The sequence below is a fragment of the Faecalibacterium sp. OM04-11BH genome, from assembly GCF_003482185.1.
In the GTDB taxonomy this organism is placed as follows: Bacteria; Bacillota; Clostridia; order Oscillospirales; family Ruminococcaceae; genus Faecalibacterium; species Faecalibacterium tardum.
Genome location: NZ_QULS01000008.1, coordinates 1 through 56,929, shown reverse-complemented (window position 1 = coordinate 56,929; position 56,929 = coordinate 1). Strand labels below are relative to the sequence as shown.

General features: G+C 59.4%; 50 protein-coding genes and 1 tRNA gene. 19 read left to right on the top strand and 32 right to left on the bottom strand.

Annotated features, from left to right (window positions below; all coding sequences use genetic code 11):
- Positions 1–27 precede the first annotated feature (27 nt).
- Positions 28–2,100, bottom strand: coding sequence for a BglG family transcription antiterminator (locus DXB44_RS08495; protein ID WP_158581884.1), 2,073 nt, complete (start codon positions 2,098–2,100; stop codon positions 28–30).
- Between the two features lie 397 nt (positions 2,101–2,497).
- Between DXB44_RS08495 and DXB44_RS08490 the strand changes: the two genes are divergently transcribed.
- On the top strand, positions 2,498–4,420 hold the full coding sequence (locus DXB44_RS08490) for a PTS mannitol transporter subunit IICBA (RefSeq protein ID WP_118658411.1): 1,923 nt from the start codon (positions 2,498–2,500) through the stop codon (positions 4,418–4,420).
- 24 nt (positions 4,421–4,444) lie between these two features.
- Positions 4,445–4,699, top strand: a complete 255-nt coding sequence (locus DXB44_RS08485) for an HPr family phosphocarrier protein (RefSeq protein ID WP_118658410.1) — start codon at positions 4,445–4,447, stop codon at positions 4,697–4,699.
- 221 nt (positions 4,700–4,920) lie between these two features.
- On the opposite strand, the gene treC is transcribed toward DXB44_RS08485, so the two are convergent.
- Both treC and treP read right to left on the bottom strand, forming a co-directional pair.
- Complete coding sequence (gene treC / locus DXB44_RS08480) at positions 4,921–6,555, bottom strand: alpha,alpha-phosphotrehalase (RefSeq protein WP_118658409.1); 1,635 nt, start codon at positions 6,553–6,555, stop codon at positions 4,921–4,923.
- Between the two features lie 18 nt (positions 6,556–6,573).
- Positions 6,574–7,989, bottom strand: coding sequence for a PTS system trehalose-specific EIIBC component (gene treP, locus DXB44_RS08475; RefSeq protein WP_118658408.1), 1,416 nt, complete (start codon positions 7,987–7,989; stop codon positions 6,574–6,576).
- 223 nt (positions 7,990–8,212) lie between these two features.
- On the opposite strand from treP, the gene treR reads away from it, so the two are divergent.
- Positions 8,213–8,938: a trehalose operon repressor gene (gene treR, locus DXB44_RS08470; protein ID WP_118658407.1), complete on the top strand. Its 726-nt coding sequence runs from the start codon at positions 8,213–8,215 to the stop codon at positions 8,936–8,938.
- Between the two features lie 93 nt (positions 8,939–9,031).
- Here treR and DXB44_RS08465 read toward each other — a convergent pair whose 3' ends face one another.
- Together DXB44_RS08465 and DXB44_RS08460 are read right to left on the bottom strand one after the other, a co-directional pair.
- Positions 9,032–9,253, bottom strand: coding sequence for a DUF6061 family protein (locus tag DXB44_RS08465; protein WP_118658406.1), 222 nt, complete (start codon positions 9,251–9,253; stop codon positions 9,032–9,034).
- Between the two features lie 141 nt (positions 9,254–9,394).
- Positions 9,395–9,481: transfer RNA gene (locus DXB44_RS08460), tRNA-Leu, on the bottom strand.
- A gap of 398 nt (positions 9,482–9,879) precedes the next feature.
- Here DXB44_RS08460 and DXB44_RS08455 point away from each other — a divergent pair.
- Complete coding sequence (locus tag DXB44_RS08455) at positions 9,880–10,257, top strand: DUF3592 domain-containing protein (protein ID WP_118658405.1); 378 nt, start codon at positions 9,880–9,882, stop codon at positions 10,255–10,257.
- A gap of 16 nt (positions 10,258–10,273) precedes the next feature.
- Complete coding sequence (locus DXB44_RS08450) at positions 10,274–11,227, top strand: FKBP-type peptidylprolyl isomerase (RefSeq protein WP_118658404.1); 954 nt, start codon at positions 10,274–10,276, stop codon at positions 11,225–11,227.
- Positions 11,228–11,346: 119 nt separating this feature from the next.
- On the opposite strand, the gene DXB44_RS08445 is transcribed toward DXB44_RS08450, so the two are convergent.
- From DXB44_RS08445 to DXB44_RS08435, 3 genes are all read right to left on the bottom strand, one after another.
- Positions 11,347–11,949 (bottom strand): VTT domain-containing protein, encoded by a 603-nt coding sequence (locus tag DXB44_RS08445; protein ID WP_118658403.1) that lies wholly within the window; start codon positions 11,947–11,949, stop codon positions 11,347–11,349.
- Positions 11,950–12,120: 171 nt separating this feature from the next.
- Positions 12,121–13,113 (bottom strand): 3'-5' exonuclease, encoded by a 993-nt coding sequence (locus tag DXB44_RS08440; protein WP_118658402.1) that lies wholly within the window; start codon positions 13,111–13,113, stop codon positions 12,121–12,123.
- A 7-nt stretch (positions 13,114–13,120) separates the two neighbouring features.
- On the bottom strand, positions 13,121–13,942 hold the full coding sequence (locus DXB44_RS08435) for a Cof-type HAD-IIB family hydrolase (protein ID WP_118658401.1): 822 nt from the start codon (positions 13,940–13,942) through the stop codon (positions 13,121–13,123).
- 309 nt (positions 13,943–14,251) lie between these two features.
- Between DXB44_RS08435 and DXB44_RS08430 the strand changes: the two genes are divergently transcribed.
- Entirely contained in the window at positions 14,252–15,799 is a 1,548-nt protein-coding gene (locus DXB44_RS08430; protein ID WP_118658400.1) for an alkaline phosphatase, read from the top strand.
- Positions 15,800–16,397: 598 nt separating this feature from the next.
- On the opposite strand, the gene mscL is transcribed toward DXB44_RS08430, so the two are convergent.
- The 5 genes from mscL to DXB44_RS08405 form a co-directional block, all read right to left on the bottom strand.
- The gene (gene mscL / locus DXB44_RS08425; protein ID WP_055186740.1) at positions 16,398–16,847 is read right to left on the bottom strand and encodes a large conductance mechanosensitive channel protein MscL; all 450 of its coding nucleotides are present in this window, start codon (positions 16,845–16,847) and stop codon (positions 16,398–16,400) included.
- A gap of 203 nt (positions 16,848–17,050) precedes the next feature.
- Positions 17,051–18,076: a hypothetical protein gene (locus DXB44_RS08420; RefSeq protein WP_118658399.1), complete on the bottom strand. Its 1,026-nt coding sequence runs from the start codon at positions 18,074–18,076 to the stop codon at positions 17,051–17,053.
- Between the two features lie 88 nt (positions 18,077–18,164).
- On the bottom strand, positions 18,165–18,392 hold the full coding sequence (locus tag DXB44_RS08415; protein ID WP_055186738.1) for a DUF1653 domain-containing protein: 228 nt from the start codon (positions 18,390–18,392) through the stop codon (positions 18,165–18,167).
- Between the two features lie 74 nt (positions 18,393–18,466).
- Positions 18,467–20,284 carry a molecular chaperone DnaK gene (dnaK, locus tag DXB44_RS08410; protein WP_118658398.1) on the bottom strand — a complete coding sequence of 606 codons (1,818 nt, stop codon included), beginning with the start codon at positions 20,282–20,284 and terminating at the stop codon, positions 18,467–18,469.
- 82 nt (positions 20,285–20,366) lie between these two features.
- On the bottom strand, positions 20,367–21,464 hold the full coding sequence (locus tag DXB44_RS08405; RefSeq protein WP_118658397.1) for an SseB family protein: 1,098 nt from the start codon (positions 21,462–21,464) through the stop codon (positions 20,367–20,369).
- 311 nt (positions 21,465–21,775) lie between these two features.
- On the opposite strand from DXB44_RS08405, the gene DXB44_RS08400 reads away from it, so the two are divergent.
- The 5 genes from DXB44_RS08400 (at position 21,776) to tatC (ending at position 27,184) form a co-directional block, all read left to right on the top strand.
- Positions 21,776–23,515, top strand: coding sequence for an ABC transporter ATP-binding protein (locus DXB44_RS08400; protein ID WP_347561808.1), 1,740 nt, complete (start codon positions 21,776–21,778; stop codon positions 23,513–23,515).
- Positions 23,512–25,287 (top strand): ABC transporter ATP-binding protein, encoded by a 1,776-nt coding sequence (locus tag DXB44_RS08395; RefSeq protein ID WP_118658396.1) that lies wholly within the window; start codon positions 23,512–23,514, stop codon positions 25,285–25,287. The genes DXB44_RS08400 and DXB44_RS08395 overlap by 4 nt, the downstream gene beginning before the upstream one ends.
- A 258-nt stretch (positions 25,288–25,545) precedes the next feature.
- Complete coding sequence (locus tag DXB44_RS08390; RefSeq protein ID WP_055186734.1) at positions 25,546–26,085, top strand: twin-arginine translocase TatA/TatE family subunit; 540 nt, start codon at positions 25,546–25,548, stop codon at positions 26,083–26,085.
- A gap of 101 nt (positions 26,086–26,186) precedes the next feature.
- The gene (gene tatA / locus DXB44_RS08385) at positions 26,187–26,384 is read left to right on the top strand and encodes a twin-arginine translocase TatA/TatE family subunit (protein WP_015537270.1); all 198 of its coding nucleotides are present in this window, start codon (positions 26,187–26,189) and stop codon (positions 26,382–26,384) included.
- Positions 26,385–26,386: 2 nt separating this feature from the next.
- Complete coding sequence (gene tatC / locus DXB44_RS08380) at positions 26,387–27,184, top strand: twin-arginine translocase subunit TatC (protein ID WP_118658395.1); 798 nt, start codon at positions 26,387–26,389, stop codon at positions 27,182–27,184.
- A gap of 154 nt (positions 27,185–27,338) precedes the next feature.
- Here the strand turns inward: tatC and DXB44_RS08375 are convergent, their stop codons facing one another.
- Positions 27,339–29,600 carry a glycogen/starch/alpha-glucan phosphorylase gene (locus tag DXB44_RS08375; protein ID WP_118658394.1) on the bottom strand — a complete coding sequence of 754 codons (2,262 nt, stop codon included), beginning with the start codon at positions 29,598–29,600 and terminating at the stop codon, positions 27,339–27,341.
- A gap of 186 nt (positions 29,601–29,786) precedes the next feature.
- Between DXB44_RS08375 and DXB44_RS08370 the strand changes: the two genes are divergently transcribed.
- Together DXB44_RS08370 and DXB44_RS08365 are read left to right on the top strand one after the other, a co-directional pair.
- Positions 29,787–30,644 carry an AraC family transcriptional regulator gene (locus DXB44_RS08370; RefSeq protein WP_118658393.1) on the top strand — a complete coding sequence of 286 codons (858 nt, stop codon included), beginning with the start codon at positions 29,787–29,789 and terminating at the stop codon, positions 30,642–30,644.
- Between the two features lie 121 nt (positions 30,645–30,765).
- Positions 30,766–31,023, top strand: coding sequence for a heavy-metal-associated domain-containing protein (locus DXB44_RS08365; RefSeq protein WP_055186730.1), 258 nt, complete (start codon positions 30,766–30,768; stop codon positions 31,021–31,023).
- 254 nt (positions 31,024–31,277) lie between these two features.
- Here DXB44_RS08365 and DXB44_RS08360 read toward each other — a convergent pair whose 3' ends face one another.
- The 3 genes from DXB44_RS08360 to DXB44_RS08350 form a co-directional block, all read right to left on the bottom strand.
- Positions 31,278–31,985, bottom strand: a complete 708-nt coding sequence (locus DXB44_RS08360; protein ID WP_055186729.1) for an LrgB family protein — start codon at positions 31,983–31,985, stop codon at positions 31,278–31,280.
- Complete coding sequence (locus tag DXB44_RS08355) at positions 31,978–32,319, bottom strand: CidA/LrgA family protein (RefSeq protein ID WP_279220767.1); 342 nt, start codon at positions 32,317–32,319, stop codon at positions 31,978–31,980. Before DXB44_RS08355 ends, DXB44_RS08360 begins: the two co-directional genes overlap by 8 nt.
- A 227-nt stretch (positions 32,320–32,546) precedes the next feature.
- The gene (locus tag DXB44_RS08350) at positions 32,547–32,978 is read right to left on the bottom strand and encodes an RrF2 family transcriptional regulator (RefSeq protein WP_005922796.1); all 432 of its coding nucleotides are present in this window, start codon (positions 32,976–32,978) and stop codon (positions 32,547–32,549) included.
- A gap of 236 nt (positions 32,979–33,214) precedes the next feature.
- Here DXB44_RS08350 and cysK point away from each other — a divergent pair, with 236 nt between their 5' ends.
- Positions 33,215–34,147 carry a cysteine synthase A gene (gene cysK, locus DXB44_RS08345; protein WP_118658392.1) on the top strand — a complete coding sequence of 311 codons (933 nt, stop codon included), beginning with the start codon at positions 33,215–33,217 and terminating at the stop codon, positions 34,145–34,147.
- Positions 34,148–34,743: 596 nt separating this feature from the next.
- The gene (locus tag DXB44_RS08335) at positions 34,744–35,694 is read left to right on the top strand and encodes a tRNA-dihydrouridine synthase family protein (protein WP_118658391.1); all 951 of its coding nucleotides are present in this window, start codon (positions 34,744–34,746) and stop codon (positions 35,692–35,694) included.
- Positions 35,695–35,753: 59 nt separating this feature from the next.
- Here the strand turns inward: DXB44_RS08335 and DXB44_RS08330 are convergent, their stop codons facing one another.
- Entirely contained in the window at positions 35,754–35,999 is a 246-nt protein-coding gene (locus tag DXB44_RS08330; protein WP_005921243.1) for an IreB family regulatory phosphoprotein, read from the bottom strand.
- 164 nt (positions 36,000–36,163) lie between these two features.
- Between DXB44_RS08330 and DXB44_RS08325 the strand changes: the two genes are divergently transcribed.
- Positions 36,164–36,571 carry a 4'-phosphopantetheinyl transferase superfamily protein gene (locus DXB44_RS08325; protein ID WP_118658390.1) on the top strand — a complete coding sequence of 136 codons (408 nt, stop codon included), beginning with the start codon at positions 36,164–36,166 and terminating at the stop codon, positions 36,569–36,571.
- A gap of 140 nt (positions 36,572–36,711) precedes the next feature.
- Positions 36,712–37,062 carry a type II toxin-antitoxin system PemK/MazF family toxin gene (locus tag DXB44_RS08320; protein ID WP_005921241.1) on the top strand — a complete coding sequence of 117 codons (351 nt, stop codon included), beginning with the start codon at positions 36,712–36,714 and terminating at the stop codon, positions 37,060–37,062.
- 538 nt (positions 37,063–37,600) lie between these two features.
- On the opposite strand, the gene DXB44_RS08310 is transcribed toward DXB44_RS08320, so the two are convergent.
- The 4 genes from DXB44_RS08310 to DXB44_RS08295 all read right to left on the bottom strand — a co-directional run bounded on the left by DXB44_RS08310 (position 37,601) and on the right by DXB44_RS08295 (position 41,225).
- Positions 37,601–38,974, bottom strand: coding sequence for a sigma-70 family RNA polymerase sigma factor (locus DXB44_RS08310; RefSeq protein WP_055186884.1), 1,374 nt, complete (start codon positions 38,972–38,974; stop codon positions 37,601–37,603).
- Positions 38,975–39,025: 51 nt separating this feature from the next.
- A complete protein-coding gene (gene fabG / locus DXB44_RS14640; protein WP_243111092.1) occupies positions 39,026–40,081 on the bottom strand; it encodes a 3-oxoacyl-ACP reductase FabG in 1,056 nt (351 codons plus the stop codon).
- 240 nt (positions 40,082–40,321) lie between these two features.
- Positions 40,322–40,822, bottom strand: a complete 501-nt coding sequence (locus DXB44_RS08300; RefSeq protein WP_118658388.1) for a nucleoside deaminase — start codon at positions 40,820–40,822, stop codon at positions 40,322–40,324.
- A gap of 13 nt (positions 40,823–40,835) precedes the next feature.
- The gene (locus DXB44_RS08295; protein WP_118658387.1) at positions 40,836–41,225 is read right to left on the bottom strand and encodes a CPBP family intramembrane glutamic endopeptidase; all 390 of its coding nucleotides are present in this window, start codon (positions 41,223–41,225) and stop codon (positions 40,836–40,838) included.
- 200 nt (positions 41,226–41,425) lie between these two features.
- On the opposite strand from DXB44_RS08295, the gene DXB44_RS08290 reads away from it, so the two are divergent.
- The gene (locus DXB44_RS08290; protein ID WP_097779132.1) at positions 41,426–42,283 is read left to right on the top strand and encodes a DegV family protein; all 858 of its coding nucleotides are present in this window, start codon (positions 41,426–41,428) and stop codon (positions 42,281–42,283) included.
- A gap of 177 nt (positions 42,284–42,460) precedes the next feature.
- Here DXB44_RS08290 and DXB44_RS08285 read toward each other — a convergent pair whose 3' ends face one another.
- From DXB44_RS08285 to DXB44_RS08250, 8 genes are all read right to left on the bottom strand, one after another.
- Positions 42,461–43,234, bottom strand: coding sequence for a TSUP family transporter (locus DXB44_RS08285; protein ID WP_118658386.1), 774 nt, complete (start codon positions 43,232–43,234; stop codon positions 42,461–42,463).
- Positions 43,235–43,393: 159 nt separating this feature from the next.
- A complete protein-coding gene (locus tag DXB44_RS08280) occupies positions 43,394–44,383 on the bottom strand; it encodes a dipeptidase (protein WP_097779130.1) in 990 nt (329 codons plus the stop codon).
- Positions 44,384–44,398: 15 nt separating this feature from the next.
- Positions 44,399–47,695 carry a DEAD/DEAH box helicase gene (locus DXB44_RS08275; RefSeq protein WP_118658385.1) on the bottom strand — a complete coding sequence of 1,099 codons (3,297 nt, stop codon included), beginning with the start codon at positions 47,693–47,695 and terminating at the stop codon, positions 44,399–44,401.
- Positions 47,696–47,974: 279 nt separating this feature from the next.
- Complete coding sequence (locus DXB44_RS08270; protein ID WP_118658384.1) at positions 47,975–49,153, bottom strand: GGDEF domain-containing protein; 1,179 nt, start codon at positions 49,151–49,153, stop codon at positions 47,975–47,977.
- Positions 49,154–49,342: 189 nt separating this feature from the next.
- A complete protein-coding gene (locus tag DXB44_RS08265) occupies positions 49,343–49,732 on the bottom strand; it encodes a metal-dependent transcriptional regulator (protein WP_015537258.1) in 390 nt (129 codons plus the stop codon).
- Between the two features lie 206 nt (positions 49,733–49,938).
- On the bottom strand, positions 49,939–50,493 hold the full coding sequence (locus tag DXB44_RS08260) for a Fe-S-containing hydro-lyase (RefSeq protein WP_005921214.1): 555 nt from the start codon (positions 50,491–50,493) through the stop codon (positions 49,939–49,941).
- A 13-nt stretch (positions 50,494–50,506) separates the two neighbouring features.
- Entirely contained in the window at positions 50,507–51,346 is an 840-nt protein-coding gene (locus tag DXB44_RS08255; RefSeq protein ID WP_118658383.1) for a fumarate hydratase, read from the bottom strand.
- 15 nt (positions 51,347–51,361) lie between these two features.
- Entirely contained in the window at positions 51,362–52,534 is a 1,173-nt protein-coding gene (locus DXB44_RS08250) for a malic enzyme-like NAD(P)-binding protein (protein ID WP_118658382.1), read from the bottom strand.
- A gap of 263 nt (positions 52,535–52,797) precedes the next feature.
- Here DXB44_RS08250 and DXB44_RS08245 point away from each other — a divergent pair, with 263 nt between their 5' ends.
- Positions 52,798–53,961: a trigger factor gene (locus DXB44_RS08245; RefSeq protein ID WP_243111090.1), complete on the top strand. Its 1,164-nt coding sequence runs from the start codon at positions 52,798–52,800 to the stop codon at positions 53,959–53,961.
- 765 nt (positions 53,962–54,726) lie between these two features.
- Here DXB44_RS08245 and pgsA read toward each other — a convergent pair.
- Both pgsA and rimO read right to left on the bottom strand, forming a co-directional pair.
- A complete protein-coding gene (pgsA, locus tag DXB44_RS08235) occupies positions 54,727–55,326 on the bottom strand; it encodes a CDP-diacylglycerol--glycerol-3-phosphate 3-phosphatidyltransferase (protein WP_118658381.1) in 600 nt (199 codons plus the stop codon).
- A 20-nt stretch (positions 55,327–55,346) separates the two neighbouring features.
- On the bottom strand, positions 55,347–56,672 hold the full coding sequence (rimO, locus tag DXB44_RS08230) for a 30S ribosomal protein S12 methylthiotransferase RimO (protein ID WP_055187124.1): 1,326 nt from the start codon (positions 56,670–56,672) through the stop codon (positions 55,347–55,349).
- Positions 56,673–56,929 lie beyond the last annotated feature (257 nt).

Sequence of the window (56,929 nt, the reverse complement as noted above, 5' to 3'; positions counted from 1 at the left end):
GGCAAAAGCCGGGAGTGCGTTTTCAGTTCATTTTGTGTGCGGCGGTTTGCAGTCCGCAAAAAAGCCACGGTCAAAGCCCTGTTCCAGCAGGTCTGCCGCTTCCTGCTGCTGGCCGGCGCGCAGTACCTCCATCAGCCGGGGCGTTTCGATCAGCTGCCCGCTGACATTCTGCATGACCTCCACCGGGACGCCGTTCCCGTCATCCGGGGCCAGCAGCACCAGTGCCCCCAGCACGATGCGCCCCGGCTCATAGACCGGCGGCTGTGCCTGCAGATAGCCCAAGCGGCAGTCCTTTACCGCACTTGTCCTGCAATGGAGCAGCAGGGCATACAGGGATTTGATGTAGGTATCGCCCAGCGTTTCACGGCGGCGAAGCTGCTGCTCCACCAGCCGGGCGTCCGCTTCCTGCGGGCAGAACAGCTGCGCCGCTGCATGGATGAGGGCAGCGCGGCTGCCGGGAACCTTGACGGGCTGGATGGTCAGATGTTCCAGCAGCCCGGTCATGGACCGGGTCAGGCGCGCATAATACTGCAGCTTGGAGCCTGCGTGCGGTGCATCCTGCACAGGCTGCACCGCCGGTTCCGGTTCTGCGCGGTTCTGGCTGTACTGCGTGATAGCGTCCTTCAGCACGGCACGATCCGGTTCCAGCAGGGAAGGGCTGATGCACACCGCCGGGTAATCCAGTTCCAGCGGCACGGTGGAGATAATGAAGTCGATTTTTCTCCGACGCAGGTCGGCAGTGTTCAGCTCCCGCACCGAGCAGCACCCCTCCACCTGCAAAGAGGGAAACTCGTTTCCCAGCCGGGAAGCCAGAAAGCGGCTGGAGCCCATGCCCAGCGGACAGGCCACTACCACCCGCAGCCGCAGCCGGAACATGGCATTCTGTTCCAGCACTGCGCCAAAGTGCATGGCAAGGTAGGCCGCTTCGTCGTCCGAGATGGCGGGCAGGACGAATTGCTGCTGCACCGCATCACAGGCGGCGCGGGTGGCTTTCCACAGGCCGGGGTAGTCGGTGCGGATGGTGTCCAGCTGGGGGTTTTCGGTACGAATGTTCTGCTCCACCCGCAGCAGCATGGGGCGCAGGTGGCAGTACAGGTCATCCCGCAGGGAGGTGTAACCGGAAAGGTCTGTGTGCAGCGCCTTTTCCATTTCCCGGATAAGGGCGGCTTCCAGATTCCGCAACTCCATCTCCTGTGCGCTACCCCAAGGGTCCTCTGCGCCCAGATAGGCGGAGAGATACAGTTCCAGATACTGCGCTTCCTCAGGCGGCAGGGTCAGCCCGAAGGCGCGGTTCAGCGCCGCCACCAGCCGGGCAGCATGATTGCCCGCCGGGCGCAGCCCTCTGGGGGCACTGCCCTTGTCGCCACCCTGCCGCAGCTGCTGAATGGTCAGGGTGCAATGGATCGCCAGCGCCAGAAAACCTGCATCCGGCAGATGGAGCTGTTCTTCCTGTTCAAACTGCTGCAAAACCGCCCAGACCTTTTCGGCCGTTTTTGTATCCAGCAGGGTCGAGAAGATCTCGTTTTCCGGCATCCGTCCGCAGAGCACCTCTGCCAGTTCCTTTTCCGGCATACTGCTGCGCAGCAGGGCAGACACCACCCTCCGGTAGGAAGAAGCATCCCCCTGCAGCCAGACCCCCACGCCGGGGCGGCGGAACATCTCCACCCGGTAGGGGTGTAGCTTGGTCTCAAGTTCATCCAAGTCCGCAGACAGCGTGCTTTCCGAAACGCCAAGCGCCCGTGCCAGTACCGCTGTTTTGCAGGGCTCCTGCTCGCTGAGCAGCCTTGTCAAAAGCTGCTGCCGCCGCTCTGCGCGGGAAAGTTTTTTCCTGTCGCCGCTGTTCAGCTGGGTGCGCAGTGCGTCTCGCCGCTCCGGCGCTTCATCCAGCAGCAGACCCTTGCCGGGATTCCGCACAAAATGCGCCCCGGCAGCCTGCATCCACTGCTCCACAGCGGGCAGCTCCCGCAGCACGGTGCGGCGGCTAACCCCGATGCTTTCAGCCAGCGCCGCCGCCGTCACCCAGCCCTGCGGAAGGCTGAGCAGCTGCTCGATCAGCTTCCGTGCATTTGCCGACAGTTCCTCACGATACACCGCACCCATGTTGCTTCTCTCCTTTTCCCAAAAGTTACCCATTGCTTCTATTGTAACATAGTGCCACCCCGTCTGCCAGCCCCCAACGCAGAAAAGAAGTTGTGTGTTTTTTGTCACTATTGCCCGGTGACAAAAGCTTCCTTGTTCCCGTCTTGTATCCCGGCGCATCAGCAAATATGCACAAATCACCCGCGCATCCATTGGAAATGTTGCCGTATCAGCCCACTGGTGTCACCATCCTCCGGTGACAACCCCACCGCTTGTCACCATTGAAATCCGGCGCAGTATCGGCTAGAATAGTGCCAGAACGAAACGAAAGCTCCTCCGAACAACCGTCCGCAGGCCGCAGCTCCCATGCCACAGGAGCTGCACCGCCTGCCTTTCAAGTGAAAAAGGAGAGCTACAAATGAAAAACGCTGTTTCCCGCTTTGGCAAGTTCCTCAGCGGCATGGTCATGCCGAATATCGGCGCATTCATCGCGTGGGGCTTCCTCACCGCTCTGTTCATTGAAGCGGGCTGGTTCCCCAACGAAAAGCTGGCCAGCATGGTCTCCCCGATGCTGACCTACCTGCTGCCCATCCTCATTGCAGGGCAGGGCGGCAAAATGATTGCAGGCGACCGCGGCCGTGTCATCGCCGCCATCGCCGTGGTGGGCTGCATCTGCGGCTCGGACTACACCATGCTGATGGGCGCCATGGTCATGGGCCCTCTGGCCGGCTGGGTCATCAAGCAATTCGATAAGAAGGTGGAAGGCCATATCCCCGCCGGTTTCGAGATGCTGATCAACAACTTCTCCGTCGGCATTCTGGGTATGCTGCTGGCCATCCTCGGCTACTACGTCATCGGCCCGTTCATGACCGCCATCCTCACCGTGCTGACCGCCGGTGTGGACTTCCTTGTGGCGCACAGCCTGCTGCCGCTGGTGTCCATCTTCATTGAGCCTGCCAAGGTATTGTTCCTGAACAACGCCATCAACCACGGCATCTTCAGCCCCATCGGTGCAAGCCAGGCCGCTGAGACCGGCCGCTCCATCATGTATATGCTGGAAGCCAACCCCGGTCCCGGTCTTGGTGTCCTGCTGGCCTACTGCTTCTTCTGCAAGGACGACACCACCCGCCAGTCCGCTCCCGGTGCTGTGATCATCCACCTGCTGGGCGGCATCCACGAGATCTACTTCCCCTACATCCTGATGAACCCCGTGATCATCATCGCCCCCATCGTGGGCAACTTCTGTGCCATCCTGTTCTACTCTATGACCGGTGCAGGTCTGTCCGGTCCTGCTTCTCCCGGTTCCATCATCGCCTACATGGCAATGGCTCCCCGGGATTCCATTCTCACCGTTCTGCTGGGCGTTGTCATCGCCGGTGCTGTTTCCTTTGTTCTGTCCTCGGTCATTCTGAAAGCGACCTCCGGTCACACCAAGAGCCTGACCGATGCCCAGAACGAAATGAAGGAGATGAAGGCACAGGCCAAGGGCGAGATCCCCGAGCCTACTGCCGTGAATGTCGGCCAGATCCGCAAGATCGTCTTTGCCTGCGATGCCGGTATGGGTTCCAGCGCCATGGGTGCTACCAAGTTCCACAACCGCATTAAGGCGGAGCGCCCCGACCTGACCGTGACCAACTCCAGCGTGGACACCATCCCCGCTGACGCGGACGTGGTGGTCTGCCAGCGCGTTCTGGCTGACCGTGCCGCCAAGTGCGCCCCGCAGGCACAGCTTGTTACATTGGATAACTTCCTTGCAGATCCGCATCTGGACGCATTGTACAACGCACTGACCTCCACTTCCCCGGCACTGGATGCCAAGGCCGAAGCTGCCGCCAATGAGGAGATCGTATCCGACCTGCGCAATGCAGCCGTAGCCCCTCTGGCGGCTGCCGTGACCGAGGCTTCCAAAGCCAACGGTTCCGTGATGAAGATCCAGGCGGAGGACATCCAGCTGGGTCTGCCCTCCGTCACCAAGGAGGAGGCCATCCGTGCCGCCGGTGCGCTGCTGGCAAAGCGGGGCTATGTGGATGACAGTTACGCCGATGCCATGGTGGAGCGCGAAAAGCTGGTGAGCACCTACATGGGCATGGGCGTAGCCATCCCCCACGGCACCAGCCAGAAGAAGGGCACCGTTAAAAAGTCCGGCGTTGTTCTGCTGCAATATCCGCAGGGCGTGGACTTCGGCGATGAAAAAGCCTACCTCGTGTTCGGCATTGCCGGTGTCGGCAACGACCATCTCGACCTGCTGGGCAATGTCTGCGAGATCCTTGAAGACGAGGATGCGCTGGAACAGCTCAAGACCACTTCCGATATGAACTATGTGCTGGAGCACTTACAATAACGATTCCAAAAAGGAGAGATTTTTATGAAGAGCATCGATATCACCATTCAGGACAAAGAAGGTCTGCACGCCCGTCCCGCCGGCATCCTGAGCAAAGCTGCCAAGGGCTTTGAGAGCAAGGTGACCATGACCAAGAACGGCAAAGTCGCCGACATGAAGAAGATCTTTGCCGTAATGGGTCTGGCCGTGAAGTGCGGCGAGACCGTGACCATCGCCGCCGATGGTGCGGATGAGGATGCCGCCATCGAAGAATTGACCAAGCTGTGCAAGGACGCATGACTTCTCCCTCCGTCTATGACCATTCTGCATAAATACTGCTGACGCAAAACCGCTCCGGGCAGAACGCTCGGAGCGGTTTTACTGTCAGTACAGAGAGAAACAGGGCCTTCCCGACGGGGAAAGCCCTGTTGTACATATCGCTCTTGTCTGTGGATTTTCAGGGTGCGTCCATTCAGGGCGCACCCTGTTTTTGTTTTGAGAAAAAACTTGAGAAATAAATCTTAGGCCTTTGTTAGGATCAGGCACTCATACGGACGCAGGGCATCGTTTCTGTCCGGATAGTTTCCCAGCAGCTTATCTGCGTCTGCCCAGCCCTCTGGCAGGGTGTAAGGTGCGTCATGCTCAGTCAGGTTGCACAGCACCAGCAGTTCTTCCCCATCTTCGGCACCATAGCGGCGGTAAGCCAACAAATCGGCATTGTCCGGGTAAAGAAACTCGATCTTGCCCGCACTGATGACCGGCATTTTCTTGCGCAGGGCCACCAGCGTTTTGTAAAAGCTGCGCACAGAATCCGGGTCATCCACCTCAGCAGCGGCGTTGATGGCCTTGTAGTTGTCCGCCAAACCAATCCACGGAGTGCCAGTGGTGAAGCCCGCATTTTCGCTGCTATTCCACTGCATCGGGGTGCGGGAATCATCCCGGCTGCGCTGGGCGATGATGTCCAGCGTTTCTTCCTCGGACTTGTCCTGCTCTCGCAGGATCCTGTAGTAGTTGAGGCTCTCGACGTCGCGGTACTGCTCGATTTTCGTGAAGTGCGGGTTCGTCATGCCCAGCTCCTCACCCTGATAAATGTACGGTGTGCCGCGCATAAAATGGATCGCTGCCGCCAGCATCTCGGCGCTTTCCTTCCAGTAGGTCGTGTCGCTGCCAAAGCGGCTCACCGCACGGGGCTGGTCATGGTTGCACCAGAACAGGGCATTCCAGCCGTTGTGCTCCTGCATTCCTTCCTGCCAGGTCTGGAACAGCTTCTTCAGCGCCATGTGGTCAGGCGGCATCAGTTCCCACTTCTGACCATTCTTGTAATCCACCTTCAGGTGATGGAAATTGAAGCACATCGTCAGCTCGTGGTTGCCCTCAGCGGTGTAGCCGATACAGTTTTCCAGCGTGGTGGAGGACATTTCGCCAACGGTTATCATACCGTCGATGCCGCCCGCGGCGACCAGCTCCTTCAGGTACTTGTGGACGTTGCGACCATCGGTGTAGAAGCGACGGCCATCGCCCGCAAAGTCGTCCTCATACACTTCCGGTTTGGAAATCAGATTGACCACATCAAAGCGGAATCCCTTGATCCCCTTCGCCTTCCAGAAACGGAGGATGTCGGCCATTTCTTCCCGCACCGCCGGGTTCTCCCAGTTCAGGTCTGCCTGTGTCACATCGAACAGGTGCAGATACCACTTGCCCAGCTGCGGCACATACTGCCATGCCGGGCCACCGAACTTGGACACCCAGTTTGTGGGCAGATTGTCCGGGGTTCCGTTCTTAAAGATGTAGTAATCCTGATATTTCTTATCTCCGGCCAGCGCCTTTTTGAACCACTCGTGTTCAGTAGAGGTATGGTTGAACACCATGTCCAGCATCAGGCCGATGCCGCGCCTGTCCGCCTCGCGGATAAGCTCCTCCAGATCCTCCATCGTGCCGTAGCGCGGGTCAACGGCACGGTAGTCGGCCACATCATAGCCGTTGTCGCGCTGGGGCGAGGGGAAGAACGGCGTCAGCCAGAGATAGTCAACGCCCAGGTCGGCGAGGTAGTCCAGTTTCGCGGTGACGCCCTTCAAATCGCCGAAGCCGTCACCGTTCGAGTCCATGAAGGATTTCGGGTAAATTTGGTAGACAACTTTATCTTTAAAATCATTCATGGTATACACCTCACAAAATCAGGCAATGCCTTTCTTTTTGCCGACGATGACGGTCAGCACAAAGGGGACGACGATGGCAATGGCCATGCACAGCGCAAAGCTGAGCATATAGGCGGGCTGGATGGACAAAATACCAGGGATGCCGCCGACACCGATGGCGTTGGCCGTGGTGGAAGTTGCCACACAGACGACCGCTGCGATGGCAGATCCAGTCATGCCGCAGATAAACGGGAAGTGGAATTTCAGGTTGACGCCGAACATAGCGGGCTCGGTAACGCCGAGGTAGCAGGAGATGCAGGAGGGAACGTTGACTTCCTGTGCGGCAGCATTCTTGCGCTGCAGATAGATCATACCGAGGACGGCGGAGCCCTGCGCAATGTTGGACAGCGCGATCATGGGCCACAGCATGGTGCCGCCGAAGTCGGCAATCAGCTGCATATCGATGGCGTTGGACATGTGATGCAGGCCGGTGATGACCAGCGGGGCATAAACAAAACCGAAGATTGCGCCAAAGACCACGCGGAAGGAGCCGGAAATGCCGGCGTAGACGATGTCAGAAATGAAGGTGCCGATCTTCCAGCCGATGGGGCCAAGGACAGTGTGGGCGATGATGACGGACAGCACCAGCGAGCAGAAGGGCACAACGATCATGGAAATGACCGCCGGGCAGATCTTGCGGAAGAATTTTTCCAGATAGACCAGCGTGAACGCGGCCAGCATGGCGGGAATGACCTGCGCCTGATAGCCAATCATGTTGATGGTGAAGAAGCCGAAATCCCATTTCGGGATGTCCGCCGCTGCCGTGGACGCGACGGAGTAGGCGTTGAGCAGCTGGCCGGAGACGAGCGTCAGGCCGAGGACGATGCCCAGACTTTGGGTCGTGCCCATTTTCTTTGTGACAGACCAGCAGATGCAGACCGGCAGCATATGGAAGATGGCTTCGCCAATCAGCCACAGGAAGCTGTCAACGCCGGACCAGAACTGGCTGATGTCGCACAGCGTCTGGGTGCCGTTATTAAAAAAGTAGATGCTGTCAATGCAGTTGCGGAAGCCGAGAATCAAACCGCCGGTGATGATGGCGGGAATCAATGGGGCAAAAATCTCCGCAAGCACGCTCATGACCTTCTGCAATGCGTTCTGGTTCTGCTTGGCTGCGCTCTTGACGGCGTCCTTGGAAACACCGTCAATGCCGGAGACGGCAATAAAGTCATTGTAGAAATCGCTGACCGTATTGCCGATGATGACCTGGAACTGGCCCGCCTGGGTGAAAGTGCCCTTGGCGGATTTCAGTGCCTCGATCTTGGCAACGTCCGCCTTGGCGGGATCGTTGAGGACAAATCGCATACGCGATACGCAGTGGGATACTGCCGCGATGTTCTCCTTGCCGCCAACGTACTCAAGCAGCAGCCGCGCGTCCTGTTCGTATTTACCCATGATGTTTTCCTCCTTTATCTTTTTGATGATTCATCCAACTTGTTCATACAAGTTTTGCTTGTGGTTTCAGTATAGTTCGCTTGTTCAGACAAGTCAAGCAGATTTACAAAAAATCATGTTCTGTTTGAAAATTTTCAGCATCTCGGACAAGAGAATGCCTTGAAATTCAGGCGCAATCACGGTATACTGAAACCAATGTTTGAACAAGTTGAGGTAAACAGCCATGCCAAAAGCAAAATATGAAGGAATTTACCGCAGTATCAAAAAACGCATCGAGGCGCAGGATTACCCCTATCAATCGCTGCTGCCCAGCGAGAATACCTTAATAGAGGAATACGCCTGCTCCCGCAACACAGTTCGACGCGCATTGGCGGAGCTGGTAGCCGACGGCTATGTGCAGACCATGCAGGGGCGCGGCGTGCGGGTCATCTACCAGCCGGTGGGCAAAACGACGTTTACCATCGGCGGCATCGAGACGTTTCAAGAAACCGCCCGCCGCAACCGCCTGCAAGCCGTTACCCGCGTCATTCGGTTTGAGACCATCATCGCAACGGAACAGTTTGCCGCGGAAAGCGGATTTTCTGAGGGCGATGAATTGTGGGCGGTACAGCGTGTGCGTTATCTGGACGGAAAAGCACTGATTCTGGACATCAACTACTTTTTAAAGGAATTTGTACCCGGACTGACAGAGGAAATCGCATCCCATTCCATCTATGATTTTATTGAAAACGTGCTTGGAATGCAGATCATCACCAGCAAACGGCGCATCACGGTGGAACACGCAACTGCCCGTGATGAAAAGCTGCTGGATATGGACGGCTATGATTGCGTGGCAGTGGTGGTAAACCAGACCTTCAACTCGGACGGGATGCTGTTCGAGTACACCCAGTCCCGGCATCAGCCGGACTATTTTTGCTTTCAGGACATTGCCACCCGAAAGAAAAACTAAAGGCGATGTGCTTCGCTATAAAGCACATCGCCCAAACTCAACTCATGCAATTTTCATATCTACCGTCTGCCGCAAAGAGCAGATGATATTTTTCTAATCCTCTAGCCCATGGCTCCCAGCCACATTCTTCAAATATTCCTTCGTGTCACCATTCAGAATCAAATCGGCATAGCCCAGCGGGTCATTGTAGATGAGATAATCCAGTTCTGACCTCTGCGCCATGGTCACATCCAACGCATCCTCGACCCCGGTGCAGTTGTCGGACACACAGCGGTTGGAAACGAGCCGGAGCTTGTCGGGGCAAAGCCCCTCCATCTTGCTTGCGCAAGACCGCTCTACCGCTTAAAAGCCCCACCGGGGCTTTCATTGCTGCGCAACTGCGGCATTCTCATTTCCGAAGAAAACAAAAAATCCGAACCCTTCTCCTATCGAGAAAAGGTTCGGATTTTCATTGTTTGGTGCGGATAAGAGGACTTGAACCTCCACCGAGTTGCCCCGATTAGAACCTGAATCTAACGCGTCTGCCAATTCCGCCATATCCGCATATTCTGTTTTGTTCCTGCACCGCAGCGCCGGGAACGATAGTTATTATACCAGATACAAAAGAAATGTCAAGGCTTAATTTCAAAATTATTCGACAAATTTTTGCAGCAAAGTTGGTGCACTCTGAATAGCGGCTGCGGGGCGCTTTTTAGGGCAGATTATGGTACAATAAACGATAGGCAGCACCGCACAATTCCCGCCTGACGGCTTAAGCACCGTTCCGGCGGCTGCGGCACGGCATCTGCGTTGCCAAAATGCTCGATAATACACAAAGTATTATCTGCGCTTTTGGCTTAGCATCTGCCGCACCTCGCGCGCCGTATCGGCACTTAGAATTATGCGGTACTGTCTATACGTCCGGGCACTGCCCGGCGATTACGGAAAAACGAGGGAAAACGATGCTGAATGTGATGATTTTTCTGGTGGGCGCGCTGATCATGTTTTACATGGCGCTGCGCAGCGTGCGGGCACGGCAGCAGCTGCGCACCAAGGGCGTCTGCGTACAGGCCACGGTAAGCGGTACGGTGCAGAGCCGGGACGGCGCTGCCTATGTGCTGGAGTTTACCACTGCGGGCGGCAGCCACCGGCTGCAGTACCCTAAGCCCGCCAAGGGCAAGCCCTTTACCGAGGGCAGTGTGGTCACCCTGTACTACGACCCCGATGCCCCGGAAAAGATGTTCGTGGAGGGCGACAAGTCCGTGCTGGGTGCCGAGCTGCTGTACGCCGGTATCGGCGTGGCGCTGCTGGTGCTGATGGTCGGCATCATGAACCGTTGAGAAGGAGGGACACCGCATGAAACTGGAACATTTCGGCATGGCAGAGCCGGGGGACTGCCGGTTGGTATTCACGGCCAGCGCAGAGGAGCTGGCCGATGCACTGGCAAAGGAGCAGGCTGCCCCGGATGCTCCGCAGGACGAGGAAGAACTGCTGACGGCAGCGGTGAACCGCACCATTCTGGAGGGCTTTGACCCCCTTTACCGGCAGCTGGTGCAGGAGCAGCAGCTGGTACCGGTGACCGACCCGGATTTCGAGCTGCTGGCGGTCAATAAGGCCGAGGGCTTCCGGGCGGGCGCGCAGTTCTACGCCCTGCCACCGCTGGAGCTGGGGCGGGATACCGGCTTTGTGCAGGCCATCGAGCCCCACCCGCTGCGCCGGTTGACCATTGAACTGGAGATCAACCGCAGCTACGGCGATGAAGAACGCGCTGCCGATGCCGCAGGCAAGGCCGCGCTGCGCGACCGGGTGACCCGGGAGCTCTACGCAAAGCGCTGCGCACAGGCCAGAGACCGGGCTGAAAAGGAGCTGGTCTGGCAGCTGGGCGATGAGGTGACCGGCCCGGTGCCAAAACGGCTGGAAGCAGGCAATTACTTTGCCGAGCAACGGCAGTTCAATCTGAGCTTGCAGGCAAACGGTATCAACTTTGACCGGTTCTTAGCCGTGCGTGGGCAGACGGTGGAGCAGTTCCGGCAGTGGCTGCACAGGCAGGCAGAGCGCAAGCTGCGCAGCTGGCTGGGGCTTTTGCTGGTGGCCGAGCGGGAGGGCTTACAGCCCACCGAAGCCGAGGTGAACGCCGCCCTCGCCGATTGGGACGAGAAGCTGGACGGAGAGCGCACTTTCCCCGCGAATGACACCCGCAAGGTGCGCCAGCGCCTTGCCCGGGCAAAGGCCACGGCCTTTGTGGTGGAGCATTCCACCCTTACCCCGCCGCCGGCGGAGCCCCTTGTGCAGGAACCGGAAGCAAAATAAAAAATGATGTGATTTATGCCATGGCGGGCAGTCTGCGGGCTGCCCGCCATGGCATTTTTTTGCAAAAAAAGAGACAGCCGAGCGCCCGCAGGTGCTCCGCTGTCCCGGAGATTGTAGCTTTATTCCAGATGATGCTTCTGGCAGAACCTTTTGCTTACCCAGTACATCCCGCCCCACAGCAGGACTGCAAGCACAAGGTAGACCGGGTTCTTCAGGGAGCTGACCAGTGACTGCCCAAAGACGGCCATCATGGCCACCATCAACCCCTTGCCTAAAAGGACGGTGCGCAGATAGCGCTTTTCGTCAAAGTCCGACATCCCGAAGGCAAAGTGCATGAAGGAGGTGGGGGTGAAGGGCAGCAACGACAGCATGAACAGGGACGAGGTATCGAAGCGGTTCACCCACTGCTGCGCCTTTTCCAGCTTGGGGGAGCGGCTGGCCACTTTCCAGAAAAAGCGCTTGATGAGCCGCCGCCAGAACAAAAACATGATGACGCCGCCCAGCGCTACGCCTGCCCAGCTGTACAAAAAGCCCAGCAGGCCGCCGTGTGCGGCTACGTTCAGCGCTACAATGGCGATGAGCGGCAGCGGCGGAAAAAAGGACTCTACCATAGCCAGCAGAATGGGCACAAGGGGGCCAAGTCCCTCAAAGCCCGCCAGCAGCGCTTCCCAGTATTCCAGTGTTCCAAGCTGGTGCACCCAGCCCATCAGTGTGGTTTGCATCCTTTGTTCGATCCCTTTCTGCACAGCCGGTGCCGGGGTGTCCCCGGGCAGACTACGTTAAGCTTAGTATATCCATTCTCTATGACAGAGCCATGAACAGAGTGTGCATTTTTTCGACACGTCATACGCTCTGCTATCAATACTACGAAACGGAAGGGGATTTTCCTGCATTTACTTTTCCGCGGCCTGCTTTTCGGCCTTGGCGCGCATCCGCTCCAGCTGGGCGGTGCGCAGCTTTTCCCAGCAGGCAAGGCTTTCGGCGTCCGGCATCTGGGCGCAGCGGGCAAAGCTCCAGTGCAGGCCGTCCCGGCGGGACAGCTTGTACCGCTGGAACACGCCCTGCCCGGCGGCGTTGCCGCTGCCGGTGCAGCTGGGGCACTGACACAGGGTATACCAGCTGTTGCTGCCCTTTTTCAGCCAGATCTCGTCCGGCTGCAGGGTGGTGCCGCACTCCGGGCAGGGCATCTGGCTGATCTTGGGGTCAGCCCGCCATGCGTACTGCTCCACATAGCCGTGGAACACCGTAAAGTCCCGGTAATCGCCGGGGTTCTGGCACAGGCTCTGGCGCAGCGCCTCGTCCTCGGTGGGGTAGGCGGCAAACCCGGCGCGCAGATCCAACAGACGGCAGACATCGGCGGTGTACAGCGTGTCGGAAAGCGCATCGTGGAAGGGGCGCTCCATGGGGATGCCCATGCGGGTGACCACGCTTTCCAGCGTCATGCCCTCGCCCTCCTTGCGGGGATGCTCCCGCAGAAAGACCTGCTGCAGGTCGTACCACACGGTGGGCCTGGACTCGTCCAGATTGCACAGGAACAGGTTCTGCTTGAGCACCGGCACATCATCCAGACCCCACTCGGCAAACTCGGCATCCGGGCCACACCACTGCATAAAACGGCGCAGTCCCTGCACGATGGGTTCGCCCTTGTCCAGATCGGCCTGCGTCAGGCCGGTCACCTTGGCGATATGGTGCTGCAATTTGCGGAAGATGCGGGGACGCAGATGGATGGAAAAGGTGTCCAGCACATTGGCATCCTCGTCGATCTTTACAGCGCCGATCTCCACGATCTCGCCCCGCAGGGTCTGCTGCACCCCATGGTAGTTAAAGGTATACGGCTGGTAGCCGATGTTCCATTCCAGATCAAATAAAACCAAGTTACGCGGCATTGCTTTGTTAGTCCTCTCGTAAAATAAACTTCTCCACGGCCTCGGCCACGCCGTCGTGGTTGTTGTCGGCGGTGGTCACATAGTCGGCGCAGTCCTTTACCGGCTGCTCGGCGTTCTGCATGGCCACGCCCACCCCGGCGTAGGCGATCATGGAGCGGTCGTTCAGGCCGTCACCGCAGGCCATCAGGTTCTCGCGGGTCAGCCCCATGCGGCGCAGAAGCTCTGCCAGACTGCCGTCCTTCGCCACGCCCAGCGGCACCGCCTCGATAAAGAAGGGGCTGGAGGGGTACAGGTCGGCGCGGCCCGCAAACTGCTGCTGTCCGGCGGCGCACACTGCGTCCCGGCGGGCGGGGTCCAGCGTGATAAGCATCTTGCACACAGGGTAGTTTACATAGGACGCCAGATCGTCCACATGGATCATGGGCAGCTTGGTGGTAAAGCACTCCTTGTTGGCCCACTCGTCCTTGTCCCGCTCGCAGACGATGCCCTCGCGGTTGTAGGTCAGGATGGCAATATCCTGCGCGGCGGCAAAATCGCACAGCTGGGGCACAAGGGTGGGGTCCAGCGTCTTTTCCACCAGCGTCTCGCCGGTGCGGCAGTCCACGATCTTGCCGCCGTTGTAGGACAGGATGCAGCCGCCCTTTTTGTCCAGACCCAGCTCCTCAGCCAGCGGCTGGATGCCGGCGGTGGGCCGGCCGGACGCCAGCACGACGGTCACGCCTTTTTCAATGGCGGCGTCCAGCGCGGCGCGGGTGCGCGGGGTGACGAGTTTCTGGTCGTTGGTCAGGGTGCCATCCAGATCCAGCGCCAGCACTTTGATATCAGACATATTTAAAAGATCCTCTCATTATAGAAGTATATCTCAGCTTGCTTTCTCTATTGTACAATGAAAAGCCCCCTGCTTGCAACCCTTGCGGGGCGGTTCAGCGCAAAAAGTGGCTCGGATGCGGGCGTTACAGGCAGATTTTACCTGTTTTGCCCGGATTTTACACCGCCACCCTTCCGTGCGCCAAAGGTTTACCTAAGTGTTACACGGGGCTGGTTTCGCCGCTGCGGGCGGTGCGCTACAATACAGGTGTTCCCACAAGAAATAGTAGAACCGCCCCCAAGCCGGGCTGAAAAAGAGAGGATATCTGTTATGAAGAACGCGAAAATTTCCCGCCGCAGCTTCCTGAAAGCCGGTGCCGTTGCGTCGGCAGTGGGCATGCTGTCGGCTACCCCCGTAGCTGCGCACGCCGCCGAGGCAGATGCTTCTGCCGCAGCAGACGAAGAGAACGGTCTGCTGGACGTGTTCAAAAAGCCCAAGTACGTTTTCCTGTTCATTGGCGACGGCATGGGCACTGCCCAGATCCAGTCCGCACGCTTCTACAAGGGCACCGTGGACAACAACGGCGCTGTGACCGAGGCCGACCTGAGCTTTACCAGCTTCCCGCAGGTGGGCAGCGTGACCACCTACGACAGCACCTCCTTCTGCCCGGATTCCGCTTCCACCGCCACCTCCATCGCCACCGGCCACAAGACCGAAAGCGGCGTCATCAATATGTGTCCGTGGACCCGCGATGTACCCTACGAGACCATCGCCGAAAAGCTGCACACCCAGAAGGGCTATAAGGTGGGCGTCATCTCCACCGTGAACATCGACCACGCCACCCCCGCTGCCTTCTATGCCCACCAGAAAACCCGCAAGAACTACTACGAGATCGGCGTGGAGCTGGCAAATTCCGGCTTTGAGTACTTTGCCGGCGGCGAGTTCCAGAAGGTGAACGGCGACGGTACCGGCCCCGACAACCATACCGTGGCTGCCAACGCCGGTTACAACGTGGTCACTACCCAGGCCGGTGCAGCGGCTCTGACCGCCGGTGCAGGCAAGACCCTGATCATTGCCGAGAATCTGGGCGATGGCAAGGCCATGAACTACGCCATGGACGCTGCCAGCGGCGAGTGGCAGCTGACCGACTATGTCAAGAAGGGCATCGAGCTGCTGAACAACAAGAAGGGCTTCTTTATGATGACCGAGTCCGGCAAGATCGACTGGGCCTGCCACGCCAACGATGCCGCTGCCTCCATCCACGATGTGCTGGAGATGAGCAACGCCGTGCAGGCTGCGGTGGACTTCTACAACGCCCACCCCAACGAGACCCTGATCCTTGTCACCGCCGACCACGAGACCGGCGGCATGGCCATCGGCTACAAGACCACCAACTACGATACCTTCCTGACCAATCTGGCACACCAGAAGATGTCCTACGCAAAGTTCGATGCCACCTATGTGCAGGGCTACATCGCCAACAAGACCCCCTTTGAAGCCGCCATGCAGGATGTGAAGAACGTCTTTGGCCTGACCCTGCCCACCGACCCCGCTGCCGCCAGCGCAGGCAAGTTGCTGCTGACCGACTACGAGGTGGAGAACCTGCGCAAGGCCTACGAGCGCACCCTGCAGGTGGGCTCCTCCAGCCAGAGCAAGATGAGCCAGCAGGACTACGAGCTGTACGGCACCTACATCCCCTTCAGCATGGCTGTCTGCCACACCATCAACCACAAGTCCGGTATGGACCACACCACCTACGCCCACACCGGCGCCATGGTCAACGTGTACGCCATGGGTGTCGGCGCCGAGAAGTTCGGCGGTGTGTACGACAACACCGAAATCTATCACAAGCTGGCTGAGCTGACCAAGGTCCAGTAAGTAATATATCTTGATTTTTCCGCTCCACTTTTCCACAACCAAGCCGCAAAATGTGCAAAACCCTCCCTGCCGGCAACGCAAAGACTGCGCCCGGCGGGGAGGGTTTTGCTGTAATGCGGCGAAAAATGTGTTACAATGGATTTACCGCCGTAAGGCGGTGAAAGGTGCTGTGTCGAAAACGCAGGCGGCTGCTCTTACCGACAGGAGTTTGTTCCACGGTGACCCATGGAATGAACGGAATGCCGAGGGGCAGGCTTATTTTGAAGTCATCCCCTTACTTGTAGCATTACGAGGAAGGGGGGAGTTGCATGACCTTGTCGGAAGTGATGCTGTTGCTGACTTTGTTAGCGACAGTGGCAGCGTTGATCGTTGATGTAGTAAACACTACATTTGACATCGCGTGGAAAATCTCTCATGACAAATCGAACGATGACAACAAGAAAAGCAAGTAACCGCCTTCTGCTTCCCCAAGCTAACGGTCACTTGCTTTCTCATCCGTAGGAACAAGCGATCGCCGGTAACGGGTAGCCGTTTGCCGACCAGCGCCTTTTCTGCTTCTATTATAGCGCATCTGCGCCAATTGTCAATGCTGAATGCTTCAGACCTTCATCTCAGGAAAGCCCTCCAGCTTGGAAGTGCAGTGGGGGCAGCGCACAGCCTTGATGGAGATCTCGCTCTGGCAGTAGGGGCACACCTTGGTGGTGGGCTCCTCCGGTGCGGCGGGCTCCTCGGGCTTTTTGTGCAGGGAGTTGACAAACTTGATTACAACAAACAGTACAAAGGCCACGATGAGGAAGTTGATGATGGAGTTGACGAACTCGCCGATCTTGATGCTGGAGCCGCCCAGACCAATGACCACATCGGAAAAATCTGCCTTGAAGAACAGGCCGATCAGCGGGTTGATGATGTCCTCCACCAGCGCGGTGACGATGGCGGTGAAGGCACCGCCGATGACAACGCCCACTGCCATGTCCAGCACGTTGCCGCGCATGGCAAATGCCTTGAACTCTTCAAGGAACTTTTTGATGCCGCTTTTTTTCTCTTCCATAGATAAACCGCTCCTTCTTGTCCCCCCTTTTTTACCGCAAGGGGTTCTTTTATTTTTATAATAGCGTATAGCGCGTCGATTTGCAAGAGTAAAGCAGCCCATTTTATGGAAAATAAAAAATGTCCTCTCTTGTGAAAAAACGCTCCCGGAAAGTCCGCAGACTTTCCGGGAGCGTCCTATTTCAAAAATAGTTTTCCGCTGATTTATGCTGCGGGCTGCTCGGCGGCGGGCTGGGGATCAGCAGTCACCGTAATGGTGCGGCTGATGCTGCCGCAGGAGTAGTTGCCCCCTGCCTTGGCGGTCTGGGTGTAGGTGCCGGGCTCGGTGGGCACGCCGTTTATTTTGCTGCTGAAGCACAGGAAGGTCTTTTTCTTGTAGGTGTAATTCACCTTGCCGTTTTCAGCCACCTGTCCGTCCGAAATGACCTTGGCGGTCAGATCGGCGTTTTGCAGCTGGGAGACGGTCATGCTGGACGGGGCATCGGCTGCCCAGCTCAGGCTGACGTTTTCAGTCTTGGGCTTGATTTTGAACATGGCAAACCCGGCGGCGTTGATGTCGCTGCTTTCCAGCGCGATGGCACCGGCAAAGTACTTGCCGCTGTCCTTGGGCTGCTCGTCCAGATAGATGCGGCTCAGCGCGCCCTCGGGCAGATACTTGCGGATCAGGCTCAGCGCCAGCTTCATGCCGTTGGAAACGTTTTTCACGGTGGTCAGGTAGCTGGCCGGGACAAAGAAGCTGACGGTGTCCATTACCGACACCACCTCGTCCGCGACCCGCAGCAGCACGCTGACATCGTTGCCATCGATCAGCTGCTTGAGGTAGCTGTATACGTTGAATTCCTCGGCCTGATCCGGGGTCTGGGACATCTTTTTGGGCAGGGGGATCAGTTTAAGCAAAGTGCGCAGCTTATCCGAGATCATCAGGGTCACATAGCCGTAGGCTTCGCCGCTGGTGCCCAGCACCACAGCGATATACTGGGTGTTTTCGGGCCGGGTCTCCACCTCCAGCTTATAATCGGAGCCGTAGACAAGGTTGCCGGTCGCCCGGATGCGGATGTTGACGATATCATTTTCATCCTCTGCCGCGCTCAGCGCTGCGGCATCGGGCAGTTCCTCGCTGACAACAGCGGTGCTTTCCGGCTGCTGCGCTGCCGCCGAGGCGGGCATTGCCAGCACACCAAGCATCATGCTGACCGCGAGCAGGAGCGAGATCCATCGTTTGGCCTTCATACGAAAACCTCCTTTGTTGTTTGGTATCTTACCCACATTTTACCGCAAAATAATCCTAGGGTCAATAACGGGATTCAAGCCGGGCGCATCACTCCCCGATATAGGTAAAGCGGGGCTTTGTAACGCCGTCCCGGGTCACGGTCTCCAGCCACATGGCGGCGGGGCGTACCCACAGCCCGCCCTCGCCGTACAGGGCGCGGTACACCACCATCTCCTCCTCGGTCTCACTGTGGCGTGCTACGCCCAGTACCTGATATTCGTTGCCTTTAAAGTGGCGGTAGCGCCCGGGGCGCACCGGATATTGCAGTTCCTTCATAACTGTTCCCTTCTCTTTCTTCAAAAAAGGGCTGCTGCGCCGGGCGGGTGCAGCAGCCCATAAACCTTATTATATTACAGCGTGCTGTCCGTTCCATCGTCGGGGGTCTGCTCGGCAGAGTACAACAGCATCAGGTGGTTGGCCGAGGCTTCCAACTGGCTCTTGGCCTGCCGCAGGGCGGCTTCCTCGGTCTCGTTCATCTTTTCGGGCTTATCCTTGCGCAGGCAGCGGCGCAGGTTGGTAAGGTCGGCCTTCACGCGGGCTTTTTCGTCCTTATCCAGTTCCTTTTTGCACTTGGAAAGCGCTTCGTCCACCTTATAAGCCAGCACCTCGGCCTGATTGTGCAGCTCCAGGCGCTCCTTGCGGCGGCTGTCCTCGGCCTCATAGGCGGCGGCATCTGCCATAGCACGCTGGATCTCGTTTTCGGAAAGGTTGGTGCTACCGGTGATGGTGATATTCTGCTCCCGTCCGGTGGCAAGATCCTTGGCAGATACCTTCACCACGCCGTTCACGTCGATATCAAAGGTGACCTCGATCTGGGGCTTGGACGAAAAGCTTGCCCGGATGCCGTTCAGCTTGAATTTGCCCAAAGACTTGTTGTCCCGCGCAAAGTGGCGCTCGCCCTGCAAAACGTTGATCTCCACGCTGGTCTGCATGGGACGGGCGGTGGTAAAGATCTGGCTCTTGCGGGTGGGGATCATGCTGTTGCGGGTGATCAGCGGGGTGGCGACACCACCCAGTGTCTCGATGGACAAGGTCAGCGGAGTCACGTCCATCAGCACCAGTCCCTGCGCTGCCGCGCCGGTGGCACCCGCCAGCTTGCCGCCGCCCTGCAGCAATGCACCCTGCACCGCTGCACCCATGGCGACGCATTCGTCCGGGTTCAGGCTGTGGCTGGGCTCCTTACCCAGCAACTCCCGCACCTGCCGCTCCACGGCGGGCATCCGGGTGCTGCCGCCCACCAGCAGCACCTTGCCCAGCTGGCTGGCAGAGATGCCGGCATCCCGCAAAGCGTTCTGCACCGGGGTCACGGTGCGGGACAGCAGATCGCCGGTCATCATCTCAAACTGCGGGCGGGACAAAGCGATATCCAAGTGATGGGGCCCGTCCTTGCCCACCGTGATAAAGGGCAGGTTCAGCTGGGCGGAGGGCGCACTGGAAAGTTCCTTCTTGGCCTTTTCCGCCTCCTCCTTCAGCCGTCCCATGGCGGCGGGGTCGCGGGTCAGGTCGATGCGGTCAGACTTTTTGAACTCAGCCACCGCATACTCCACGATGCGCTGGTCAAAGTCATCGCCGCCCAGATGGGTGTCGCCGCCGGTGGCAAGCACCGTAAAGGTGCCGTCCTCGATCTCGATGATAGACACATCAAAGGTGCCGCCGCCAAGGTCGTAGACAAGGATCTTCTGGGCGGCTTCGTTGTCCAGACCGTAGGCCACCGCGGCGGCGGTGGGTTCGTTGATGATGCGCAGCACGTTCAGCCCCGCAATGCGGCCTGCATCCTGCGTGGCCTTGCGCTGGCTGTCGTCAAAATAGGCGGGCACAGTGATAACGGCTTCGGTCACCGGCTCGCCCAGATAGCTCTCGGCGTCCCGGCGGATCTTGGCAAGGATCATGGCGCTGATCTCCTGCGGGGCAAGGTCCTTGCCGTCAATGTGCGCCCGGTAGTCCGAGCCCATGTACCGCTTGATGCTGGAGATCGTGCGCCCGGAATTCGTGGCGATCTGGCGCTTTGCCGCGCCGCCCACCAGACGCTCGCCGTCCTTGGTAAAGGCCACCACACTGGGGGTGGTGCGCTCGCCCTCTGCATTGGTGATGACCACGGGCTTGCCGCCCTCCACCACCGCCACACAGGAATTGGTCGTGCCCAGATCAATGCCGATCACTTTGCTCATACTGTTTCCTCTGTTTCTTGTCCGCCGTGTCTGCGGGCTGTTTTTTCTCCAGTCTATCTTACAGGACGGCTGTGACCATTTTTTAGTCCAATTGTAAAGATTCTATGTTATAGGCCGCCGGAGCCGTGGGCGGCTCGTGGGTCAGCGCGTAGAGCAGCTGCTCAGCCTCCTGTAACCAGCGGTCAGCGTCCGGCTCGTGCTCCCGCTGCAAAATGGTAAAGGCCTGCTTTGCCTCAGCCGCCAGCGCCAGCGCCTTTTTGCGGGAGGTGTAGCGCGTTTCAAACTGCGCCAGCCGCAGGCAGACCCGGGGCGTGTACTCGATATCCGGCACCGCTGCCGCGCTCTGCCGCGCCCGGCGGTACCACAACAGCGCCTTGCCGTTGTCGCCCCGGGCGGCGCAGTCATCGCCAAGGTTCAAAAGGGCGATGGGCTCACCGCTTTCGGCAGCAGCTTTCCACAGCTTGCGCGCCTGCGCAGCGCTTTTGGGTACGCCGCGCCCCTGATACAGGCACTCGCCCAGCAGCGAGAGCCCGGCAGAACTGCCCTGCTCGGCGGCTTTCTGGTAGCACTCTGCCGCTGCCGCCCAGTGTCCGGCGCGGGCGGCTTCTTTACCGGCTTCGGCCTCCTCTGCGCCGGGACCCTCCGGGGTATGGCCTGCGTGCAGCAGACCGTTGAGCAGCGCACTGTCCAGAGAGGCGGAGTTGCTCCACGGGTCCAGCACCACACCGTCGATGCCCGGGGTGTCCAGCGCCAGCTGCATGGCCTGTTCCAAGGTGCGGTCAGCCATGGGGCGGCTTGCGGTACTGCGGTCTGCACCGGCCGCTGCCACCGAGGTGAACAGCGGCAGCCAGCAGCGCCCCTTATCGTTGCGCAGTGTCCACAAGGCAAGGCCATCGGCCTTTTCTGCCGGGATGGGGTGCTCCATCCACGGGGCGGGCGCACCCTGCACCGAAAGCGCCGTCTGCAGCGGCACAAGCACATGGGTCTCCAGCTCCAGCGCGTAATTCAAAGCGCTCATTAAAGACCAGAAGCTCTCCTCATTCTGCCCCTTGTACAGCCCCTGCACAGCCTGCTCGATGGCCGGGCAGCCGGTGCCGCGCGGGCTGTACACCGGTGCGGTGCGGCTGCGGCGGCTGCCCACCGGGCGGAAGCGTACCCCGCCGTCTGTTCGTCTTGCCATTGTGTTCACCATACTTCCCTATCAATCTCAGCTCTAAGGTGTATCTGAAAACAAAGAAAATGACGAATATTTCGCAAGCACAAGCGGGATTTAAGGCAAACAGCCGCAGGAATCCTTTGTGGATTTCAAGGCTGTTTAACGCAAAATCCAGCTGTGTTTGTAGAAATAGACTAAATTTTCGACTTTTCAGATATACCATAGTATAACAGGATTTGGCAGCTTGTACAATGCAAAACACAGCTGCGGCACTGGATTTTCAGTATACATCGCGTTATAATAAGGTGTATTTTGACCCCGAAGGAGGAATTATTTTGAACCGGATGCTTGGCTACCTGAAGGGCTACGAGCGCGAAAGTGTGCTTGCGCCGCTCTTTAAGATGCTGGAAGCCACCTTTGACCTGTTTGTGCCGCTGGTCATGGCCGATATCGTCAATGTGGGCATTGCAGCACATGACCTGCATTATATTCTGGTGCGGTGCGGCCTTTTACTGCTGCTGGCTTTCATCGGCCTTACCTGCAGCCTGACCGCGCAGTATTTTTCCGCCAAGGCGGCGGTGGGCTACTCCACCGCGCTGCGGCACGCCCTGTTTGCCCATATCCAAAGCCTGAGCTTTTCAGAGATGGATACGCTGGGCACCAGCACACTCATTACCCGCATGACCAGCGATGTCAATCAGGTGCAAAGCGGGCTCAACCTGTTTTTGCGCCTGTTCCTGCGCAGCCCCTTTGTGGTGCTGGGCGCCATGGTCATGGCCTTTACGGTCAACGCTCGGGCGGCAATGATCTTTGTAGTCACCATCCCGCTGCTCAGCGTGGTGGTGTTCGGCGTGATGGTGATCACCCGGCCGCTGTATAAGACCGTGCAGACCCGGCTGGACCGGGTGCTGGGCCTGACCCGCGAGAACCTGACCGGCGTGCGCGTGGTGCGCGCCTTTGATAAGGAGCAGAGCGAGATCGACCGCTTTGAGGATGCCAACGCCCTGCTGACCGGGATGCAGCTGCATGTCGGCCATCTTTCGGCGCTGATGAACCCGCTGACCTATGTACTGATCAACCTTGCCATCGTGGCGCTGCTGTATGTGGGCAGCATTGAGATCAACGTGGGCGGCATGGCCTCCGGTGATGTGATTGCGCTGGTGAACTACATGAACCAGATCCTTGTGGAACTGGTAAAGCTGGCGAACCTCATCGTGCAGATCAGCAAAGCGCTGGCCTGTGCAGGCCGCGTACAGGCGGTGCTGGATACAAAGCCCGGCATGACCTTCCCCGCCGAACTTCTGGGCGAAGTGCCCGCCGACAAGACCTGCGATGCCGTGCGCTTTGACCATGTAGGCCTGACCTACGCCGGGGCGGGCGCACCCAGCCTGACCGACATCAGCTTTGCCGCCAAAAAGGGCCAGACCATCGGCGTCATCGGCGGCACCGGCAGCGGCAAATCCAGCCTTGTGAACCTCATCCCGCGCTTTTACGATGCCACCGAGGGCAGCGTGGAGATCTTTGGCCGCCCGGTGGCCAGCTACCCCCGGGACGCCTTGCGCGGCAGGGTGGCGATGGTCATGCAGAAGGCGCAGCTCTTCGGCGGCACCATCCGCTCCAATCTGCTGTGGGGCAACAAGGATGCCACCGATGCCGACCTGTGGGCAGCGCTGGAAACGGCACAGGCCGCAGACTTTGTGCGTGCAAAGCCCCTTGGGCTGGACGAGCCGGTGGAACAGGGCGGACGCAATCTTTCCGGCGGACAGAAGCAGCGGCTCACCATCGCCCGTGCGCTGGTGGGCAAACCGGACATTTTGATTTTGGACGACAGCGCCAGTGCGCTGGACTACGCCACCGACGCCGCCCTGCGCAAGGCACTGGCGGCGCTGCCCGGGGCACTGACCGTGTTCATCGTCAGCCAGCGCGCCGCCAGTTTGCAGCACGCCGACCAGATTCTGGTGCTGGATGACGGTCATCTGGTGGGCATCGGCACCCACAGCGCCCTGCGCAGCAGCTGCCCGGTGTACGAGGAGATCTACGAGAGCCAGTTCAAGAAAGGGGAGGCAGAAGCATGAGTGCAAAGGCAAAAAACAAGCTGACCCCGCAGCAGCGCAAGGCCACCCTGAACCGGGTACTGCACAAAATACGTCCGTACAGCGCCTTTGTGGTGTGCAGCCTGCTGGTGGCGGCGGTCAGCGTAGCCGCCCAGCTGTATATCCCCATCCTGTGCGGCGATGCCATTGATAAGATGCTGGGCAAAGGCAATGTAGACCTTGCCGGGGTGCTGCGCATTGCCGTAAGCATTCTGGTGGTGGCTGCCGTTGCCGCCCTTGCACAGTGGCTTTTGAGCGTGTGCAACAACCGCATTACCTTCTCGGTCAGCCGCGACCTGCGCAACGAGGCGCTGCGTAAAATTCAGACCCTGCCGCTGTCCTATCTGGACAGCCACCCCTCCGGCGATATCGTCAGCCGCATGGTGGCGGATGTGGACACCTTTGCGGACGGCCTGCTGATGGGCTTCACCCAGCTGTTCTCCGGCATCCTGACCATTTTTGGCACCCTGCTGTTCATGCTGCGGGAGAACGTGCCCATCACGCTGGTGGTGGTGTGCATTACCCCGCTGAGCCTTGTGGTGGCGGGCTTTCTGGCAAAGCGCAGCTACGGCTACTTCCAAAGCCAGAGCACCGTGCGCGGCAAGCAGACCGCGCTGGTCAACGAGATGATCGAGGGTCAGAAAGTGGTGCAGGCTTTTGGCCATGAAGCAGAGAGCCTTGCCGCCTTTGACGAAGTGAACGGACAGTTACAGGACGTGAGCCTGAAGGCCATCTTCTTCTCCAGCCTGACCAACCCCGCCACCCGCTTTGTGAACAACATCGTGTACGCGGGCGTAGGGCTTGTGGGTGCGCTGTACGCCGTGCGCGGCGGCATCACCATCGGCCAGCTCAGCGTTTTTCTGAGCTACGCCAACCAGTACACGAAGCCCTTCAACGAGATCTCGGGCGTGGTCACCGAGCTGCAAAACGCACTGGCCTGCGCCGCCCGGGTGTTTGAACTGCTGGACGCCGAAGATCAGGTGCCGGAGGCCGAAAACGCCGCCGCGTTGCAGCCGGACGGCCATGTGCAGCTGCAGGATGTTTCCTTCCGCTATCTGCCCGACCGTCCGCTCATCGAAGGGCTTTCGCTGGATGTGCAGCCCGGCCAGCGCATCGCCATCGTAGGTCCTACCGGCTGCGGCAAGACCACCCTGATCAACCTGCTGATGCGGTTCTATGATGTGAACGGCGGCAGCATCAAGGTGTCCGGCACCGATATCCGGGATGTGACCCGCGCCTCCCTGCGCGGCAGCTACGGCATGGTTCTGCAGGACACCTGGCTGCGTGCCGGTACGGTGCGGGAGAACATCGCCTACGGCAAGCCGGACGCCACCATGGAAGAGGTGATCGCCGCCGCCAAGGCTGCCCACGCCCACAGCTTTATCCGCCGTCTGCCCGAGGGCTACGATACCGTCATTGCAGAGGACGGCGGCAACATCAGTCAGGGACAAAAGCAGCTGCTCTGCATCGCCCGCGTGATGCTCTGCCTGCCGCCCATGCTGATTCTGGACGAAGCCACCTCCTCCATTGATACCCGCACTGAGGTACGCATCCAGAAGGCCTTTGCCCGCATGATGCAGGGGCGCACCAGCTTTATCGTGGCACACCGCCTTTCCACCATCCGGGAAGCAGACGTCATCCTTGTGATGAAGGACGGCCACATCGTGGAGCAGGGCAGCCACGACCAGCTGCTGGCACAGGGCGGCTTCTACGCCAAGCTCTACAACAGCCAGTTCGAGGGCGTGCAGACCTGAGAGGGCTGTTGTATCCTATCCATACTGTAATAACGAGTGGTGAAAATTCGTTTTGTTGATTAAAACAGGCTGAACTGGTACTCGTTCATAAAATGTTAATAATATATTAACATTCAGTACACCACTTTTCGGTATACATAGGGCAACAAAGGCGCGCAGTGCGCCGAACCCCCGCCAAAAAGGGCAAAAACGCGCAGACTGCTGTGGTGTGCAGTGGGTCTTGGAAATGCCCTTGGTACAGGAAAGGAAACGTTACTTATGAAAATTGGTTTTTGGGAACTTATCGTCATCGTCATCGTGGCGTTTGTGTTCATCGGCCCGGACCAGCTGCCTGTCTACGCAAAGAAGATCGGCAAGATGCTCCGCGAGCTGAAGAAATACACCGGCGCTGCTTCCGAGGAGATCCAGAAGAACGTGGTGGAGCCCCTGAATGAAATTCAGGCTCCCCTGAAAGAAGCTGTTGCCCCCCTGACCGATATCAAAAAGGATATCGACAGCAGCATGCGGGACGTGACCAAGAGCTTTACCGGCATTGGCAAGACCAGCAAGGAGGAAGCCGCCAAGAAGCTGGCTGAGACCGAGGAGGTCACCGACCTGACCGAGGACACTGTGGAGGAACTGCCCGAGCAGCCCGCCGAAGCCCCTGCTGAAACTGTGGAGGCTCCCGCCGAAAAGCCCGAGCAGCCCGCCGAGGCCGCACAGCCCGCCGCTGAGCCGGTGGCTGAGCCCGTGCAGGAAGCCCCTGCCGCAGCCGAAGAGGCCGCCGAAGCCGCACCCGCTGAGGAAGCAAAGGTGTAAGCGCCCCTACTTATTTATGGATGCACCCGCGCCCGCGGTTGCCAGATACATTCTGTAATACGCCCGCCACGCGGCGCGGCAAGAAAAAGGAGATATTTATTATGCGTATTGGTACTAATGAGCTGCTGATCATTCTGGTTGTCGTTCTGCTGATCTTTGGACCCAAGAACCTGCCGAAGCTGGGCAAGATGTTCGGTAAGACCATCAACGGCTTCAAGAAGGGCATGGAGGACGAGGACGCCGAACAGTCCGAGGAGACCGTGAAGAAGGCTGATAAGAAGGACGAAGACGAGGAGTAATTGTGGCTACAAACAAAAAGCGCAAAAAGAAAGCCGAAGTCATGGCAGAGGACGGCAGCATGACGCTGACCGGCCATCTGAAAGAACTGCGGAACCGGCTCATCATCTGCGCGGTGGTGTTTGTGGTGGGCGTGGTGGTCTCGCTGGCGTATGCAGACCGTCTGATCGATCTGCTTACCGCCATGGGCCGCGACTATTACCAGTTCGTGTCCATTGCCCCGCAGGAAAAACTGATGCAGTATTTCCGGGTGTCCATTCTGGCCGGTGTGGTGGTAACAGTGCCTGTGGCCTTTTACAACATCTACGCCTTTGCAAAGCCGGGTCTGAAAAAGAGCGAGAGCACCTTTTTCAAGCTGGTCATGCTGCTGGGTCTGATCCTGTTCTGCGTGGGCGTGCTGTTTGCCTATAAGCTCATGATGCCGTTCATGCTGCGGTTCCTCAGCACCGGCATCGAAGGTGCAGAGTACATCCAGACCACGACCAGTATCGAGAGCTACGTCAACCTCTGCCTGACCATGTTCATCATCTTTGGCTGTGTGTTCGAGATGCCGCTGATCACCATCATCCTTTCCAAGATGGGCATCATCAACCCGCAGATCCTCAAGCAGGTGCGCGGCGTAGCCATCGTGGTCATCTTCTTCATCGCCGCTGTGGTCACCCCGCCGGACATCGTGTCCCAGTGCATGGTGGCCTTCCCCATGGTGCTGCTGTACTTTGTCAGCATCTTCCTGAGCGGCATCTTCTACAAGCCGCACGATACGGACGACGAGGACGAGGAAGAAGAGGAGAGCGAGGACTGATCCCGCTTCCGTTCCGGTTTTCATCAACTGAATCAAACGCCGCTGCACGGCTGTGCAGCGGCGTTTCTTGTTGGCACGGAAACAAAAAAGCTGCCGCACAGCTTTGTGCAGCAGCCTATGAGAAAATAAAGGAGAAACGCAGGTTCAAAAACGATTATTTGCCCAGATGCCAGATATCGCGGTCGTACTCGGCAATGGTGCGGTCAGAGGAGAACATGCCCGCCTTGGCAATGTTCACAAGGCACTTGCGCCGCCAGCCCATGGGGTCGCAGGCGTAATCGCTGAGCGCCTGTCCCTTGCGCACAACGTAGGCGTTGAAGTCCGGCAGGGTCTGGAACCAGTCCTTGTGGATCAGCTCGTCATGCAGGCGGGTCAGGTTTTCGGCATGGCCGGTGGTCAGCATCTCCGGCCCGGTGAGGAAGCTGATGGCGCGGCGGATGTTGGCATCGCCCTCCACCCACTGGGCGGGGTCGTAATCGCCCACGGCGTAGCGGTGGATGACCTGATCGGAGGTCTGGCCGAAGATATAGATGTTCTCTTCCCCCACCTGCTGGCTGATCTCCACGTTGGCACCGTCCATGGTGCCCAGCGTCAGCGCACCGTTCAGCATAAACTTCATGTTGCCGGTGCCGGAGGCTTCCTTGGAGGCAAGGCTGATCTGCTCGGACAGGTCGCAGGCCGGGATCAGCTTTTCGGCGGCGGTGACGTTGTAGTTTTCCACAAACACCACCTGCAGCCACTTGGACACCTCCGGGTCTGCGGCAATGACCTTGGAGAGAGTCAGCAGCGCATGGATGATGTCTTTTGCAATGGTGTAGGCGGGAGCGGCTTTCGCGCCGAAAATGCTCACCAGCGGAGCAGCGGGCAGATGTCCTGCCTTGATCTCGTAGTACTGGTGGATGAGGTACAGCAGGTTGAGCTGCTGGCGCTTATACTCGTGCAGGCGCTTGGACTGGATATCGAACACGGCATCGGTGTTCACAGTCACCTTCTGGGTGTGCAGCAGCCAGTCGGCCAGCGCTTCCTTGTTGGCCTTTTTCACGGCGGTCAACTCGCTGAGCACCGTCTCGTCGTCGGCAAAGGCCAGCAGTTTTTCCAGTTCGGCGGCATCCTTGCGGAAGCCGGAGCCGATGTGCTTTTCCAGCGTGGCAGTCAGGCGCGGGTCGCACTCCAGCAGCCAACGGCGGAAGGTGATACCGTTGGTCTTGTTGTTGAACTTTTCCGGGTACAGCTCATAGAAGCCGTGCAGCTCGGAGTTTTTCAGGATCTCGGTGTGCAGTGCCGCCACGCCGTTGGTGGAGTGGGTAAAGTGGATGTCCATGTGTGCCATGTGCACCCGGTCGTCCTTGTCAATGATGGCAAGGCTCTCGTCCTCGGTGCGGGTGCGTGCCAGCGCATCCAGCTTTTCAATGATGGGCATCAGCTGCGGCACCACGGCATCCAGATAGGCGCGGGGCCACTTTTCCAGCGCTTCGGCCAGAATGGTGTGGTTGGTGTAGGCGCAGGTCTTGGTGACGATCTCCACGGCCTCTTCAAATTCGATGCCGCGCTCCCCCAGCAGCCGGATGAGCTCCGGGATGACCATGCTGGGGTGGGTGTCGTTGATCTGGATGGCGGCATAGTCCGCCAGATCATGGAAGTTGCAGCCCCGGGCGGCGCACTCGGCCAGAATGAGCTGTGCACCGGCAGAAACCATCAGGTACTGCTGGTACACCCGCAGACGGCGGCCTGCCTCGTCGGAATCATCCGGGTAGAGGAAGAGGGTCAGGTTCTTATCAATAGCGGTCTTGTCGAAGGCAATACCGTCATGGACGATGCTCTCGTCGATGGTGTCCAAATCGAACAGGTTCAGGGTGTTGGTGCGTCCCTCGTAGCCGGTGACCGCCAGCTTGTACAGCCGGGCGGTGTACTCCTTGCCCGCCAGTTCCACCGGGTAGGTGGTGTCGGTCTTTTCCGCCCAGCTGTGGGCAGTCAGCCACGGGTCGGGCTTTTCGTTCTGCACACCGTCCTCAAAGGACTGATGGAACAGACCGAAGTGGTACCGCAGACCTATGCCGTCGCCGGGCAGGTTCAGCGTTGCCAGAGAGTCGAGGAAACAGGCAGCCAGACGCCCCAAGCCGCCGTTGCCCAGAGAAGGCTCCGGCTCTACCTCTTCAATATCGGAAAGGCGCTTTCCCGCAGCAGCCAGTGCAGACCGGGCTTCATCGTACAGCCCCAGATTGATGAGGTTGTTGGACAGCAGCTTGCCGATAAGAAATTCGGCGCTGATATAGTACAGCTTACGCCCGGTGACCGGCTGCACGCGGTCGGCGCTCTTCTGCCGCACAAGTTCCAGCAGTGCCAGATACAGCTCCTGGTCGGTGCAGTCTGCCAGCAGCTTGCCGGTGATACTCTGTAACGTTTCGGTAAAGCTCATAAAAGCATCCTCCTTTGTTAGGGTGTATCTGAAAAGTCGAAAATTCAGTCTATTTCTTTGTTTTCAGATACACCTTACTGAAAACAGGTTTGACATCTGTACTTCAAGATATACCACATAGAACGTTCAAAATCTTGCCTAAACAGTGCAAACTATGGTACAATCCTATCATCAGGAGGTGGAACAATGCAAAATCAGGCTTCTTTGCAGGAGACAAAACAGCACGGTGCAGTGCGGTTTCCGTTCAATTTGTACCCCTGCACCATTCCGGGGGATTTTCAGCAGGTAGCACTCCACTGGCACGAGAGCATGGAGCTTGTCTTTGTCAAGCAGGGCATGGGGCTGGTACAGGTGGGCGTGGTGACCTACCCGGCCTACCGAGGGGATATCTTTCTTTTTGCCCCGGGCACGCTCCACGCGCTGCGACAGGCCGAGGGACAGCGCATGGAATACGAAAATATCATCTTTGAGCCAGAGCTTCTGGGCGGCGCAGAGGATCTTTGCGCCGAGAAATATCTGCTGCCGCTGCAAAGCGGTCGGCTGTCGCTGCCGGTGCGGCTGACCCCGAACGATTTGTGCTATCTGCAAGCCGCCGCCTGCCTGCGGGAGCTGGAGGATGCCAACCGCGCCAAGCGCCCCGGCTATGAGCTGCTGGTAAAAGGGGCGCTGCTGCGCTTTCTTGCCCTGCTCATTGCGCAGGGCAGGCAGTGTCTCTCCACCGAAACCGCCGACACCCAGCGGCTGAAAACCGTGCTGCAGTGGCTTTCGGCACATTATGCCGAGCCGCTCCGGGTAGCCGATGCCGCCGGGGTCTGCTCCTTCAGTGCCAGCCATTTTATGCGCTGGTTCCGACAGATGACCGGGCAGAGCTTTATTGCCTTTCTGAACGAGTACCGGCTGAACACCGCCGCCGAGGCGCTGCAAACCACCGATGAGACCGTGCTGACCATCGCCTCTCGGTGCGGGTTTGAGAACCTCTCCTATTTTAACCGGGCGTTCAAGGCGCATTTCGGCATGACCCCCCGGGACTACCGGAAAAAATAAGCAAAGCGCTTGACAGCTGCGGCTGTATGGCGTATGATGTGGGCAGCGGCTTTTCCCGGAGTGAAAAGTTAGTCAGTTCTAACTATTATTTTATAAGATATTCCTGAAGGAAGGTATAAAAATGATCCAGACGACCGTAGAAGTAGGCGGCATGGCATGTTCCATGTGCGAAGCCCATATCAATGACGCCGTGCGCAGTGCGTTTCCTGTGGATAAGGTCTCGTCCTCTCATGCCAAGGGCAAGACCGTGATCCTTTCCAAGGAGCCGCTGGACGAAAACGCGCTCCGCGCCGCCATTGAAGCCACCGGGTACCATGTGGGCACCATCCACAGTGCACCGTATGAAAAGAAGGGGCTGTTCTCCTTTTTCAAAAAGTAAGCACTGTCCCCCGCCGCTGCTAGCTGACTGCAGAGGTACTGCTGTACATCATTCTGCCGCAGGCCCACCGCAACATCATCCCGCAGCTGCATCGTCCGCTCCTGCAGGCGCGGCAGAAGAAGGCCGCATAAAACTGATCTCTACCAACCATTCTTCTTTTCACCTCTTTTTTGTTTTTCCCCCACAGAGAAACACCCCCGGCAGCCGCTGCGGTTGCCGGGGGTGTTTCTGTATCTTTAGATTTGCACTCGGTTTTAGTGGACAAAGCCCACGAACACCGGGCAGAGCACGGCGGTCAGCACACCGGCTACGGCAATGGAAAGGCCGCTCATGGCACCTTCCACATCACCCATCTGCAGCGCCTTGCTGGTGCCCACGGCATGGGCTGCCGTGCCGATGCCCACGCCCTTGGCGATGGGGTCGGTGATGTGGAACAGCTTGCACACGGTCTCGGCCAGCAGTGCGCCCACGATGCCGGTCACGATGACGATGGCACCGGTCAGGGCGGCAATGCCGCCCAGCTCAGCTGCCACGTCCATGCTGATGGCGGTGGTCACGGACTTCGGCAGCAGAGTAGCGTACTGCTCCTGGGTCAGGTCCATTGCCAGCGCCAGCGCAAAGGCGCTGCCCAGACTGACCAGCGTGCCCACCGAGATGCCTGCAATGATGGCAGGCGCGTTCTCCTTGAGCAGATCCAGCTTCTCATACAGCGGGATGGCCAGCGCCACCGTAGCGGGCAGCAGCAGGTAGCTTACCGGCGCGGCGCTGGTCTTGTAGTCCCCGTATGGGATATTGCACACCGACAGAAAAATGATGACAAAAATACTGCCCAGCAGCAGCGGGTTAAAGATGGCCTTGCCGGTCACCCGGTTGATGAGCACACCCAGCCCAAAGGCCGCCAGCGTAAGCAGCACGCCCCATGCCACAGAGCCGGTCAGAAAGTCGTTCAGCAGCTCAGTCATGGTCGGCCTCCTCTTTTTTATTGCGGGCGGTCAGCGCCTGCGTGGTGCGGCCTGCGGCCGCCATTACCAGCACCGTCACCGGCAGAATGGCGATCAGGATGGGCAGCAGCAGCTGTCCCATCTCTGCCCACAGCTCCATGATGCCCGCAGCGGCGGGCACGAACAGCAGCGGAAAAATACCGGTCAGGTAGGTGCCGGTCTCCTTGACCTGCTCCAGCTTTACGACCCCGGCGGTCAGGGCTGCCAGCAGCAGCACCAGACCGTACACACTGGCAGGCACCGGCAGCGGCAGTACCGCGTGCAGCACCTCGCCCAGAAAACAGAACGCAAGAATGCGCCCGAACTGAAAAATATACTTCGTGTCAGAACTCCCCTTTCTGGTCTTATGGTCTTATAACGAACAGACAACGGGCTTTTTGCCCGGAATTTTCTGTCTCACACAAAGTAAAAGTATACCGCGGACTGCCCGTCCCATCAACCGTAAATCTTGCCAAGAAGTTCTGCACCTTTTGCGCAGAACTGTACAAAAAAACGCACCGGTGCAGTTCCGGTGCGCAAGGTTCAGATCACATAATCGTTGCCGGCCTGATCCGGCAGGGCAAGGTCTGCCAGTGTGATCTTTCCGAAGTAGTCCGAGATCAGATCGTTGAGCCCCTTCCACATCTCGTAGGTGCGGCAGTTGGCCATCCGGGCGCAGGCAGAAGCGCCGGGGGTCAGGCAGCTTACCGGGGCAAGACTGCCCTCGGTGAGCATCAGGATCTCGCTTACCGTGTACTGATCCGGGCTGCGGGTCAGCCGGTAGCCGCCGCCCTTGCCGCGCAGCCCCTCCAGAAAGCCGTTCTGCACCAGCACCTTGAGGATGTTCTCCAGATACTTTTCCGAGATCTCCTGTCGGGCGGCAACTTCCTTTAAGGGAACATATTTTTCAGACTGATGCTCCGCGAGGTCGATCATCACCCGCAGCGCATAGCGTCCTTTGGTCGAAACGATCATGATCCGTACTTCCTTCCGGTTAAATTTTATTATAACCCATTATACAACAGGGTAAGTCACTTTTCAATCCCACTTTTTTCAAAAAACCCCTTGACAAGCAGGGGAAACAGGGCTATAATGCCATCAAACCCACAAACGATGTCGGTTGAAAGGTTTAGAGGGAATCGCAGCCGGGCACCCCGGCACAAGACAGGGTCATGCACCCCGTAACGATATCAGAAAGAGGGACAAGTATTATGAGCAAGATCTATACCGCCGCAGATCAGTTGATCGGTCACACCCCGCTGCTGGAGCTCAGCCATATTGAAAAGGAAGAGCAGCTGCCCGCCCACGTTATCGCCAAGCTGGAGTACTTCAACCCCGCCGGTTCTGTGAAGGATCGCATTGCCAAAAAGATGATCGACGACGCCGAGGCCAAGGGTCTGCTGAAGGAAGGCTCCGTCATCATTGAGCCCACCTCCGGCAACACCGGCATCGGTCTGGCTGCCGTGGCAGCTGCCAAGGGCTACCGCATCATCATCGTAATGCCCGAAACCATGAGCGTAGAGCGCCGTCAGCTGATGAAGGCTTACGGTGCCGAGCTGGTGCTGAGCGAGGGTGCCAAGGGCATGAAGGGTGCCATTGCCAAGGCCGATGAGCTGGCAAAGGAGATCCCCAATTCCTTTATCCCCGGCCAGTTCGTGAACCCCGCCAACCCGCAGGCACACATCGAGACCACCGGCCCCGAGATCTGGGAGGATACCGATGGTAAGGTGGATATCTTTGTGGCAGGCGTTGGCACCGGCGGCACCGTGACCGGCGTAGGCAAGTACCTCAAGAGCAAGAATCCCGATGTCAAGGTGGTGGCTGTTGAGCCCGCCTCCTCCCCTGTGCTGAGCAAGGGCACTGCCGGTGCACATAAGATTCAGGGCATCGGCGCAGGCTTTGTGCCGGATGTGCTGGACACCACCGTCTATGACGAGATCATCGCCGTGGAGAACGACGATGCCTTTGCCACCGGCCGTCTGATCGGCCACAAGGAAGGCGTGCTGGTGGGCATCTCCTCCGGTGCTGCCGTCTGGGCTGCCATCCAGTTGGCAAAGCACCCGGAGAACGCCGGCAAGAACATCGTTGTTCTGCTGCCCGATACCGGCGACCGCTACCTGTCCACCCCGCTGTTTGCGGAATAATCCCCAAAAAACTCTCCTCTCCCGCTCTGCACCCCGCAGGGCGGGAGTTTTTGTTTGGAAGCTGGACGATTTGAATGCGCTCCGCGTTGCTCTGCGCATAGTCAGCGGAATAATTATTGGATATTTCGCGTTTGTCGCGCTCTGCGGAGCGCTCCAAACGCTATTTTCACAGAAGGGGTCGTAAAGGGAACCGGCAGTTGCCGCGCTCGCTCCACAGGGGAGCTGTCGCGCAGCGACTGAGGGGCTTTTAATGGAGAAGCGAAAAAAGCGTTAAAGCGATAGCGCCGACTGGCGCAGCGCTAGCTTTTTTGTGCTTCGACTTCTTCTTTAGGTTTGTCAAGGGCGTGCAGCCCTTGACCCGTTGCGGGGTGGGTGGAGTCCAGAGGTAGGGAGGGGGGAGTCGGAACACCCCTCCCTGCCTCTGGCCCAGCGGAGCGTCTTTGCACGCTGAAAGCAGGCAGTAACTTTCCCCGCAGAGCGCACACTTTTCTGGTTCTCTTTTGGTGTCAAAAGAGAACATCCCCCGTCCTCTCCCCTTTCCCCACGCCGGATTTTATGCTACAATACCGGTAACAAAAACGTTTGGAGAAACGCCCATGCTTTATTATGCTGCCCCCATGGAGGGGTTCACGGACCGGGTCTGGCGGCAGACCCATCAGAAATGGTTCGGCGCACAAGGCGCTGCCGACCGCTATTATGCGCCGTTTATCTCCCCGCCGGAGAACCGGGTGCTCATTAAAAAGAAGATGGCAGAGCTTGCCCCGGCGGCAAACCCGGGTGCGCCGGTCATCCCGCAATTGCTGGCGAAGGACGGCGAACTGGCTGCGTGGATGATCGGTCAGCTGCGGGCGCTGGGCTATACCGAGGTGAACCTGAATCTGGGTTGCCCCGCCGGGACGGTGACTGCCAAGGGCAAGGGCTCCGGGATGCTGCGGGACCTTGCCAAGGTGGACGCCTTTCTGGACGGGGTATTCTCCCGCGCCGATGGGCCTGTCTCGGTCAAGACCCGGCTGGGTGTGGAGAAGCCGGAAGAGTTTGCCGCCATTCTGGAAATTTATAACCGCTACCCTATCTCGGAGCTGACCATCCACCCCCGGGTGATGCGGCAGCAGTATCGCGGACAGGCCGACCGCGCCGCCTTTGCCGCTGCGCTGCCCCGGTGCACCATGCCGGTGTGCTACAACGGCGATGTGACCACCGCCGCCCAGCTTCACGCGCTGGAAGAGGAGTTCCCCGCCCTGTCCGGCATCATGGTAGGGCGCGGGCTCATTGCCGACCCGGCGCTCTTCCGCAAAGCACGGGGCGGTGCGCCCGCCACCAAGGAGGAGCTGCGGGGCTACCTGACCGACCTGTACCACGGCTACACTGAACTATTTGGCAGCGCAGGCTGCGCCATCAGCCGGATGAAGGGGCACTGGTTCTACCTCATCCACTGCTTTGCCGGGGCGGAAAAGCTGGAAAAGCAGCTGAAAAAGCTGCGGGAGCCGTGGGAGTACGAGGTGGTGGTGAACCAGATCTTCACCCTGCCGCTGGTGGAAAACGATTAAAATGGTCACACAAAAAAAGCCCGCCGTCTTGCAAGACAGCGGAGCTGAAAAGGACCGTATTACACGTTAAGGTAGCTGCGCAGCATAGCCTGCAGCAGATCGTCACGATCCACCTTGCGGATCATGGCACGGGCATTCTTATAGGTCGTAATGTAGGTAGGGTCTTCGGACAAAATGTAGCCCACCAGCTGATTGACCGGGTTATAGCCTTTTTCCTTCAAAGCATCGTACACCTGTTGTACGATCTCGTGGATCTCATAGTCCTTTTTGTCGTGGATGGAGAAAATCGCGGTTGCGTCTCCCACGCAATACACCCCCTTCGGTTGAAACTAGTCTCATTGTACACGAAATGCGCCGAAACTTCAAGATAATTACGCTGGATTTGCACATCCTGCACAAAATTTCCAGCAATGTTCCGGCAAGATGAACGATGTCCGGGCGGCATTCTGCCCGCGAAAGGAGCCTTTGTATGCTTTACGGCATCGGCTGCGACCTGTGCAGCCTTTCCCATCTGGAAAAAAGCCTTTCCTCTGCTCACGCGGCGGCCTTTGTGCGCCGGGTGTACGGCCCGGCCGAGCAGGCGGCGCTGGGGCTTTGTGAAGCATCCCCTGCACCGCTGAACGCCCACCGCCTTGCCAGCGCCGCCGCAGATTTTGCTGCCAAGGAGGCCTTTCTCAAGGCGGCAGGCACCGGCCTGCGGGAGCCCTTTTCTCTATGTGAGATCGAAGCCGTCCGGCTGGAAAACGGTGCCCCGGCCTACCGCTTCAGCGGGCAGACCGCCGCATGGGTGGCGCAGCACCGGCTGCGTGCCCGGCTCTCCCTGAGCCACGAAGGCGGCATGGCGCTGGCCTTCTGCACGCTGGAAAAGGAAAACTGACTGTCCTTTGTGCATACAATGGAATATCGCCCCCGCACTGCATAAGCCGCACCCTGCCTGCGCATACTGAGAGCAGACAGGATGCGCCGGACGCATCACATAGCGGGGCACATCCTCCAGAAAAACAGGAGGGAGATTCCATGGAGGTACACAGAGGAGAAGTTTTCTACGCCGATCTTTCGCCGGTGGTGGGCTCGGAGCAGGGCGGTGTGCGCCCAGTGCTGATCGTACAGAACGAGATCGGCAACCGGCACAGCCCCACCGTGATCGCGGCGGCCATTACATCCCGGCTGGACAAGACCCGCCTGCCCACCCACATCAACATCCGGGCGGCAGACACCGGTCTTGCCAAGGACAGCGTGGTGCTGCTGGAGCAGATCCGCACGCTGGATAAGCACCGCCTGCGGGAGCGCGCCGGGCAGATCACCGCCGCCGATCAGAAGCGAGTGGATCAGGCACTGGACGTAAGCCTTGGGCTGAGCTCGTACTGAGATAAAAACGATTGGAAATGCCCTCCGCTGTGCTCTGGGCATATTCAGCGGAAAAATGATTTTTAATTTGGGGTTCTGAAAAGCCTGCGGGCTTTTCAGAACCCCTTTTTCACGGGAGGGGTCGTAGAGGAAAGCGGCAGATGCAGCACCGCTTTCTGCGAAAGCGCGGCGCTGCGGGCGGGCCCGCTCCCCCTCGGGGGAGCTGTCGCGCAGCGACTGAGGGGCTATAAATGGAGAAGCGAAAAAAGCGTTAAAGCGATAGCGCCGACTGGCGCAGCGCTAGCTTTTTTGTGCTTCGACTTCTTCTTTAGGATTGTCAAGGGCGTGCAGCCCTTGGCCCGTTGCGGGGTGGGTGGAGTCCAGAGGTAGGGAGGGGGGAGTCGGAACACCCCTCCCTGCCTCTGGCCCAGCGGAGCGTCCCTGCACGCTAAAAGCAAACAGGAACTTTCCCCACGGCGCTGCAACTGCGGTTTCTCTTCCATGAAAAAAGGGATAGCAGAGCCCACGCGGGTGTTCTGCTATCCCAAAATACATATTATTACTCGATCAGGCCGTTGAGCAGGGTCAGGCACTTGCGGCTGTGCAGCTTGCGGATGGCCTTGGCTTCGATCTGGCGCACACGCTCGCGGGTGACGCCGAAGTCGCGACCGACCTCCTCCAGCGTGCGGGGACGGCCATCGTCCAGACCAAAGCGCAGGCGGATGACCTTTTCCTCGCGGGGGGTCAGGCTCTTGAGCGCCAGATTGATCTGCTGTGCCACCATGGCGCGGTCGGCTGCCTTGCCGGGAGCCTCGGCGTTTTCGTCGGCGACGAAATCGCCCAGAGAGGAATCCTCTTCCTCACCCACGGGGCTTTCCAGACTTGCAGGCTCCTGTGCCATGCGCTGGATCTCGCGCACGCGCTCCACGCTCATGTCCATGGCCTTTGCCAGCTCCTCCGGGGTGGGCTCGTGACCGTTCTGGTACACCAGCTGGTTGGTGGCCTGACGCATCCGGTTGATGGTCTCCACCATGTGCACCGGGATGCGGATGGTACGGGCCTGATCCGCGATGGCGCGGGTGATGGCCTGACGGATCCACCAGGTAGCGTAGGTGGAGAAGCGGAAGCCGCGGTCGCAGTCAAACTTCTCGGCGGCCTTGATCAGGCCGATGTTGCCCTCCTGAATGAGGTCAAGGAAGGCCAGATTATGGCCGACATGCTTTTTGGCGATGGACACCACCAGACGCAGGTTCGCCTCGCTCAGGCTGCGGCGGGCGTTCAGGCCGTCGCGGCGGGTCTTGAGCAGCTCCTGACGGCGTTCCTCGCTCAGGGGACCATTCTCCACGGCTTCCATGGCCTTTTCCTCGTCTGCCTTCTCCTCGGCATCCTCGGCAGACTTTTCGCCGTCCTCGTCCAGATCCTCGGTGTAACTGCGGCTGTTCTCGTCCTCTTCAAAGGAGAAGCGGGCGCTGTTCTTCTTGATGTACTCCGGTGCGTCGTACTTCTGGCGGTCTGCCTGCAGAATGTGTGCAGCCTCGGCGCCCGCATGGATGCGGCGGCTCAGCTCCACCTCCTGCTCGGCGCTCAGCAGCGGGATCTGACCGATCTGCTTGAGGTAGTTCTTCACCGGGTCGTCCAGCAGCTCATCCATGGCGGCCTTCAGGTCTGCCGGGTTCTCCTCGGCATCCTCTTCATTCTCATCGGCAAGGCCCATGTCATCGTTGTTGTTCTCGGCGTTCTCCACCTCAGCAATGATGCTGTCCACGTCCAGACTCGGCTCGCTCTCCTCCTCCAGGATCTTGATGCCGCGCTCCTCCAGCAGGGTGTAGAGGGTATCTACATCCATGCGGCATTGTGCCGCCAGCGCCTTGGCCTCCTGTGCAGAGAGGGTGCCCTCGCCCTTAGTCAACAGTTCCTTCAAAGTCATGCCCATTTTTTCTCTCCTTCCCACTCCGGGGAAAATTCTGTAATATCGCCCTGTGCATCAGATCACAAGGCCGCCGTTCACCCCGAACACCTGTCCGGTGATGTATCCGGCATCCTCGCCGGCCAGAAAGACCAGCAGCTTTGCAACTTCTTCCGGGGTGCCCAGCCGCCCCACAGGGGTCTCCTCGGCCAGCGCCGCCTTGTCCTCGGCGGTAAAAGCCGCCATCATGTCCGTCTCGATGACCCCCGGCGCTACGCAGTTCACCGTAATGCCGCTGGGGCCTTCCTCCTTAGCCAGTGCCTTGGTCAGGCCGATGAGCCCGGCTTTCGCGGCGGAATAGTGCACCTCGCAGCTGCCGCCGGTCTGGCCCCACATGCTGCTCACGGTCAAAATACGGCCCTGCTTGCGGCGGATCATGCCGGGCAGCGCCAGCTGGCACAGGTGGAACGCACCGCTCAGGTTCACGTCCAGCATCCGCTGCCACTCCTCCGGGGTGATGTCGGTAAACAGCTTCTGCTGCGCGATGCCGGCGTTGCACACCAGTACATCCACCCTGCCCATGGCCTGCTCCACTGCATGGAACGCCAGCTCACAGCTGGCGCGGCTGGCCACATCGCACTGGATGGCGATGCACCCGGGCAGCTGCTGCTCCAGCGCAGCGGCGGCAGCGGCATTCTGGTGGTAGAGCACTGCCACCTGATACCCGGCTGCCGCAAAGGCGCGGGCAGCGGCAGCACCGATGCCCCGGTCGCCGCCGGAAATCAGCACCCGGCGCGCCGCAGCGGGTGCGGCAGGAGCAGGCCGTTCTTTTACAGGCTGCGGCGCAGGCTCTTCGGGCTGCGGCGGCGCAGGCTCTTCGGGCTGCGGCGGCGCAGGCTCTTCGGGCTGCGGCGGCGCAGGCGGCTGCGGCTCTGCGGGCTTTTCCAGCGTAATCACCCGGGTGGGCTCCTCCGCCACAGGTGCTGCCGGTTTTTCCAGCGTCATGATGCGGGTGGGCTCGTCCACGACCGGCTCCACCGGCGCAGCCGGCTTTACAGCCGGTGCGGCAAGAGGCTCCGGCGCGCTCTCTTCCTCCGGCACCTGAAAGGTCAGTTCAAACTCGTCCTCGTACAAGAGTGTATCCCTCCTGTTCGGTATTCTCGGCCGGGCGCAGTGCCCCAGCCGGAAAAACCCTGTGCCCATCCCCAGACAGCGCAGCGTTCCGTTTGTGTGTCCGGCAAAGGTCCGGTGCTTTGGCGTGCCTGCCTGTACTTACGATGGGTTTCGACAAGATTCCATTGAATAATATACCACAATCCAGCCCAAAAAGAAAGTGGGAACTGCAATTTTTTACGCAGTTCCCACTATTTTTCCTTATTTTCCCCTGTTTTCGGACACCGGGGGCTTCCAGCGGGGTCTGCCCGCCCGCTTTTCCCGCAGGGAAACAAAAAACGCCTGCAAAAGCTGCTGTGCCTCGGCCTCCCGCAGCCCCTTTTCCACCATCGGATGGTGGTTGAAGGGCAGCGCAAACAGGTCGGTCACCGAGCCGCAGCACCCGGCCTTGGTGTCGGCAGCGCCGTACACCACCCGGCGCAGACGGCTGTTGATGATGCCGCCCGCGCACATAGGGCAGGGCTCTAAGGTGACGAACAGCTCGCACTCCCACAGCCGCCAGCCGCCCAGCGCCTTGCAGGCAGCATCAATGGCCAGCAGTTCCGCGTGGTGCAAAGCGTTTTTCTCGGTCTCCCGGGTGTTGTGCGCCGTAGCCACCACCTCGCCGTGCCGCGCCACCACCGCGCCCACCGGCACCTCGCCCAAGGCGGCGGCTTTGGCGGCTTCTTCCAGCGCAAGACCCATCAGTTCAAAATCGGTCATGTATCCCATCCTCTCATCCCATCGCCAGCACCAGCAGGTTGTTTGCACTGTGCAGCAGCATCCCCGGCCAGAGATGTCCGGTGCGGTCTGCCAACCACCCCAGACCCAGCCCGCACACCAGTGCATAGACCATAGCGGCGACGCTGCCGTGCTGCAAGGCAAACAGCACCGCCTGCAAAAGAATGGCCTGTTCCCTGCCCAGCGGCTGCGCCCGGCGCTGCACCGCGCCCCGGAACACCCATTCCTCCGCCAGCGGAGCCAGCAGGCAGACCCGGAAAAGCCGCGCTGCGCCGCCGGGCGGCGCGGGCAGCAGCACCGCCAGCGTCTTGCCCACCAGCAGATACCCCACCGCCCAGCCAAAGGCCGAAAGCAGTGCAGCGGTGCGGGGGTTCAGCTTGTGCATGGTCGGTCTCCTCCTGCTATGGTTCGTTCCCGGTTATAGTACCATATCTGCCGCCGGGTGCGCAAGGTTTCGGCGTTCTGTCGTGGCAAATTTATGCAAAATATTGACACATCGCCCTAAATGGTGGTATAATAATTTCCAACCTTTTTAATAAAAACGTTGCGTATACTGTATTTTACCGGTAGACCGGAGGTATTATTATGATCCGTATCCTCACCGATTCCGCGTGCGATATTCTGCCCGCCGAGGCGCAGCAGCTGGGCGTGACTGTGATCCCCCTGAATGTGACGCTGGAGGACGGCACCGTCCTGCGGGACGGCATCGACATGACCCCCAGCGAATACTATACCCATCTGGCAGCCTGCCGCAAGCTGCCCACCACCAGCCAGCCCAGCCCGGAGCAGTTCGAGCGGCTGTATCTGGATGCCGCTGCCGCCGGGGACGAGGTGCTGGGCATCTTTTTGTCCGATGCGCTGTCCGGCACCGGTCAGTGCGCCAGACTTGCTGCCGACCTTGCCAACGTGGACAATGTGGTGTTCGTGAACACCGAGAACGTCTGTCTGGGACAGTCCTTGCTGGTGCGTCTGGCGGTGCAGCTGCGGGACGCCGGCAAAACCATCACCCAGATCGCTGCCGATCTGGAAAAGGCCAAGCAGCACCTGCATCTGGTGGCCGCTGTGGACGATCTGAAATACCTGCGCAAGGGCGGCAGACTGTCTGCCGCCGCCGCTGTGGCGGGCGGTATGCTGGGCATCAAGCCCATCCTCGCCGTCATAGAGGGCAAGGTGGCGCTGGCCGGTAAGGCGCGCGGTCTGCCCGGCGTGTATGTGGCGCTGTTCAAAAAGATCGATGAGATGGGCGGCATCCACCCGGACTACACCCCGCTGCTGGGCTACACCGTCAACCCCCGGGAATTGCATCCGCTGCTGACCTATCTGCAGGACAACCTGCATCTGGACGCACCGCTGGTGCGCCAGATCGGCTGCGTCATCGGCACCCACACCGGCCCCGGTGCATTCGGCATCGCGTTCTTTGATAAAGAGCTGGTGCTGGAATAAAACCTATATAAAGCAAGAACAAGACGGGCAGCCCGCAGGCTGCCCGTCTTTGTTTTTACCTGTGAAAAAGTAGTTCCGAAACGCCCGCAGGCGTTTCGGAACTACAAATAAAATATTCTTTCCGCTGATTATGGCCAGAGCAAAGCGGAGGCCATTCCAAATCGTCCCGCCTTGCCCTTACAGCACCGCGTCCGAAATGAGCTTGCCCAGCAGCAGAACCAGCACCACCAGCATCATGGGGCGAATAAAGCGGGCACCCTTTTTCAGGGCAAAATGGGAGCCCAGCAGGTTGCCCAGAATGTTGCTGACGGCGCAGGGGATGCCGATGTGGAACACCACCAGACCGTTCATCAGGTAGGTGAACAGACTGGCATAGTTGCTGGCCAGATTGAGCACCTTGCCGTTGCCGTTGGCGGTGCGCAGATCAAAGCCCATCAGGGTGGTAAAGGCAATGATGGCAAAGGTGCCGGTGCCCGGACCCATAATGCCGTCGTACAGGCCGATGCCCAAACCGATGGCCAGCGCCAGTAAAATCTTTTTCAGGTCCAGCGTGCCGTCGTCCCGGTTCTCATCCGGCAGGTTGCGCTGCCACAGAATGATGACCGCCGCCACCGGCAGGATGATGAACATCATGGTGCGCAGCATCTCATCGCTGAGCAGCAGCACGATGTGCGCGCCCAGCGCACTGCCCGCAAAGCTGCCGATGGCTGCAAGAACGCCCACCTTCACGTTCATGGCACCGCTTTTGAAAAAGCTTGCCGTGGCAAAGGTCGTGCCGCAGGCGGCGCTGAACTTGTTGGTGGCATAGGTGTAGTGGGGCGGCAGCCCGGCAAACAGATAGGCCGGCAGACTGATCAGCCCACCGCCGCCGGCTGCCGAATCCACAAAGCCTGCAAAGCCGGTCATCAGCATGAGGAACGCCATCATCCACGGCGAGATCGTGATACCCATTGTTATAATTCCTCTTATCTTTCCAAGTCGTTTGTTCTTTTTCAGGGGACGCGCGCCTCAGACCATATAAAACCTCCCCTCGCAGGGCAATACACAGCCCGGGATACCCGCGCACAGCAGGGCATCTCCGGGCACTTTTTGCAATTTTTCGACTTGATATTACAGATTGTTTTTAAAGAAGCGGTATGCGTTGCGCCAGTAGATGGCCTCCACCTCGTCCTCGGTAAAGCCCTCGCGGCGCAGCGCCTCGGCCAGCAGCGGCATATCTGCCGCCGTTTCCAGCTCGCGCTGACCGCCAATGCCGTCAAAATCGCTGCCAAGGCTGATGACCTCAATGCCGCCCACCTGCTTGAAGTGTGCCGCGTGCTTTGCCAGCCGCTCCACCGTGCTGCGGCAGAGCTTGGGGTGTGCCGAGTCTGCGTCCACAAAGGAAGCGCAGTAGTTCAGCCCTGCAATGCCGCCTTTTTCTGCCAGTGCGCGGATCATCTCATCGGTCAGGTTGCGGTTGTGGGGCGACAGGGCACGGCAGTTGGAATGGCTTGCCGCAAAGGGGCGGGTGCTGTGGTTTACGATATCCCAGAAGCCCTTATCGGAAAGGTGGCTCACGTCTGCGGTGATGTGCAGCTTTTCCATCTCTTCCAAAAAGGCAAAGCCCCGCTCGGTCAGGCCGGTCTCGGTATTGGCCACCAGCGGCCCGCCGGGGTTTGCGTTGGGGGCTGCCAGCTCGTTGGGGTAGTTCCAAGTCAGGGTCATCATGCGCACGCCCAGTTCCTGCAGCCGCCGCAGCACGCCCAGACTGCCCTTGCAGCAGCCGCCCTCTTCCACCGTCAGCATGGCGCTGAACTTGCCCTCGGCGCGGTTGCGCTCAAGGTCGGCGGCGGTGTACACCGGAGCGATCTTTTCCGGGTAAGCCGCCATGAGCCGCTTGAAGATGTCGATCTCCTCCAGCACGCTTACCAGCGGGTCGGCTCCGGGGGCGGGGTCGGCCAGATTCACATAGGCCGCAAAGCATTGCAGCAGATAATCCCCCTGCTGCAATTTTTCAAGGTCGATATGCAGATCGTTGTGCAAAAAGCTTTTTGGTGCGCCCGCCTTTTCGGCGCGGCGCAGCTCGGACAGGGTATCGCAATGCAGATCCCAAACCTTCATGATGGATCCACTCCTTTATGCTTCTTCTCCCAGCAGCTGCAGCAGCTGTTCGGGGTTCATGGACAAAATCGCGCCGTCTGCCCCACCGGTAACGGTGTCGGCCAGCGACTGCTTGGCCTGTTGCAGCTCCACGATCTTTTCCTCAATGGTGTCCTGCGCGATCAGCCGGTACACCTGCACCGGGTTGCGCTGACCGATGCGGTAGGCGCGGTCGGTGGCCTGATTCTGCGCGGCAAGGTTCCACCACGGGTCGTAGTGGATGACGATATCAGCGGCGGTCAGGTTGAGACCTGTGCCGCCCGCCCGCAGCGAGATCAGAAAGACGTCCGCCTCGCCCTGATTGAACCGGCGCACCTGCTCGGCACGCACCGGCTTCGGGGTAGAGCCTTGCAGGGTGAAGTGGCTCACCCCGGCTTCGTCCAGCCGCTTTGCCAGCAGCTCCAGCATGGAGGTGAACTGGCTGAACAGCAGAATGCGGTGCCCGCCCGCCACTGCCTCGGTGACAAGCTCCAGACAGGCTTCCAGCTTGGCGCTGCTGCCGGTCCAGTTGTCCGCCACAAGGCGCGGGTCGCAGCAGATCTCCCGCAGCCGCATCAGCACGGCAAACACGGTCATCTTGTCCTCCGGCTTTGCCGCCCGCAGCTTTTCGCGGGCGTCCACCACCGCTGCCAGATACAGCTTGCGCTGCTCGGTCTCCAGCTCAACGCGGCGCACATTCTCGGTTTTGGGCGGCAGCTCCCGCAGCACCTCCGACTTCATGCGCCGCAGGATGAAGGGGCCGGTGAACTGGTTCAGCCGCCGCACGGCGTTGGCATCCTCGTCCTGCACGATGGGCTTTTCAAACCGGGCGCAGAAGGTCTTGTAGGGAGGCAGATACCCCGGCATCAAAAAGGAGAAGATGCTCCACAATTCGCCCAAGCGATTCTCCACCGGGGTGCCGGTCAGGGCAAAACGCACCCGGCTGTTCACCCGGCACACCGCCTTGTATTTCTGGGTGGTGTGGTTTTTGATGGCCTGCGCTTCGTCCAGAATGCAGGCGTAAAAGCTTTGCCCGGCATACAGTTTTTCGTCCCGGCGCAGCAGGTCGTAGCTGGTAATGACGAGATCCGCCTGCGCCCACCCATCGACCAGCGTGGCGCGATGGGCGGCATCGCCGTCCATGGCAACGCTTTGCAGCTGCGGGGTGAACTTCTGGCATTCTTCCTGCCAGTTCAGCACCAGCGACGCCGGGCAGACGATAAGGCTGGGCAGCTGCTGCCCGCCCTCCTTCATGGCCAGCAGGTAGCTGAGCACCTGCACGGTCTTGCCCAGACCCATATCGTCGGCCAGAATGCCGCCCATGCCGTAGCCATCCAGTGTGCGCAGCCAGCGGTAGCCGTCCCGCTGGTATTTGCGCAGGGTCTTTTGCAGGGAGAGCGGCGGGGTATACTCGCTGTCCCGCACGGCGTGGAAGCTGCGGCTGATGCGCCGGAAAGCATCGTCCCGGTCGAACCGCAGACCGTTCTGCCCCGAAAGCGCCCAGTCCAGCGTGGGGGCGCGGTAGAGCGGCAGGACGGCGTGGCCGTCCTTCAGCTTTGCGCCGGAAAGCTCCAGCGTGTCGTTCAGCTCGTCCAGTCCTTCCAGACTGTCGTCCAGCCGCAGCAGACTGCCGTCCCGCAGACGGTGGTAGCGTTTTTTCTGATGCAGGGACTGCAAAAGCTCCCGCAGCTCCTCCACCGGGAAGGCACCGGTGTCTACTTCCAAGTCCAGCACGCTGCCGTGCACCGACACCCCTACCGAAATTTTAGGCGGGGCAGCCTGCAAATTGCGGAAGGCATCGGTCTGGTACACCTCGCCCATGGCCAGCAGGGCGGGAATGCCCTCTTCCAGCAGTTGGAAAAGCGCCTCCTCCCCGGAAATGCTGTAATGCCCCGGCTTGCCGGTCTCGGGTTCCAGATAGGTTTCCAGCAGCCGCTTTGCCCGGTTCTCGGTGCGGGCATCCCGCAAAAGGTCGGGCGGCACCGGCTCGCCGGGGGCTACCCTGTCCTCGCCGTACAGAAAGACCGGGTAAGCCGTGACGGTAAGCCCTCGGTCGGCATCCAGATAAAACTGCACCACCGGTTCCAGCGGGATCTGGTTCAGCAGCAGCCGGTCGGGGTCCACGATGTTGACCCGGTTGCCCAGTTCCGGCAACACATAGCTGCAAAAAGCGGCGGCGTCCGCGCTGGTAAAGAACAAACTGCGCCCGCCAAAGGTATCCAGTACCGGCAGCACCCGGCGGCATTCCTCCCGCTGCATCCGCCAGAGGGTGGTTTCGCCCAGCAGATAGGCATAGTCCAGTCCCTGCACCCCGCTGAGCACCGGGGTACAGCTTAGCTGCACGCCGCCCTTGCGGCGCTCCACCTTTAAGCTGATGACCGGCAGACCCTCTTTAAGGGTATAGCCGCCCACGACGCCCTCGGCGGCGTAAAGCTCCACAAGGGCATCCAGCCCCTCGCCGGTCAGCGGCAGACCGCCCGCCGGGCCTTTATCCCAAGCGGAGCGCACCGTGCCCTCGGCTTCAAACGCCTGCCGGGCGCTCACCTGACTGCGCAGCAGCCGCAGCAATTGCTGCGCATCCGGGGCAAAAGCGTCCCACCGGTGCACAAAGGCCAGCGATTTGCCGTAGCTGACGCTTTCGCCCTGCTCGATCGCATCCAGAAACTGCGGGATGCTTTTTACCAGATACTGCCGCCCGCCGATGCCGTCCGAGACCCGCAGCCGCAGCCAGACACGGCCATTGTGCACCGTAAGTTCCGGTTCCAGCAGAGCAAAGCCGGTGCGCTGGGCAGCGGGCGGGGGCAGGGGCTGCGCGTCCTCCCGCTGGTAGCGCTTCAGCAGCAGCTGGGCCTCATAGTCGGTCTCCGGCTCCTCGCCCCGCCACTTGCGGCCGAACAGCATATCCAGCCCGGCGCTGTAACTGTCCTTGCGGGGTTCGGTGCTCAAGCCTGCCACGCCCCGCTGCACCCCGGGGATGCTCTCCGGCTTTTTTTCCGGGGCAGGCGGGTTCTTTTCCGCGTCCTGTAATAGCAGCGCACCGATATGCTTGCAGTAGGTGCCGTCGCCGTTTTGATTATAGGGGCAGTCGCAGGAGGCGCTGACAAAGCTGCCGTTTTCCCGCAGCCAGACCTGTGTATAATAGCAGTCCGGCCCGCTGCCCTGCACCAGTGCTGTCAGGTGCCGCACCCCGTCCTCATTGGTGGTGCAGCTGCTTTGCAGGATGCGCTTGCGGTACTTCTGTGCCCGCTCAAAAATGCTTTTGCCCAGCAATGCGCGGATTTCCTGTGTGTCCATGTGGTCTCCCTCCCCTGTGCTGTCGCGGCTCCGGTCTATTCTATAAGAATACCGCGTTCCACCCCGGGATGCAAGGGCAGAAGGGTAAAAAACGTTTAGAAAGCGCGGGGCGGGACGATTTTGAATGGCCTCCGCTTTGCTTTGGCCATCTTCAGCGGAAAAATTATTTTTATATAGAGCAATACCGGAGCGTCTGCGGACGCTCCGGTATTGCATTTTTCACGGGAAAGGCCGTAAAGGCAAACGGCATTTATCGTGTTATAGTAAGTTCACAACCGCTCAGCCCTGTTTTTCTGCGGGGGCTGTGCCGTGCTTGCGGGTCTTGAGGTGGTACATTTCCTGATCGGCTTTATCGATCAGGTCGTGCACGGTGGCGATGTCCGGCTCAAGGCGGGCGCAGCCGATGCTGATCTCGATCTGATAGGGCTTGCCGGAGGCGGCGTTGGCGGCATCCAGCTCTCGCTGGATGGAGGCGATCAGGGTGCGCACCTCCACGCTGTTGCAGCCGCAGGCGATGCAGAATTCATCGCCGCCGTAGCGCGCCAGCACGCCGTTATAGTTGGCGCACACCTTTTTCAGGATGCCCGCCAGCAGCACCAGTGCGGCATCGCCCTCCAAGTGGCCGTATTCATCGTTGATGTGCTTGAAGTGATCCATGTCCATCATGAGGAAATGCAGCGAGCGGTTGGGGTGGCGGCGGTAATAGGGCAGCTCGCTTTCCAGATAGCGCAGCGCCACGATACGGTTGCTGACGCCGGTCAGGGTGTCCACTGTGAACTTGGTCTGCAGCACCAGCACATACACGCACACCAGCCCCAGCGTAATGCCGCAGCACAGCAGCCCGCGCCCGGGCAGCCAGCCTTGCAGCAAAAAGCCTGACGCCGGCGCAAGCGCGAGCAGCAGCAGGGTTTTCAGTTCCTCCTTGGGTGTTTCCTGCTTCCAGTGGCTCAGCGTCCAGCTGCAGCGGAGAAAGGCTGCTGCCAGATAGGCAAGCCCCACCAGCTTCGCCCCCCAGAACAGGGTGCTGCCCCGCAGCCCCTCTGCGTCCAGATAGCAAAAGCCGTTTTCGTCCCGCGCTGTCAGCAGCACCAGCAAAAGCAGTGTCACCGGTGCGGCGCTGAGTGCCAGCCTGCGGCCGTCCTCCATCCATGTACGCCCCAGCTCTGCCTCCACATACAAAAACACCAGCTGGCAGCAACACGCCGCCAGCAGATAAAACAAAATACTGCCCCCGGCGTTCAGCTGGTAGGTCAAGGGGATGCCCAGATCCTCCCACGCGCCCAGCTGCGCCAGCGCACTGCCATAATCTACGATCGTCAGCGTCCCGGCAAACCACAGCAGCGCCGTAAACAGCCGCCCGGGCAGACTTTTATCCCGCATTTTCTGCTGCGCCCGCAGCAAAACCGCCAGTGTGACCAGACAGAACCCACTGACCTGAGTATGCGCAATCGCATCCATGCCGCAACGCTCTCCTTTATCCTAGGGCGGCTTTGCGCCGTCCCGACCCTTTTCCGCTCTTCCAACGTTCCTTTTTCGCGCAAACCCATTGTACCAAATCCATAACAAATATGCAACAAAAACTGAAAAATTCATACAAAAAAAGACACCGGAACGTCTTTCGGCGTTCCGGTGTCTTTTGAACTCAAATCACTTTGCCTGCGGATGGGCGGCATCGTTGCGCAGGGCGCTTTCGCGGATCTTTTCCAGCGTCTGCTCGCTGAGGATATGCTCTGCCTTGCAGGCGTCCTCGGCGGCGGTCTGCTCGTCCACGCCCAGCTGCACAAAGAAGTGGGTCAGCAGCTGGTGGCGGCTGTAAATGCGCTGAGCGATCTCCAGCCCGGGCTCCAGCAGGGTCAGGTTGCCTTCGCCGTCCACCGCGATATAGCCGTTCTCCCGCAGCTTTTTCATGGCGATGCTCACGCTGGCTTTGGTAAAGCCCAGCTCATTGACAACGTCAATGGAGCGCACTTTGCCCATACGCTGGCTCAGCATCAGGATCGTTTCAAGATAATCTTCTGCGGACTGGTGGATCTGCATGGTTTGTCCGGCCTCCTGCCTTATTCCCTCTGGGGGATTTTTCCGACAGGAGATGTGTACCCTCTGTCGTATGTTAAAGGATATCACACTTTTGCGGATGATGCAAGCAATTCGCAGCAAGTTTTGTTAAACTAACCATATTTTTCTGCACAGAACTGCTGTTTTGCCGGTTTTACACCGCCCCTGTTTTGTGCAAAGGGTGCAATTTACAGCGCAGCCAGATAGGCCGCAGGGCCTTCCTCGTACAGGTCGCCGCCGTGGGCGTCCAGCACAACGGTCAGGGGCATATCCTGCACGGTCAGGCGGCGCACCGCCTCACAGCCCAAGTCCGGCCATGCGATCACTTCCAGCGTCTGCACACTTTTTGCCATCAGCGCACCGGCGCCGCCCAGCGCAGCCAGATATACCGCGCCGTTGCGCACCACAGCTGCCTTGACGGCGGCATCCCGCTTGCCCTTGCCGATCATGATCTTGTTGCCAAGATCCAGCAGCCGGGGGCTCATGGCGTCCATGCGCCCGCTGGTGGTAGGCCCTGCCGAGCCGATGACCTCGCCCGGGCGCTCCGGGGTGGGGCCTACATAATAGATGGCGCTGCCTTCCAGATCAAAAGGCAGGGTCTCGCCCTTGTCCAGTGCCTCCATCATCCGCTTGTGTGCCTGATCCCGGGCGGTGTACACCACGCCGGAAAGCAGCACGGTATCCCCCGCTTTCAGCGGGGCAAGATCCTGCGCGGTGCAGGGGGTAGTCAGTCTGTATTCCATTCTTCTCCCCTCCTTACAGCTCCGCGCTGGCGCGGCGGGTCACATGACAGGAAACGTTCACAGCCACCGGCAGACCCGCCACATGGGTGGGCATCTGCTCAATGGCAAGGCCAAGACAGGTGGTCTTGCCGCCAAAGCCCTGCGGGCCGATGCCCAGTGCATTGATGGCGGTAAGCAGCTCCTGCTCCAGTTGGGCGTAGTAGGGGTCGGGGTTGGGGATATCCAGCGGACGCAGCAGCGCCTTTTTGGCCAGATACGCCACCTTGTCAAAGCTGCCGCCCACACCGATGCCCAGCACGATGGGCGGGCAGGGGTTGGAGCCAGCCAGCTTTACGGTATCCACCACGAACTTTTTAAAGCCCTCCACGCCGTCGGCGGGCTTGAGCATCTGGATGCGGCTCATATTCTCGCTGCCAAAGCCCTTGGGTGCCACCGTGATGCGGCAGCCCTCGCCGTCCACCAGATGCACCGTGATGGCCGCCGGGGTGTTATCGCCGGTGTTGCCCCGGCGCAGCGGGTCGGCCACGATGCTTTTGCGCAGGTAGCCGTCCGTATAGCCCCGGCGCACGCCCTCGTGGATGGCGGCTTCAAAGCTGCCGTCAATGTGCACATCGGTGCCCAGCTCCACGAACACACAGGCCATGCCGGTGTCCTGACAGATGGGCAGGTCTTTCTCCTTTGCAGCGCCAAGGTTCGACCACAGCAGGTCTAACGTGTTCTTTGCCAGCGGCCACGGCTCTTCTTCCCGCGCCTTTTCCAGCGCTGCCTGCACGTCCTGCGGCAGCTGAGTGTTGGCCTTGATGCAGAGCTGCGCCACCGTATCCGTAATGCTCTGTGCGGAGATCGTTCTCATGCCTGTGTCCTCCGCTTACAGCCGTGCAACGCCGGTCTCGCGGGCAGCCTTTGCCACGGCATTTGCCACAGCCTCGGCCACACGGGGGTCGAACGCGCCGGGGATAATGTTCTCCTCGCTGCGGTCGGCATCGGTGATGAGGTCTGCAATGGCGTAGGCAGCGGCCAGCTTCATCTCATTATTGATATCCCGGGCGCGGACGCTGAGCGCGCCCTTGAACAGGCCGGGGAAGCACAGCACGTTGTTGACCTGATTGGGGAAGTCGCTGCGGCCGGTAGCCATCACGCGCACGCCGCCCGCCTTGGCTTCATCCGGCATGATCTCCGGGGTGGGGTTTGCCATGGCAAAGACGATGGCGTCCTTGTTCATGGTCTTGCACAGCTCAGTGGTCAGGATGCCGGGCTTGGAAACGCCAATGAACACGTCGGCGCCTTCCAGTGCTTCCTTCAGGCCGCCCTTGACCTGACGGGGATTGGTCACCTCGCCCAGCCAGTTCTTGTGGGCCTCGGCGCTGTTGCAGCCCTTGTACAGGGTGCCGAACTGATCCACTGCAATAATGTCCTTTGCGCCTGCGGTCATGAGCATCTTGATGATGGCGGTGCCGGCAGCGCCGGGGCCGTTCAGGACGATGTGCACGTCCTCCATCTTCTTATTCACCACCCGCAGGGCGTTGATGAGGGCAGCAGTGACCACGATGGCGGTGCCGTGCTGGTCATCGTGGAACACGGGGATGTCCAGCTCCCGCTCCAAAGTCTCCTCGATCTCGAAGCACTCGGGGCTCTTGATATCCTCCAGATTGATGCCGCCAAAGGTGGGCGCAATAGCCTTGCAGGCAGCAATGACGCTGGCAGCGTCGTGGGCGTCGATGCAGATGGGGAAGGCATCCACGCCGCCAAACTCCTTGAACAGCACGGCCTTGCCCTCCATGACCGGCAGACCGGCCTCCGGGCCGATATCGCCCAGACCCAGCACGGCGGTGCCGTTGGAGACAACGGCCACCATGTTGCCCTTGAAGGTGTACTTATATACATCATCGGGGTTTTCCTTGATCTTGCGGCAGGGCTCGGCCACACCGGGGGTGTAGGCGGTGGACAGGTCGTCACGGGTGGCGACCTCCACCTTGCTCACGATGCCCACCTTGCCCTTGTGGGTCTCGTGCATTTCCAGAGCTGCTTTATTGTAATCCATGGTTTTATCCTCCAATTTCAGCAAAAGGCTTTCCCCCGCAGGGAAAGGCTCATACAGTTTTATTGTAACAGAACCGTCCGGGTATTTCCACCGGTTTTGCGGCATTTCCCGCCTCAAAGCGGGCAAAAGTGATACCTGTGCCGGGCGACATTTGTGGAATTTTCGCAAAAATCTTTTCTTTTCGCATTTTTCCGTTATAATAGGATGGTATAATATTTGCATTCTCCGTGAAAACGGTCTGCTATTTTTAGGAGGTATCTCTTTTGAAACGCATTACCAAGATCCTGTTGTGTGTGCTGTGCGCGGTGGCTGCTGTGCTGTGCGTAGCTGCGGCCTGCTTTATGCTGCTCAAAAAGCAGGGCAGCACCACGGCATCCTCTGCCGCATCCGGCGCAAGCGTGTCCATCTACGGCAAGGTGTCGGATTTCGACTACGCCAACTTCGATTATTCTGAGGGGCTGGACGATAACGGCCACTGGACCGGCATCCGCGCACTGGACTATGTGACGCTGCCGGAGGATGTATCCGCGCTGCCGCTCTCCAAAGCCGATATCGAGCCTACCGAGACAGAGATCCAGACTCAGATCGACACCTTGCTGAACCAGTACGCCACCACCCAGACCATCACCGACCGGGCAGCCCAGAGCGGCGACACCGTGAACATCGACTATTCCGGCGCGGTGGATGGCGTAGCCTTTACCGGCGGCACCGCCACCGGCTATGACCTGACGCTGGGCAGCCACACCTTCATTGACGGCTTTGAGGATCAGATCATCGGCCACAACATCGGCGACACCTTTGATGTGACCGTTACCTTCCCGGAGGGCTACGGCGACTCCACCGACGCTGAGGGCAACACCATCACCCTCAGCGGCAAGGAGGCCGTGTTCAGCGTGACCCTGAACGCCATCACCCAGAGCGTTGTGCCCACCCTGACCGACGAGTGGGTGGAGACCAATTTTGCCGCCAGCGACGACCTGCACACCGCAGACGCCCTGCGCCAGTACTTTGACAGCGCCCTGTACGCCAACAATCTGGACAACGCCGCGATGGACTATCTGCTCACGAACTCCACCTTTAAAGAAGTCCCCAACCAGATTACGGACTACTACATCCGTATGTTCCTGAACTACCACTCTCAGCTGGCTACCAAGTACGGCATGGAGCTGGACGCCTACGCACAGGCCAAGGGCTACGCCGATGCCGACGCGATGCTGGCAGATTCCGATTCCTACTTTGAGCATCTGGCCAAGCAGGATCTGGTCTTTCAGGCCATTGCGGAGCAGCTGGACATCACCCCCACACAGGAGCAGATCGACAGCGCCAACAGCTCCTACGCCGACACCTACGGCGCACAGCGCAGCATGCTGAACGCTTTGCAGCTGGCAGTGCTGGACAAGGTGGAGGAAAGCGCAGTGCTTTCCTGACAGCATCTATAATTTTAGAAACCCGGAGCGTCTGCGGATGCACCGGGTTTTTCTTTTTCACGAGAGGGGCGTGAAGGGAAGCAGCAGATGTAGCGTTGCCGCTATGGCATCTTTCTGCTTTCTTTCAGCGTGCAAAGACGCTCCGCTGGGCCAGAGGCAGGGAGGGGTGTTCCGACTCCCCCCTCCCTACCTCTGGACTCCACCCACCCCGCAACGGGCCAAGGGCTGCTCGCCCTTGACAAACCTAAAGAAGAAGTCGAAGCACAAAAAGCTAGCGCTGCGCCAGTCGGCGCTATCGCTTTAACGCTTTTTTCGCTTCTCCATCCATAGCCCCTCAGTCGCTGCGCGACAGCTCCCCCTTGGGGGAGCGGGCACGCCCTGAAGCCTTCTCGTTGTTCCTAACACTTTAGCAACGAACGTAACGGCTTGGCTCTCCCTTCGGGAGAGCTGGCGCGGGAGCGCCTGAGAGGGTTTCAAATCGGCGGAGCCGGAAAAAACAGTTAAAAGATCTTCACGCCGAACAGGCGTGAATCTTCAGTTTTTTCCGGTGGAGCCCTCCTCTTTGGGGTTAAAAGGGGCGAGTAGCCCCTTTTTCGTGGCTCCAGCGCGTCGAAATCGCTGGTGGTTTTCTGGTTCTCTTTTGCCACCAAAAGAGAACATCCCTCGGCAAGCAGAACCTTCCCTGCGGAGCGCATTCAAAATCGTCCCACACAGTCAAAAGGCCGCTGCACGGTGAGGTGCAGCGGCCTTTGGTTTTCCACATTTTTACTTCGCGGTGTTGATAAAGCTGCGGTTGTCCCACAGGTACTTGATGCCGGAAATGGCGGTCACAGCGGCCACCAGCCAGCACAGGGCGATAGAGACCACCACCACGATGGAGACACTGTCCACCGTACCGCGGTAACTCAGGGCAGTGCCGAAGAAGTAGAAGATGATGCTCAGCATCTGCAAGACGGTCTTTACCTTGCCCCACATGTTGGCGGCGATGACCTTGCCGTCCTTGGCACCGGCGGCCACCATGCGCAGGCCGGACACCGCAAACTCGCGGGCCAGAATGATGCACAGCACCACGGGGCTGCACACGCCGTCCCGCAGCATGTAGATGAAGGCCACGGTGGTCAGCAGCTTGTCGGCCAGCGGGTCGGCAAACTTGCCGAAATCCGTGACCATGTGCCACTTGCGTGCCAGATGGCCGTCCAGATAGTCGGTAAAGCTGGCAGCAGCGAACACGATGCCGGCCAGCAGGTAGAAGGTGGGGTTGAAAGTGCCGTCTACGATGCCGTCCAGACCGGTCAGAGACACAAAGATCATGAACACCGGCACCAGAATAATGCGGGTCAGGGTAAGTTTATTGGGCAGATTCATAGATTTTATCCTCCAATTCGTTATTTTACGACTGTACCATACAGATCGTAAAGGTCGCTGTCCTCTACCAGCACATCATAGAACTGGCCGGGGTACAGCGGTTCCTCGCTGGAAACGCAGACGCAGCCATCCACCTCCGGCGCATCGCCGGTGGTGCGGCAGAGGTACAGACCGTTTTCCTCGTCGATGCCGTCACACAGAACGTGCACGGTCTGGCCCACCTTTTCGGCCTGCTTCTGCGCCATGATGCCGGTCTGGATCTGCATTACCAGCTCGGCGCGCTTATCCTTGACCTCCTGCTCGATCTGGCCGTCCATCCGTGCTGCCACAGTGTTCTCCTCGGCGGAGTAGGCAAAGCAGCCCAGACGGTCGAACTGCACCTCCTTGACGAAGTTGCACAGATCCTCGAACTGCTCCTCGGTCTCGCCGGGGAAGCCCGCGATCAGGGTGGTGCGCAGGGTGATGCCGGGGATCTCGCGGCGCAGCTTGCCGATGACCTCCAGCAGCTCCGCACGGGTGGAGCGGCGGTTCATGTTCTTGAGGATGGTATCGTTGCAGTGCTGGATGGGCAGGTCGAGGTAGGGCACAACCTTCTCGTTGCGCTTCATGGCGGCGATAAATTCATCGGTGATGCGCTCCGGGTAGGCGTACATGATGCGGATCCATTCCAGTCCCGGCACCTTGTTCAGCTTATCCAGCAGCTCACAGATGCTGCCGGGCTTGCCCCAGTCCTCACCGTAGGCGGTGGGGTCCTGCGCCACAACAATAAGCTCCTTCACGCCCTCACCGGCCAGCCAGCGGGCTTCGGCAACGCAGTCGGCCATATCGCGGCTGTGCAGCGGGCCACGAATGCCCGGGATAGCGCAGTAGTGGCAGCGGTTGTTGCAGCCCTCGGCGATCTTTAAGTACGCATAGTGGGCGGGCGTGCCGATGACGCGCTTGCCGCCCAGCGGGAAGTCCTTTTTGGCACCGTAGCTTTCCAGATGGTTCTCCCCATGGAACAGCCGCTCCACGATGGTATCAATGGCCTTGTTGGAGGCGCAGCCTACAACGGCGTCCACCTCGGGGATCTCTTCCTCGATCTGGCTGCGGTAGCGCTCGGCAAGGCAGCCGGTAACGATGACCTTCAGGTTCGGGTTCTGCTGCTTATAAGCGCAGGCTTCCAGAATGTTTTCAATGGCTTCGGTCTTGGCGCTCTCGATAAAGCCGCAGGTGTTCACAAGAATGACATCGGCTTCGGCCAGATCGGCCACAGTCTCGTGCCCGGCAGACAGCAGGATGTGCACCATCACATCCAGATCCACCTGATTCTTCGGGCAGCCAAGGGAAATACACGCAATTTTCATAAGGGATGATACTCTCTTTCTCTTTTGAGGGATGCTTTTGATTTTGACGATTTAAAGATTTAAAATGCGCTCCGCGTTCGCTTTGCGCATAGTCAGCGGAAGAACTATTTTAAATTTTGGGGTTCAGAAACGCCTGCGGGCGTTTCTGAACCCCATTTTCACGGATGGGGTCGTAACGGAAAACGGCATTTGCAGCGCCGCTTTCTGTGAAAGCATGGCGCTGCGGGCGAGCGCTTGCTCCCCCTCGGGGGAGCTGT

Bases quoted from the DNA above. Each gene is read 5' to 3' on its own strand.
- DXB44_RS08495 (WP_158581884.1), bottom strand. From the start codon at position 2,100: ATGGGTGCGGTGTATCGTGAGGAACTGTCGGCAAATGCACGGAAGCTG.
- DXB44_RS08490 (WP_118658411.1), top strand. From the start codon at position 2,498: ATGAAAAACGCTGTTTCCCGCTTTGGCAAGTTCCTCAGCGGCATGGTC.
- DXB44_RS08485 (WP_118658410.1), top strand. From the start codon at position 4,445: ATGAAGAGCATCGATATCACCATTCAGGACAAAGAAGGTCTGCACGCC.
- treC (WP_118658409.1), bottom strand. From the start codon at position 6,555: ATGAATGATTTTAAAGATAAAGTTGTCTACCAAATTTACCCGAAATCC.
- treP (WP_118658408.1), bottom strand. From the start codon at position 7,989: ATGGGTAAATACGAACAGGACGCGCGGCTGCTGCTTGAGTACGTTGGC.
- treR (WP_118658407.1), top strand. From the start codon at position 8,213: ATGCCAAAAGCAAAATATGAAGGAATTTACCGCAGTATCAAAAAACGC.
- DXB44_RS08465 (WP_118658406.1), bottom strand. From the start codon at position 9,253: ATGGAGGGGCTTTGCCCCGACAAGCTCCGGCTCGTTTCCAACCGCTGT.
- DXB44_RS08455 (WP_118658405.1), top strand. From the start codon at position 9,880: ATGCTGAATGTGATGATTTTTCTGGTGGGCGCGCTGATCATGTTTTAC.
- DXB44_RS08450 (WP_118658404.1), top strand. From the start codon at position 10,274: ATGAAACTGGAACATTTCGGCATGGCAGAGCCGGGGGACTGCCGGTTG.
- DXB44_RS08445 (WP_118658403.1), bottom strand. From the start codon at position 11,949: ATGCAAACCACACTGATGGGCTGGGTGCACCAGCTTGGAACACTGGAA.
- DXB44_RS08440 (WP_118658402.1), bottom strand. From the start codon at position 13,113: ATGCCGCGTAACTTGGTTTTATTTGATCTGGAATGGAACATCGGCTAC.
- DXB44_RS08435 (WP_118658401.1), bottom strand. From the start codon at position 13,942: ATGTCTGATATCAAAGTGCTGGCGCTGGATCTGGATGGCACCCTGACC.
- DXB44_RS08430 (WP_118658400.1), top strand. From the start codon at position 14,252: ATGAAGAACGCGAAAATTTCCCGCCGCAGCTTCCTGAAAGCCGGTGCC.
- mscL (WP_055186740.1), bottom strand. From the start codon at position 16,847: ATGGAAGAGAAAAAAAGCGGCATCAAAAAGTTCCTTGAAGAGTTCAAG.
- DXB44_RS08420 (WP_118658399.1), bottom strand. From the start codon at position 18,076: ATGAAGGCCAAACGATGGATCTCGCTCCTGCTCGCGGTCAGCATGATG.
- DXB44_RS08415 (WP_055186738.1), bottom strand. From the start codon at position 18,392: ATGAAGGAACTGCAATATCCGGTGCGCCCCGGGCGCTACCGCCACTTT.
- dnaK (WP_118658398.1), bottom strand. From the start codon at position 20,284: ATGAGCAAAGTGATCGGCATTGATCTGGGCACGACCAATTCCTGTGTG.
- DXB44_RS08405 (WP_118658397.1), bottom strand. From the start codon at position 21,464: ATGGCAAGACGAACAGACGGCGGGGTACGCTTCCGCCCGGTGGGCAGC.
- DXB44_RS08395 (WP_118658396.1), top strand. From the start codon at position 23,512: ATGAGTGCAAAGGCAAAAAACAAGCTGACCCCGCAGCAGCGCAAGGCC.
- DXB44_RS08390 (WP_055186734.1), top strand. From the start codon at position 25,546: ATGAAAATTGGTTTTTGGGAACTTATCGTCATCGTCATCGTGGCGTTT.
- tatA (WP_015537270.1), top strand. From the start codon at position 26,187: ATGCGTATTGGTACTAATGAGCTGCTGATCATTCTGGTTGTCGTTCTG.
- DXB44_RS08375 (WP_118658394.1), bottom strand. From the start codon at position 29,600: ATGAGCTTTACCGAAACGTTACAGAGTATCACCGGCAAGCTGCTGGCA.
- DXB44_RS08370 (WP_118658393.1), top strand. From the start codon at position 29,787: ATGCAAAATCAGGCTTCTTTGCAGGAGACAAAACAGCACGGTGCAGTG.
- DXB44_RS08365 (WP_055186730.1), top strand. From the start codon at position 30,766: ATGATCCAGACGACCGTAGAAGTAGGCGGCATGGCATGTTCCATGTGC.
- DXB44_RS08360 (WP_055186729.1), bottom strand. From the start codon at position 31,985: ATGACTGAGCTGCTGAACGACTTTCTGACCGGCTCTGTGGCATGGGGC.
- DXB44_RS08350 (WP_005922796.1), bottom strand. From the start codon at position 32,978: ATGATCGTTTCGACCAAAGGACGCTATGCGCTGCGGGTGATGATCGAC.
- cysK (WP_118658392.1), top strand. From the start codon at position 33,215: ATGAGCAAGATCTATACCGCCGCAGATCAGTTGATCGGTCACACCCCG.
- DXB44_RS08335 (WP_118658391.1), top strand. From the start codon at position 34,744: ATGCTTTATTATGCTGCCCCCATGGAGGGGTTCACGGACCGGGTCTGG.
- DXB44_RS08325 (WP_118658390.1), top strand. From the start codon at position 36,164: ATGCTTTACGGCATCGGCTGCGACCTGTGCAGCCTTTCCCATCTGGAA.
- DXB44_RS08320 (WP_005921241.1), top strand. From the start codon at position 36,712: ATGGAGGTACACAGAGGAGAAGTTTTCTACGCCGATCTTTCGCCGGTG.
- DXB44_RS08310 (WP_055186884.1), bottom strand. From the start codon at position 38,974: ATGGGCATGACTTTGAAGGAACTGTTGACTAAGGGCGAGGGCACCCTC.
- DXB44_RS08300 (WP_118658388.1), bottom strand. From the start codon at position 40,822: ATGACCGATTTTGAACTGATGGGTCTTGCGCTGGAAGAAGCCGCCAAA.
- DXB44_RS08295 (WP_118658387.1), bottom strand. From the start codon at position 41,225: ATGCACAAGCTGAACCCCCGCACCGCTGCACTGCTTTCGGCCTTTGGC.
- DXB44_RS08290 (WP_097779132.1), top strand. From the start codon at position 41,426: ATGATCCGTATCCTCACCGATTCCGCGTGCGATATTCTGCCCGCCGAG.
- DXB44_RS08285 (WP_118658386.1), bottom strand. From the start codon at position 43,234: ATGGGTATCACGATCTCGCCGTGGATGATGGCGTTCCTCATGCTGATG.
- DXB44_RS08280 (WP_097779130.1), bottom strand. From the start codon at position 44,383: ATGAAGGTTTGGGATCTGCATTGCGATACCCTGTCCGAGCTGCGCCGC.
- DXB44_RS08275 (WP_118658385.1), bottom strand. From the start codon at position 47,695: ATGGACACACAGGAAATCCGCGCATTGCTGGGCAAAAGCATTTTTGAG.
- DXB44_RS08270 (WP_118658384.1), bottom strand. From the start codon at position 49,153: ATGGATGCGATTGCGCATACTCAGGTCAGTGGGTTCTGTCTGGTCACA.
- DXB44_RS08265 (WP_015537258.1), bottom strand. From the start codon at position 49,732: ATGCAGATCCACCAGTCCGCAGAAGATTATCTTGAAACGATCCTGATG.
- DXB44_RS08260 (WP_005921214.1), bottom strand. From the start codon at position 50,493: ATGGAATACAGACTGACTACCCCCTGCACCGCGCAGGATCTTGCCCCG.
- DXB44_RS08255 (WP_118658383.1), bottom strand. From the start codon at position 51,346: ATGAGAACGATCTCCGCACAGAGCATTACGGATACGGTGGCGCAGCTC.
- DXB44_RS08250 (WP_118658382.1), bottom strand. From the start codon at position 52,534: ATGGATTACAATAAAGCAGCTCTGGAAATGCACGAGACCCACAAGGGC.
- pgsA (WP_118658381.1), bottom strand. From the start codon at position 55,326: ATGAATCTGCCCAATAAACTTACCCTGACCCGCATTATTCTGGTGCCG.
- rimO (WP_055187124.1), bottom strand. From the start codon at position 56,672: ATGAAAATTGCGTGTATTTCCCTTGGCTGCCCGAAGAATCAGGTGGAT.